The 57,671-nt window shown below is 72.3% G+C and carries 48 protein-coding genes, 3 rRNA genes and 1 pseudogene (2 of these 52 only partly in view); 41 read left to right on the top strand and 11 right to left on the bottom strand.

The window, feature by feature from the left end; translation table 11 throughout:
• Positions 1-181: the start of an acetaldehyde dehydrogenase (acetylating) gene (locus BJ999_RS23965; protein ID WP_179835362.1), read on the bottom strand. 770 nt of this gene lie to the left of the window's left edge; 181 of the gene's 951 nt are visible here — the first part of the coding sequence; it begins with the start codon at positions 179-181; the stop codon falls past the left edge of the window.
• Positions 178-975: a 2-keto-4-pentenoate hydratase gene (locus tag BJ999_RS23960; RefSeq protein WP_179835361.1), complete on the bottom strand. Its 798-nt coding sequence runs from the start codon at positions 973-975 to the stop codon at positions 178-180. Before BJ999_RS23960 ends, BJ999_RS23965 begins: the two co-directional genes overlap by 4 nt.
• Positions 976-1,070: 95 nt before the next feature.
• Between BJ999_RS23960 and BJ999_RS23955 the strand changes: the two genes are divergently transcribed.
• Entirely contained in the window at positions 1,071-1,817 is a 747-nt protein-coding gene (locus BJ999_RS23955) for an IclR family transcriptional regulator (RefSeq protein WP_179835360.1), read from the top strand.
• 13 nt (positions 1,818-1,830) lie between these two features.
• Here BJ999_RS23955 and BJ999_RS23950 read toward each other — a convergent pair whose 3' ends face one another.
• Positions 1,831-4,683 carry an FAD-binding and (Fe-S)-binding domain-containing protein gene (locus tag BJ999_RS23950; protein ID WP_179835359.1) on the bottom strand — a complete coding sequence of 951 codons (2,853 nt, stop codon included), beginning with the start codon at positions 4,681-4,683 and terminating at the stop codon, positions 1,831-1,833.
• A 194-nt stretch (positions 4,684-4,877) separates the two neighbouring features.
• Between BJ999_RS23950 and BJ999_RS23945 the strand changes: the two genes are divergently transcribed.
• From BJ999_RS23945 to BJ999_RS23850, 20 genes are all read left to right on the top strand, one after another.
• The gene (locus tag BJ999_RS23945) at positions 4,878-6,116 is read left to right on the top strand and encodes an MFS transporter (RefSeq protein ID WP_229810710.1); all 1,239 of its coding nucleotides are present in this window, start codon (positions 4,878-4,880) and stop codon (positions 6,114-6,116) included.
• A 15-nt stretch (positions 6,117-6,131) separates the two neighbouring features.
• Positions 6,132-9,824: a nitrate reductase subunit alpha gene (locus tag BJ999_RS23940; protein ID WP_179835358.1), complete on the top strand. Its 3,693-nt coding sequence runs from the start codon at positions 6,132-6,134 to the stop codon at positions 9,822-9,824.
• Entirely contained in the window at positions 9,824-11,566 is a 1,743-nt protein-coding gene (gene narH, locus BJ999_RS23935; protein WP_179835357.1) for a nitrate reductase subunit beta, read from the top strand. Before BJ999_RS23940 ends, narH begins: the two co-directional genes overlap by 1 nt.
• Positions 11,563-12,249: a nitrate reductase molybdenum cofactor assembly chaperone gene (gene narJ, locus BJ999_RS23930; protein WP_229810711.1), complete on the top strand. Its 687-nt coding sequence runs from the start codon at positions 11,563-11,565 to the stop codon at positions 12,247-12,249. Before narH ends, narJ begins: the two co-directional genes overlap by 4 nt.
• The gene (gene narI / locus BJ999_RS23925) at positions 12,246-13,019 is read left to right on the top strand and encodes a respiratory nitrate reductase subunit gamma (RefSeq protein ID WP_179835356.1); all 774 of its coding nucleotides are present in this window, start codon (positions 12,246-12,248) and stop codon (positions 13,017-13,019) included. Before narJ ends, narI begins: the two co-directional genes overlap by 4 nt.
• Positions 13,020-13,114: 95 nt before the next feature.
• Complete coding sequence (locus BJ999_RS23920) at positions 13,115-13,504, top strand: hypothetical protein (RefSeq protein ID WP_179835355.1); 390 nt, start codon at positions 13,115-13,117, stop codon at positions 13,502-13,504.
• A gap of 60 nt (positions 13,505-13,564) precedes the next feature.
• On the top strand, positions 13,565-14,437 hold the full coding sequence (locus BJ999_RS23915) for a Gfo/Idh/MocA family protein (RefSeq protein ID WP_179835354.1): 873 nt from the start codon (positions 13,565-13,567) through the stop codon (positions 14,435-14,437).
• Positions 14,438-14,458: 21 nt separating this feature from the next.
• Positions 14,459-14,851 carry a rhodanese-like domain-containing protein gene (locus BJ999_RS23910; RefSeq protein ID WP_179835353.1) on the top strand — a complete coding sequence of 131 codons (393 nt, stop codon included), beginning with the start codon at positions 14,459-14,461 and terminating at the stop codon, positions 14,849-14,851.
• 70 nt (positions 14,852-14,921) lie between these two features.
• Positions 14,922-15,713 carry a DeoR/GlpR family DNA-binding transcription regulator gene (locus BJ999_RS23905; RefSeq protein WP_179835352.1) on the top strand — a complete coding sequence of 264 codons (792 nt, stop codon included), beginning with the start codon at positions 14,922-14,924 and terminating at the stop codon, positions 15,711-15,713.
• A 270-nt stretch (positions 15,714-15,983) separates the two neighbouring features.
• Entirely contained in the window at positions 15,984-17,060 is a 1,077-nt protein-coding gene (locus BJ999_RS23900) for a substrate-binding domain-containing protein (protein WP_179835351.1), read from the top strand.
• 19 nt (positions 17,061-17,079) lie between these two features.
• On the top strand, positions 17,080-18,018 hold the full coding sequence (locus BJ999_RS23895; protein WP_179835350.1) for an ATP-binding cassette domain-containing protein: 939 nt from the start codon (positions 17,080-17,082) through the stop codon (positions 18,016-18,018).
• On the top strand, positions 18,011-19,255 hold the full coding sequence (locus tag BJ999_RS23890) for a sugar ABC transporter permease (protein ID WP_218935196.1): 1,245 nt from the start codon (positions 18,011-18,013) through the stop codon (positions 19,253-19,255). Before BJ999_RS23895 ends, BJ999_RS23890 begins: the two co-directional genes overlap by 8 nt.
• A gap of 46 nt (positions 19,256-19,301) precedes the next feature.
• Positions 19,302-20,813, top strand: a complete 1,512-nt coding sequence (locus BJ999_RS23885; RefSeq protein ID WP_179835349.1) for an FGGY-family carbohydrate kinase — start codon at positions 19,302-19,304, stop codon at positions 20,811-20,813.
• Positions 20,810-22,285 (top strand): FGGY-family carbohydrate kinase, encoded by a 1,476-nt coding sequence (locus tag BJ999_RS23880; protein ID WP_179835348.1) that lies wholly within the window; start codon positions 20,810-20,812, stop codon positions 22,283-22,285. The genes BJ999_RS23885 and BJ999_RS23880 overlap by 4 nt, the downstream gene beginning before the upstream one ends.
• Positions 22,282-22,890 carry a histidine phosphatase family protein gene (locus BJ999_RS23875; protein ID WP_179835347.1) on the top strand — a complete coding sequence of 203 codons (609 nt, stop codon included), beginning with the start codon at positions 22,282-22,284 and terminating at the stop codon, positions 22,888-22,890. Before BJ999_RS23880 ends, BJ999_RS23875 begins: the two co-directional genes overlap by 4 nt.
• A complete protein-coding gene (locus BJ999_RS23870) occupies positions 22,891-23,949 on the top strand; it encodes a 2-hydroxyacid dehydrogenase (protein ID WP_179835346.1) in 1,059 nt (352 codons plus the stop codon).
• Between the two features lie 35 nt (positions 23,950-23,984).
• Positions 23,985-24,791 carry a hypothetical protein gene (locus BJ999_RS23865; protein ID WP_179835345.1) on the top strand — a complete coding sequence of 269 codons (807 nt, stop codon included), beginning with the start codon at positions 23,985-23,987 and terminating at the stop codon, positions 24,789-24,791.
• Positions 24,792-25,022: 231 nt separating this feature from the next.
• Positions 25,023-25,730: a hypothetical protein gene (locus BJ999_RS23860; protein WP_179835344.1), complete on the top strand. Its 708-nt coding sequence runs from the start codon at positions 25,023-25,025 to the stop codon at positions 25,728-25,730.
• A 408-nt stretch (positions 25,731-26,138) separates the two neighbouring features.
• On the top strand, positions 26,139-26,630 hold the full coding sequence (locus BJ999_RS23855; RefSeq protein ID WP_179835343.1) for a metallophosphoesterase family protein: 492 nt from the start codon (positions 26,139-26,141) through the stop codon (positions 26,628-26,630).
• Between the two features lie 75 nt (positions 26,631-26,705).
• Positions 26,706-27,515 carry a crotonase/enoyl-CoA hydratase family protein gene (locus BJ999_RS23850; protein WP_179835342.1) on the top strand — a complete coding sequence of 270 codons (810 nt, stop codon included), beginning with the start codon at positions 26,706-26,708 and terminating at the stop codon, positions 27,513-27,515.
• Positions 27,516-27,829: 314 nt separating this feature from the next.
• Here BJ999_RS23850 and BJ999_RS23845 read toward each other — a convergent pair whose 3' ends face one another.
• Both BJ999_RS23845 and BJ999_RS23840 read right to left on the bottom strand, forming a co-directional pair.
• The gene (locus BJ999_RS23845) at positions 27,830-28,303 is read right to left on the bottom strand and encodes a DUF2752 domain-containing protein (RefSeq protein WP_229810712.1); all 474 of its coding nucleotides are present in this window, start codon (positions 28,301-28,303) and stop codon (positions 27,830-27,832) included.
• A 3-nt stretch (positions 28,304-28,306) separates the two neighbouring features.
• Complete coding sequence (locus tag BJ999_RS23840) at positions 28,307-28,597, bottom strand: CD225/dispanin family protein (RefSeq protein ID WP_179835341.1); 291 nt, start codon at positions 28,595-28,597, stop codon at positions 28,307-28,309.
• A 658-nt stretch (positions 28,598-29,255) separates the two neighbouring features.
• On the opposite strand from BJ999_RS23840, the gene BJ999_RS23835 reads away from it, so the two are divergent.
• The 3 genes from BJ999_RS23835 (at position 29,256) to rrf (ending at position 34,613) form a co-directional block, all read left to right on the top strand.
• Positions 29,256-30,774 (top strand): 16S ribosomal RNA (locus BJ999_RS23835).
• 450 nt (positions 30,775-31,224) lie between these two features.
• Positions 31,225-34,340 (top strand): 23S ribosomal RNA (locus BJ999_RS23830).
• A gap of 156 nt (positions 34,341-34,496) precedes the next feature.
• Positions 34,497-34,613 (top strand): 5S ribosomal RNA (rrf, locus tag BJ999_RS23825).
• Together the 16S, 23S and 5S rRNA genes form the textbook arrangement of a ribosomal RNA operon.
• 95 nt (positions 34,614-34,708) lie before the next feature.
• Here rrf and BJ999_RS43155 read toward each other — a convergent pair.
• Positions 34,709-35,314, bottom strand: a complete 606-nt coding sequence (locus BJ999_RS43155) for a hypothetical protein (RefSeq protein ID WP_268247813.1) — start codon at positions 35,312-35,314, stop codon at positions 34,709-34,711.
• Between the two features lie 27 nt (positions 35,315-35,341).
• Positions 35,342-35,794: a hypothetical protein gene (locus BJ999_RS23815; RefSeq protein ID WP_179831323.1), complete on the bottom strand. Its 453-nt coding sequence runs from the start codon at positions 35,792-35,794 to the stop codon at positions 35,342-35,344.
• Between the two features lie 45 nt (positions 35,795-35,839).
• On the opposite strand from BJ999_RS23815, the gene BJ999_RS23810 reads away from it, so the two are divergent.
• Positions 35,840-36,778: a hypothetical protein gene (locus tag BJ999_RS23810; RefSeq protein WP_229810327.1), complete on the top strand. Its 939-nt coding sequence runs from the start codon at positions 35,840-35,842 to the stop codon at positions 36,776-36,778.
• A 101-nt stretch (positions 36,779-36,879) separates the two neighbouring features.
• Positions 36,880-38,046 (top strand): alkaline phosphatase PhoX, encoded by a 1,167-nt coding sequence (locus BJ999_RS23805; protein ID WP_179835340.1) that lies wholly within the window; start codon positions 36,880-36,882, stop codon positions 38,044-38,046.
• Between the two features lie 7 nt (positions 38,047-38,053).
• Here BJ999_RS23805 and BJ999_RS23800 read toward each other — a convergent pair whose 3' ends face one another.
• Both BJ999_RS23800 and BJ999_RS23795 read right to left on the bottom strand, forming a co-directional pair.
• Positions 38,054-38,992: an MBL fold metallo-hydrolase gene (locus BJ999_RS23800; RefSeq protein ID WP_179835339.1), complete on the bottom strand. Its 939-nt coding sequence runs from the start codon at positions 38,990-38,992 to the stop codon at positions 38,054-38,056.
• 7 nt (positions 38,993-38,999) lie between these two features.
• A complete protein-coding gene (locus BJ999_RS23795; RefSeq protein ID WP_179835338.1) occupies positions 39,000-40,349 on the bottom strand; it encodes a DUF1015 family protein in 1,350 nt (449 codons plus the stop codon).
• 72 nt (positions 40,350-40,421) lie between these two features.
• Between BJ999_RS23795 and BJ999_RS23790 the strand changes: the two genes are divergently transcribed.
• Both BJ999_RS23790 and BJ999_RS23785 read left to right on the top strand, forming a co-directional pair.
• Positions 40,422-40,865 (top strand): tetratricopeptide repeat protein, encoded by a 444-nt coding sequence (locus tag BJ999_RS23790; protein WP_179835337.1) that lies wholly within the window; start codon positions 40,422-40,424, stop codon positions 40,863-40,865.
• 65 nt (positions 40,866-40,930) lie between these two features.
• Positions 40,931-41,932, top strand: a complete 1,002-nt coding sequence (locus BJ999_RS23785) for an HAD-IIA family hydrolase (protein ID WP_179838770.1) — start codon at positions 40,931-40,933, stop codon at positions 41,930-41,932.
• A gap of 43 nt (positions 41,933-41,975) precedes the next feature.
• Here BJ999_RS23785 and BJ999_RS23780 read toward each other — a convergent pair whose 3' ends face one another.
• On the bottom strand, positions 41,976-42,317 hold the full coding sequence (locus tag BJ999_RS23780) for an SCP2 sterol-binding domain-containing protein (RefSeq protein ID WP_179835336.1): 342 nt from the start codon (positions 42,315-42,317) through the stop codon (positions 41,976-41,978).
• A 114-nt stretch (positions 42,318-42,431) separates the two neighbouring features.
• On the opposite strand from BJ999_RS23780, the gene BJ999_RS23775 reads away from it, so the two are divergent.
• From BJ999_RS23775 to BJ999_RS23725, 11 genes and pseudogenes are all read left to right on the top strand, one after another.
• A complete protein-coding gene (locus tag BJ999_RS23775; protein ID WP_179835335.1) occupies positions 42,432-42,680 on the top strand; it encodes a hypothetical protein in 249 nt (82 codons plus the stop codon).
• Entirely contained in the window at positions 42,673-43,476 is an 804-nt protein-coding gene (locus BJ999_RS23770) for a TlyA family RNA methyltransferase (RefSeq protein WP_179835334.1), read from the top strand. The genes BJ999_RS23775 and BJ999_RS23770 overlap by 8 nt, the downstream gene beginning before the upstream one ends.
• Positions 43,477-43,585: 109 nt before the next feature.
• A pseudogene (locus BJ999_RS23765) lies at positions 43,586-44,482 on the top strand (NAD kinase); the annotation flags it as partial.
• Between the two features lie 202 nt (positions 44,483-44,684).
• Complete coding sequence (recN, locus tag BJ999_RS23760) at positions 44,685-46,391, top strand: DNA repair protein RecN (protein WP_179835332.1); 1,707 nt, start codon at positions 44,685-44,687, stop codon at positions 46,389-46,391.
• 140 nt (positions 46,392-46,531) lie between these two features.
• Complete coding sequence (gene steA / locus BJ999_RS23755) at positions 46,532-47,770, top strand: putative cytokinetic ring protein SteA (protein ID WP_179835331.1); 1,239 nt, start codon at positions 46,532-46,534, stop codon at positions 47,768-47,770.
• Positions 47,767-48,720, top strand: coding sequence for a copper transporter (locus BJ999_RS23750; RefSeq protein WP_179835330.1), 954 nt, complete (start codon positions 47,767-47,769; stop codon positions 48,718-48,720). Before steA ends, BJ999_RS23750 begins: the two co-directional genes overlap by 4 nt.
• Before the next feature lie 4 nt (positions 48,721-48,724).
• Positions 48,725-49,747, top strand: a complete 1,023-nt coding sequence (locus tag BJ999_RS23745; protein ID WP_179835329.1) for a hypothetical protein — start codon at positions 48,725-48,727, stop codon at positions 49,745-49,747.
• Between the two features lie 48 nt (positions 49,748-49,795).
• Positions 49,796-51,457: a murein biosynthesis integral membrane protein MurJ gene (gene murJ, locus BJ999_RS23740; protein ID WP_179835328.1), complete on the top strand. Its 1,662-nt coding sequence runs from the start codon at positions 49,796-49,798 to the stop codon at positions 51,455-51,457.
• Positions 51,450-52,643: a glycosyltransferase gene (locus tag BJ999_RS23735; protein WP_179835327.1), complete on the top strand. Its 1,194-nt coding sequence runs from the start codon at positions 51,450-51,452 to the stop codon at positions 52,641-52,643. Before murJ ends, BJ999_RS23735 begins: the two co-directional genes overlap by 8 nt.
• A 227-nt stretch (positions 52,644-52,870) precedes the next feature.
• Positions 52,871-53,875, top strand: coding sequence for a TerC family protein (locus BJ999_RS23730; RefSeq protein WP_179835326.1), 1,005 nt, complete (start codon positions 52,871-52,873; stop codon positions 53,873-53,875).
• Between the two features lie 76 nt (positions 53,876-53,951).
• Positions 53,952-56,147, top strand: coding sequence for an acyl-CoA dehydrogenase family protein (locus tag BJ999_RS23725; RefSeq protein ID WP_179835325.1), 2,196 nt, complete (start codon positions 53,952-53,954; stop codon positions 56,145-56,147).
• Positions 56,148-56,252: 105 nt separating this feature from the next.
• Here the strand turns inward: BJ999_RS23725 and BJ999_RS23720 are convergent, their stop codons facing one another.
• Positions 56,253-56,594 (bottom strand): hypothetical protein, encoded by a 342-nt coding sequence (locus BJ999_RS23720; protein ID WP_179835324.1) that lies wholly within the window; start codon positions 56,592-56,594, stop codon positions 56,253-56,255.
• Between the two features lie 128 nt (positions 56,595-56,722).
• Here BJ999_RS23720 and BJ999_RS23715 point away from each other — a divergent pair, with 128 nt between their 5' ends.
• Positions 56,723-57,157: a hypothetical protein gene (locus BJ999_RS23715; RefSeq protein WP_229810294.1), complete on the top strand. Its 435-nt coding sequence runs from the start codon at positions 56,723-56,725 to the stop codon at positions 57,155-57,157.
• Positions 57,154-57,671: the 5' portion of an AAA family ATPase gene (locus BJ999_RS23710; protein ID WP_179835323.1), read on the top strand. It continues 352 nt past the right edge of the window; only the first 518 of its 870 coding nucleotides appear in the window; its start codon is at positions 57,154-57,156; its stop codon lies beyond the right edge, outside the window. The genes BJ999_RS23715 and BJ999_RS23710 overlap by 4 nt, the downstream gene beginning before the upstream one ends.

The raw sequence follows: 57,671 nt of genomic DNA, 5'->3' as shown, positions 1-57,671 counted from the left end.
GGCCGTCGGACCCGGGCACCACCCCGACCATCGAGTGGACGTCGATCAGCTCGCTGCGCTGGAGCTTGACCAGCAGGTCGGTGCCGATGTTGCCCGGCCCGACGATCGCCGCCGTCAGCCTGCCCGTTCCCGTTCCCTGCGAGGGGGCGGCCCCCCGCGTCCCCCGGGTCGCTTCGTTCATGTCAGCTCCTCCCTTCCGAACCGAGCGGTCACCGAACCGATCCCGGCGAACGTCGCCGTCAGTGTCTGCCCGGGCGCGACCGGTACGGCCGCGGTGATCGAGCCGGGCAGGACCACGTGCCCGGCCTCCAGGCTCACGCCGCGCTCGCCGAGGACGTTGGCCAGCCAGACCAGCGCGTTGACCGGCGAGCCGAGGACCGCGCCGCCCGCGCCGGTGTCGATCAGGTCGCCGTCGCGGCGCAGCAGGCAGCCCATCAGCGACAGGTCCTGGTCGTCCAGCCGGACCGGGCGGGTGCCGAGCACGACGCCTCCGCTGGAGGCGTTGTCCGCGATCGTGTCCGGAAGGGTGATCTTCCAGTCCGCGATGCGGGAGTCGATCACCTCCAGCGCGGGCAGCACGTACTCGACGGCCGCGACGGCGTCCGCCGTCGTGGCGCCGGGACCGGCCAGCGGGCGGCCCAGCACGAACGCGACCTCCGGCTCGATCCGGGGCTGCAGGAACCGGCCGGTGTCGATCGGGGCGCTCTCCGGCAGGAACATCGTGTCCAGCAGCACGCCGAAGTCCGGCTGGTCCACGCCCATCTGGCGCTGCATCGCGGCCGAGGTCAGGCCGACCTTGTGGCCCTTGATCCGCGCGCCGGCGGCCGTCCAGGCCTTGACCTGGGCGAGCTGGACCGCGTAGGCGTCGGCCACCGACATGTCCGGATGGTCCTTCGTCAGGGGCGAGATGGGAGTGCCGGTGGCGTACGCGTCGAGCAGCGCGGCCGCGGCCTTCTCCACGGAACCCGGGTCCATGGGGCCGTCCTTTCGTTCGTATGGGCAGGCCGAGCCTCTCCCGCCCGGGCCCCCGCGGGCAACGCGGCCGTCCCGCGTGGTGGGACACTTCTTCCATGCCGTCCGTTCCGTCCGAGGAGAGCTTCCTGCGCCGCGTCGTCGCGGTGCTGTCGGCGTTCCGTCCGGAGGACGACGGCCTGGGCGCCGCCGAGCTGGCCCGCCGCAGCGGCCTGCCGAAGTCGACCGCGCACCGCATCGCCCTCGACCTGGTGGACGCCGGGCTCCTGGAGCGCCGGGGCCCGCGGGTGCGGCTCGGGCTGCGGCTGTTCGAGATCGGGCAGCGGGTCCCGCGCCAGCGGGTGCTGCGGGACGCCGCCGTCCCGTACATGTCGGACCTGCGGGAGGCGACCCGGCAGACCGTCCACCTCGCGGTGCTGGAGGGCGGTGAGGTGGTCTACGTGGAGATCCTCGGCTCCTCCGGCGGGCCGCGGCTGCCGTCGCAGGTGGGCGGGCGGCTGCCCGCGCACGTGACCGGGGTGGGCAAGGCGATCCTCGCGTTCTCCCCGCCGGAGGCGGTGCAGCGGGTGCTGGAGTCGGAGCTGGTCAAGGCCAGCGAGCGCAGCGTGACCGCGCCGGGGTTGCTCGCCCGGGAGCTGGAGACGATCAGGCGGGAGGGCGTCGCCTACGACCGGGAGGAGTCCGGCCGCGGGATCGTCTGCGCCGCGAGCCCCGTCCTCGGCCCGGACGGCCTGGTCCTCGGCGCGCTGTCGGTGTCGGGCTGGGCGACCCGGATGCGGCTCGCCGCCGTCGCACCGGCCGTGCACACCGCCGCGCTCACCCTGTCGCGCACGCTGGGCGGTTAGCCGCGCCGGGCGGTCAGCGCCCCGGCAGGCGCCGGGCCAGGAGCTGGGCGAGGTGCTCGCCGTCGCGGTGCGCCAGCTCGCGCAGCTGCGTGCGGCAGCTGAACCCGTCGGCCAGGATCACGGCGTCCTCCCCGGCCGCGCGGACGGCCGGGAGCAGCCGCTGCTCGGCGACGGCGACCGACACCTCGTGGTGGCCCTTCTCGACGCCGAAGTTGCCGGCCAGCCCGCAGCAGTCGCCGAGCCGCTCGACGCCCGCGCCCGCCTTCCGCAGCAGGTCGGCGTCCTTCGCCCAGCCCATGACGGCGTGGTGGTGGCAGTGCGGCTGCGCGATCCCGGTGACGCCGGACAGGTCGGGCGGCGTCCAGTCCGGTGTCTCGGCGAGCAGCTCGGCCAGGGTGCGGGTCGCGGCGGCGACCTCGCGGGCGGCGGCCGCGTCCACGCCCCTCAGCAGCTCCTCGGCGTCGGACCGCAGCACCCCGGTGCAGGACGGCTCCATGCCGACGACCCTGGCGCCGCGCCGGACGTGGGGGAGCAGCGCGCGGACGGTGCGGCGCGCCTGCGCCCGCGCCCCGTCCAGCTGCCCGGTGGAGATCCACGTGATCCCGCAGCACACGGGGCGCTCGGTCACCGTGACGCGGTAGCCGGCGTGCTCCAGCACCTGCACGGTCGCCCGGCCCACCTCCGGGGAGAACGCGTCGGTGAAGCTGTCCACGAACAGGACGACGTCGCCGTTGCGGCCCTCCGGGCTGCGGTGGGAGGCGAACCAGCGCCGGAACGTCACGGGCGCGAGCGCGGGGAGCGTGCGCCGCCGGTCGATGCCCGCGCCCCAGGCGAGCAGCGGCTTCAACGCGCGCGACCGCATCGCCGCGTTGACCGCCTTGACCGCCGCGGGCGCCCTGGCGGCGAGCCGGGTCCAGAGCGGGAGCCGGCCGAGCGCGTAGTGGGACCGCGGCCGGATCCGCCCCCGGTACCGCCGGTGCAGCGCCTCCGCCTTGTAGGAGGCCATGTCGACGCCGGTCGGGCAGTCGGACGCGCAGCCCTTGCAGGCCAGGCACAGGTCGAGGACGTCGTGCAGGGCCTCGGACCTCCAGCCGTCCGGGCCGAGCTTCCCGCTGACGACCTCCTGGAGGACCCGGGCCCGTCCGCGCGTGGAGTCCTTCTCCTCCCGGGTCGCCAGGTAGGACGGGCACATCACGCCGCCCGCCCCGGTGTTGTCGGCACGGCACTTGCCCACGCCGGTGCAGCGGTGCACGGCCCGGGACAGGTCGCCGCGGTCGTCCCGGTAGGCGAGACCGAGGCCCCGGTCCAGCGGGATCGTCTGCACGGCGCGCAGGTCGGCGTCCACGGCCGCCGGGCGCACGATGATGCCGGGATTGAGTACATCGTCCGGATCGAAGACGTCCTTGACGGCCGAGCACAGCGCCAGCGCCCCGGCCGAGTACATGTGCGGCAGCAGCTCGCTGCGGGCCCGCCCGTCGCCGTGCTCGCCCGACATGGTGCCGCCGTGCCGGGCCGCCAGTGCGGCCGCGTCGTTCAGGAAGTCCCGGAAGACGCGCGTCCCGCCGGTCCGTCCGAACGGGAAGTCGATGCGGACGTGGATGCACCCGTCGCCGAAATGGCCGTACGGGACGCCGAACAGGTCGTAGCCGGCCAGCAGCGTCTCGAACTCCCGCAGGTACGCGCCGAGCCGCTCGGGCGGGACGGCCGCGTCCTCCCACCCGGCGTGCGCCTGCTCGCCGGCGGGCGTGCGCGCGACGAGCCCGGAGCCGTCCTCGCGGATCCGCCACAGCGCGTCGGCCAGCGCCATGTCCTCCACGAGAGCCGAGTCGGCGCAGCCGGACGCGGCGATGATCTCGCGCGCCGTGGAACGCGGCGCCCCCGGCTCGGATCCGGCCAGTTCCACCAGCAGCCATCCGGACCCGGACGGCAGCGGCGGCACCGCGCCGGCGCCCCGCCGCTCCCGCACGACGTTCACGATCCGCGAGTCCAGCCCCTCGCACGCGACCGGGCCGTGCGGCAGGATCGCCGGGACGGCGTCGGCGGCCTCGGCCATCGACCCGTATCCGAGCACCACGAGCGCCCGGTGCGCGGGCTCCCGGACCATCCGCACCCGAGCCGCCAGCGTCAGTGCGAGCGTTCCCTCGCTTCCCACCAGCGCGCGGGCGACGTCGAAGCCCTTCTCCGGCAGGAGGTGCTCCAGCGAGTAACCGGAGACCTGCCGGCCGAACCGCCCGAACTCCGTCCGCACGAGGGCCAGGTTCTCACCGACCAGCCCCCGCAGCCGCTCCAGCAGGACGCTGCCGGGGCGCGCCCCCGGCACGTCGCCGAGCCGCAGCCGCTCCCCGGATCCGGTGACGACGTCGAGGCCGAGCACGTTGTCGCTCGTGCGCCCGTAGCCGAGCGCCCGCGACCCGCACGCGTTGTTGCCGATCATCCCGCCGAGCGTGGCGCGCGTCCGGGTGGACGGATCGGGCCCGAACCGCAGCCCGTGCTCCGCCGCCGCCCGGTGCAGGCGCGCCTGCACGATGCCGGGCTCCACCAGCGCCGTCCCCGCCTCCGGGTCGATCTCCAGCACCCGGTCGAGGTGCCGGCTCACGTCGACGACGACCCCGGGCCCGACCGCGTTCCCCGCGATGGACGTCCCGGCGCCCCGCATGGTGAGCGGCACCCCGGCGTCGCGGCACACCGCGAGGACGGCCGGCAGCTCGCCCGTCTCACGGGGCGTCACCACGACCCGCGGCGGCACCCGGTACAGGGAGGCGTCCGAGGAGTACAGGGACCGCGCGAGCGCCGAGTCGTCCACCCCGCTGACCCCGGCCGCCCGCAGCGCCTCCACCAGCTCGCCGTGCTCACGATGGTCGGTCACGGTGACAACGGTAGGTCATGGTGCGGGACGCCGGTCGCCCGGCGGCCCCGACCGCCGGGCCCGCCGTCGGGACCAAGGTCCCTACCGCGCGTCACCGAGCTCCACGAGGGTGGTGCGGCGGAAACCGATCATGGGTGTCCGCAGGACGCGCAGGGAAGGCCCACCGAAATCGGGCTGACGGAGGCAGGAGCACGGTGACTGGGACACGCCGGACGGCGGAAGCGGGCCCCGCGGAGACCGGGCGGGGCGGCGGCGGGCGGCCGATGGTCATGCTGGCGGTGGCCACGATCGGGTTCGCGGTGAACTTCTGGGCGTGGGCGCTGCTGAGCCCGCTCGGCCCGCGGTTCAAGGACTCGCTGGAGCTGTCGTCGTTCGAGCAGTCCCTGCTCGTGGCCGTGCCCGTGGTCGTGGGCTCGCTGGGACGCATCCCCGTCGGCGCGCTGACCGACCGGTTCGGCGGCCGGGCGATGTTCCCCGCGGTCTCGCTGTTCACCATCGTGCCCGTCCTCTACCTGGGCCTGGCCGGGCACTCCTCGCTGGCGTCGCTGCTCGCGGGCGGGTTCTTCCTCGGCATCGCCGGCACGACGTTCGCGGTCGGGGTCCCCTTCGTCAACGCCTGGTTCCCGCCCGAGCGGCGCGGGCTGGCGATCGGGATCTTCGGCGCCGGGATGGGCGGCACCGCGATCAGCGCTCTGACGACGGTCAAGGAGGTCGACAGGTACGGGATGGAGTTCCCGTTCGTGGTGATGGCCGTGCTGCTCGCCGTGTACGCGGCGGCCGCCTGGCTCGTCCTGCGGGAGGCCCCCGGGCGGACGGCGCCGGCCGAGCCGCTCGCGAAACGGCTGGTCGCCACGGCCCGGATGGGCGTGACCTGGCAGATGTCGGCGCTGTACGCGGTGGCCTTCGGCGGCTACGTCGCGTTCTCGGTGTACCTGCCGACGTATCTGAAGACGCAGTACGGGCTGTCCCAGGCGGACGCCGCGAACCGGATGGCGGGGTTCGTCCTGCTGGCCGTCGTGATGCGCCCGCTCGGCGGATGGCTGTCGGACCGGGTCGGCGCAGCCCGGGTGATGGTCGTGGCCCTGGCGGTGACGGTGGCGGGCGCGGCGGCGCAGGCGTCCGCGCCGCCGCTGACGCCGCTCGGGACGATCGCGTTCCTCGCCATGGCCGCCGCGCTCGGCGCCGGCAGCGGGGCGACGTTCGCGCTGGTCGCTCAGCTCACCCCGGTGAGCAAGGTCGGCGCGGTCACCGGCGTCGTCGGCGCCGCGGGCGGACTCGGCGGGTTCGTCCCGCCGCTGGTGATGGGCTTCGTCTACGGCGCCTACGGCTCGTACGCCGCCGGACTGGTTCTGCTCGCGCTCGTGGCCGCGGCCGCCGCGCTGTTCACCGCCACGGTCGTCCGGCGCGCCGCGCCGGGCCGCCAGGACGTATAGGGAAGGGAAGCGGAGTTGAGCTCGACCGATGGCCGGCCTGGCCTGGACGGCCCGCTGGAAGACGCACTGGTGGGCACGCGGAGGTACTTCACCCGCGCGCGGATCTCGCCCGATCTGCGGACCATCACCAAGAAGGGCGGGCGGCAGGCGGACGCGTTCTACCGTGACCGCTGGTCGCACGACAAGGTCGTGCGCTCCACCCACGGGGTGAACTGCACCGGATCGTGCTCCTGGAAGGTGTACGTCAAGGACGGCATCATCACCTGGGAGGCGCAGCAGACCGACTACCCCTCGGTGGGACCCGACCGTCCCGAGTACGAGCCGCGCGGCTGCCCCCGGGGCGCGTCGTTCTCCTGGTACACCTACTCGCCGACCCGCGTGCGGTACCCGTACGTGCGCGGTGTCCTGCTGGAGATGTACCGGGAGGCCAAGGCCCGCACCGGCGACCCGGTGACCGCGTGGCGCGCCATCGTCTCCGACCCGGAGAAGGCCCGCGCCTACAAGGGCGCGCGGGGCCGCGGTGGCCTCGTCCGCGCGACGTGGGACGAGGCCACCGAGATGATCGCCGCAGCGCACGTCCACACCATCGGGGAGTTCGGCCCCGACCGGATCGCCGGCTTCTCTCCGATCCCGGCGATGTCGATGGTGTCGCACGCGTCGGGCGCCCGGTTCGTGTCGTTGATCGGCGGCACGATGCTGTCGTTCTACGACTGGTACGCCGATCTGCCGGTGGCGTCCCCGCAGGTGTTCGGCGACCAGACCGACGTCCCGGAATCGGGCGACTGGTGGGACGCTGGCTACCTGATCATGTGGGGCTCGAACCTGCCGGTGACCCGCACCCCGGACGCGCACTGGATGACCGAGGCCCGCTACCGGGGCCAGAAGGTCGTGGCCGTCTCCCCGGACTACGCCGACAACGTCAAGTTCGCCGACGAGTGGCTGGCCGCCCAGCCCGGCACCGACGGCGCCCTGGCGATGGCCATGGGGCACGTCATCCTCAAGGAGTTCTTCGTCGACCGGCAGGCGACGTACTTCGCCGACTACGTCAAGCGCTACAGCGACCTGCCCTTCCTCGTGCGGCTGGAGGAGCGCGACGGCACCTGCGTCCCGGGCAAGTTCCTCACAGCGGCCGACCTGCCGGGCGCGGAGGCGGAGTCGGAGAACGCCGCGTTCAAGACCGTGATCCTGGACGCGAACACCGGGCATCCGCTGGTGCCGAACGGGTCGCTCGGATTCCGGTACGGCGACGCCGGCGTGGGCAGGTGGAACCTGGACCTGGGCGACGCCGACCCGCTGCTGTCGGTCGAGGGCGGCGAGACGGTCGAGATCGAGCTGGCCCGGTTCGACGGCGTCGACGGCGCCCCTGGAACGCTCCGCAGGGGCGTGCCGGTCCGGGAGGTCGGCGGCCATCTGGTCACGACCGTGTTCGACCTGCTGCTCGCCCAGTACGGGGTGAGACGGGCCGGGCTGCCCGGTTCGTGGCCTTCCGGCTACGACGACGCGTCGGAGCCGGGCACACCGGCCTGGCAGGAGACGGTCACCGGCGTCCCCGCGCGGGCGGCCGAGCGGATCGGGCGGGAGTTCGCGGCGAACGCCGAGGAGTCCCGCGGCCGGTCGATGATCATCATGGGCGCTGGCACCAACCACTGGTTCCACTCCGACACCATCTACCGGACGTTCCTCGCGCTGACCACGCTGACCGGCGGGCAGGGCGTGAACGGCGGCGGCTGGGCGCACTACGTCGGGCAGGAGAAGTGCCGCCCGGTGACCGGGTGGGCGCAGCTGGCGTTCGGGCTGGACTGGTCCCGCCCGCCCCGCCAGATGATCGGCACCGCCTTCTGGTACCTGCATTCCGACCAGTTCCGCTACGACCAGTTCGACGCGGGCACCCTGTCGGCGGCGACGGGCGGCGGGCAGCTCGCCGGACGGTCCACGGCCGACGTGATCGCGCAGGCGGCACGGCTGGGCTGGATGCCGTCCTACCCGACCTTCGACCGCAACCCGCTCACCCTCGCCGACGAGGCGGAGGCCGCCGGGAGGCCGGCCGGCGAGCACATCGTGGACGAGCTGAAGGCGGGCCGGCTGAAGTTCGCCTGCCAGGACCCCGACGCCCCGGAGAACTTCCCCCGTGTCCTGACCGTGTGGCGCTCCAACCTGCTGGGCTCGTCCGCCAAGGGCAACGAGTACTTCCTCAAGCACCTGCTCGGCGCCGACGACGCCGTACGGGCGGAGGAGACACCGCCGGACGAACGCCCGAGGGAGGTCGTCTGGCGGGACGAGGCCCCGGCCGGGAAGCTGGACCTGCTGCTGTCGCTGGACTTCCGGATGACCAGCACCACGGTCTACTCCGACATCGTGCTGCCGGCCGCGACCTGGTACGAGAAGCACGATCTCAACACCACCGACATGCACCCGTTCGTGCACTCGTTCAACCCCGCGATCGCGCCGCCGTGGCAGACCCGGAGCGACTGGCGGGCCTTCCAGGACATCGCCGTCCAGTTCAGCCGGCTCGCCGAACGGCATCTGGGCGTCCGCAAGGACGTCGTCGCCGTGCCGCTGCTGCACGACACCCCCGACGAGATGGCCACCCCCCACGGACGCGTCGCCGACTGGGCCGAGGGCGAATGCGAGCCCGTCCCCGGAGTGACGATGCCGAAGCTGGTGACGGTGGAGCGCGACTATCCGGCCGTCGCCGCGAAGATGACCGCGCTCGGCCCGCTCGCCGAGCGGCTCGGCGCGACCACCAAGGGCGTCACGTTCGACATGGAAGGCGCGGTCGAGTACCTGAGGCACAAGAACGGCGTGGTGCGGGGCGGCCCGGCGGACGGGCGTCCGTCGCTGCGGCGCGACGTGCACGCCTGCGAGATGATCCTGGCGATGTCCGGGACCACGAACGGGCAGCTCGCCACCCAGGGATTCCGGGCGGTGGAGCGGCGCACCGGGCAGCGCCTCGCCGATCTGGCCGCCGAGCACGAGGGCAGGCAGATCACGTTCGCCGACACCCAGGCGCGTCCCGTGCCCGTCATCACCTCCCCGGAATGGTCGGGGTCGGAGGCCGGCGGGCGCCGGTACTCGCCGTTCACGATCAATGTGGAGCGGCTCAAGCCGTGGCACACCCTGACCGGGCGGCAGCACTTCTACCTCGACCACGACTGGATGGCCGAGCTGGGCGAGCAGCTGCCGACGTTCCGCCCGCCGCTCAACATGTCCGCCCTGTTCGGCGAGCCCGAGCTCGGCGAGACCGGCGAGCTGGGGCTGACCGTCCGCTACCTCACCCCGCACAACAAGTGGTCGATCCACTCGGAGTACCAGGACAACCTGTTCATGCTGTCGCTGTCGCGCGGCGGCCCGGTGATCTGGATGAGCGGGGTGGACGCCGCGAAGATCGGCGTGCGCGACAACGACTGGATCGAGGCGGTGAACCGCAACGGCGTCGTCGTCGCCCGGGCGATCGTGTCGCACCGGATGCCGGAGGGCACGGTGTACATGTACCACGCGCAGGACAAGCTGATCGACGTCCCGCGGTCGGAGACCTCCGGCCGCCGCGGCGGCATCCACAACTCGCTGACCCGGCTGCTGATCAAGCCGAGCCATCTCATCGGCGGGTACGCGCAGCTGTCGTTCGCGTTCAACTACCTCGGCCCGACCGGCAACCAGCGCGACGAGGTCACCGTCATCCGCCGCCGCTCCCAGGAGGTGCAGTACTGATGCGGGTCATGGCGCAGATGTCGATGGTGATGAACCTCGACAAGTGCATCGGGTGCCACACCTGCTCGGTCACCTGCAAGCAGGCGTGGACCAACCGCAGCGGCGTCGAGTACGTGTGGTTCAACAACGTCGAGACCCGGCCCGGGCAGGGCTACCCTCGGCGGTACGAGGACCAGGAGCGCTGGCGCGGCGGCTGGACGCTGAACCGGCGCGGCCGGCTCGCCCTCAAGGGCGGCGGCCGGCTCCGCAAGCTCCTGACGATCTTCTCCAACCCCAAGCTGCCCGGGATCGACGACTACTACGAGCCCTGGACCTACGACTACGAGACCCTCACCGACGCGCCCCTGCAGGAGCACACGCCGGTCGCACGGCCGAAGTCGCTGCTGTCGGGCAGGGACATGAAGGTCTCCTGGTCGGCGAACTGGGACGACGACCTCGGCGGTTCGGTCGAGCACGGTGCCAAGGACGTCCTGCTCAAGGAGATCTCCGACAAGGTGAAGATGGAGTTCGACAAGACCTTCATGTTCTACCTGCCGCGGATCTGCGAGCACTGCCTCAACCCCAGCTGCGCGGCGTCCTGCCCGTCCGGCGCGATCTACAAGCGGACCGAGGACGGCATCGTGCTGGTCGACCAGGACCGCTGCCGCGGCTGGCGGATGTGCGTGTCGGGCTGCCCGTACAAGAAGGTGTACTTCAACCACCGCACCGGCAAGGCCGAGAAGTGCACGTTCTGCTTCCCGCGCGTCGAGGTCGGCATCCCCACCGTCTGCTCGGAGACCTGCGTGGGACGGCTCCGCTACATCGGGCTGATCCTTTACGACGCCGACAAGGTGCTGGAGGCCGCGTCCACCCCCGACGACACCGGGCTCTACGAGGCGCAGCGGCAGGTGTTCCTGGACCCGAGCGACCCGGAGGTCGTGGCGGCGGCCGAGCGCGACGGCATCCCGGCCGACTGGATCGAGGCCGCGCAGCGCTCCCCGATCCACGCACTGATCAACACCTACAAGGTGGCGCTGCCGCTGCACCCGGAGTACCGGACGATGCCGATGGTCTGGTACATCCCGCCGCTGTCGCCGGTCGTGGACGTCGTCCGCGACACCGGCCACGACGCCGAGGACGGGGGGAACCTGTTCGCCGCGATCGACGCGCTGCGCATCCCGGTCGAGTACCTCGCCGAACTGTTCACCGCCGGGGACACCGCCCCGGTGGACGCCGTGCTGCGGCGCCTGGCCGCGATGCGGTCCTACATGCGCGACATCAACCTCGGCCGCGAGCCCGACGACACGATCCCCCAGGGGGTCGGGATGTCGGGGGAGGCGATGTACGACATGTACCGGCTGCTGGCGCTGGCCAAGTACGACGAGCGGTACGTGATCCCGCCCGCGCACGCCGAGCAGGCCCACGGCCTGGAGGAACTGGCGACGGAGTGCGCGCTCGACTACGAGGGCGGACCGGGAATGGGCGGAGCCGGGCTGGGCGGCGGCTCGGGGCCGTTCGGCGAGGCGTCCGGCGGTGCCAGCCCCATCGCGGTGGAGAACTTCCACATGCTCAGGGAGCGGCAGACCTCCGACAGCCCGGTCGACCCGGCCGACAAGCACACGCGCGTCAACCTGCTCAACTGGGACGGCAAGGGCGCCCCCGCCGGACTGTTCCCCGCCCGCGACGACGACGAGGGCCCGGTCCGGGAGGGCGGCGACCCGTCCGCGGACTCGGACGACGCCGGAACGGAGCCCAGGCCGTGAAGATCAGACCCGCGAACAAGGCAGGTCTCACCGACACCGAGCTCGCCACCGCCTGGCAGGTCGCCTCGCTGCTGCTCGGCTACCCCGACGAGGAACTGCTCGGGCGGCGGCCGCTGCTGCGCCGGGCCGTGGCGAGCCTGCCCCCGCCGGCCGCGGAGCCGCTGAGCCGCGTCCTCGACCATCTGGACGCCACCCCGCCGCGCGAGCTGGCGGCCGACTACGTCGCCACGTTCGACCACCGCAAACGCTGCTGCCTCTACCTCACGTACTACGCCTACGGGGACACCCGCAAACGCGGCATGGCCCTGGTGCGGTTCAAGCAGGCGTACCAGGCGGCCGGGCTCGGCCTGGACGAAGGCGAGCTGCCCGACCACCTGGCCGTCGTGCTGGAGTTCGCCGCCACCGGCGACCTCGCACAGGGACGCCGGCTGCTCCTGGAGCACCGCGCCGGCCTGGAGATCCTGCGCCTGGCCCTCAGCGAGTCCGGGTCGCCGTGGAAGGCCGTCCTGGACGCCGTCACGGCCACGCTGCCGCCGCTGACCGGGCGGGCCGAGGACGCCGTGGCCCGGCTCGTCGCCGAAGGCCCGCCCGAAGAGGAGGTCGGCCTCGCCCCCTACGGCGCCGACGCGACCGCCATGGGGCCGGTCTTCCTGCCCGATCCCGTTCTTGGAGCCCGCTCATGACCAGTGACCTGCCCGTTCTCGCCGCCGAGAACGGCGGCGACCCCGGCGTCGCCGGCATCCTCCTCTGGGTCGCCCTGCCTTACGTCGCCCTGGTGGTGTTCGTCCTCGGGCACATCTGGCGCTACCGCTACGACAAGTTCGGCTGGACGACCCGCTCGTCCCAGCTCTACGAACGGCGGCTGCTGCGCATCGGGAGCCCGCTGTTCCACTTCGGCATCATCCTCGTGGCGCTCGGCCACGTCGGCGGGCTGCTGATCCCCGACGACTGGACGGAGGCCGCCGGCGTGACCGAGGGCATGTACCACGTCGTCGCCGTGGTGCTCGGCACCGTCGCGGGCTTCTGCACCCTGGCCGGACTGGCGATCCTGATCTACCGTCGCCGCACGGTCGGGCCGGTGTTCTCCGCCACCACCCGCAACGACAAGCTCATGTACGCCGTCCTGGCGTTGACCATCGTCCTCGGCCTGTCCGCGACCGTCGTCGCGAACATCGTCGGAGGCGGCTACGACTACCGGGAAACGGTCTCCCCCTGGTTCCGGTCGATCTTCTACCTGCGGCCCGACCCCGACCTGATGACCGGTGTGCCGATCCTGTTCCAGCTCCATGCGATCAGCGCGCTCGTGCTGTTCTCCATCTGGCCGTTCACCCGCCTGGTCCACATGCTCACCGCGCCCGTCGGCTACCTGACCCGCCCCTACATCGTCTACCGCAGCCGTGACGAGCAGCTCGGCATGCACCGTCCCCGCCGGGGATGGGAGCGGACCACCTGAGGCGCCCGGGTCTTCGCCGGACACCGCCGGGGCGGGCGGTAACGTCCGGGGCGACCCGTCCCACCACCTGCCCGGTCCGTCCTCGGAGGCCCCTCGTGCTCGCCGTCACCACCGCCGACGTGCGGATCTTCCTGCATGTGCTCGCCGCGACGATCTGGGTCGGCGGGCAGATCACCCTCGGCGCGCTCGTGCCCGCGCTGCGCGGCCACGAGGGCGTCACCAAAGCCGCCGCCCGCCGGTTCAACACGATCGCCTGGCCCGCGTTCGCCGTCCTCGTCCTCACCGGCGTCTGGAACATCGTCGCGGACGACCTGGAAGGCGCCGCCCAGCGCACCCTGGAGGTGAAGCTGGTGTTCGTCCTGCTGTCGGGCGTGGCCGCGTTCCTGCACACCCGCGCCACGTCCAAGGCCGGGCTCGCCGCCTGGGGCGCGCTCGGGGCCCTGGGCGCGCTCCTCGCGCTGTTCTTCGGCGTCCAGCTCGGCTGACGCCCGCCGCCCCCGCCGCGCACTGCGCCGGAAAGCTGGTAGATCGTCTACGTTTGTCCCATGAGCGATTCCGTGGCGGTGGGGCTGGTCGGGGCGGGACCCTGGGCGGGGATGGTGCACGCGCCGGCGCTGGCGGCGGGTCCGGCCACGCGGCTCGCGGGCGTGTGGGCCCGGCGGCCCGAGGCGTCCGCCGCACTGGCCGGCGAGCACGGCGCGCCCTCGTTCGAGCGGATCGAGGAGCTGTTCGACGCCTGCGAGGCCGTGGCGTTCTCCGTCCCGCCGGACGTGCAGGCCGACCTCGCCGCCCGGGCCGCCCGGGCGGGCAAGGCCGTCCTGCTGGAGAAGCCCCTCGCCATGGACCTGGACGGCGCCCGCCGCCTTGCGGGCGCCGTCGCCGAGGCGGGCGTCGTCTCGCAGATGGTCCTGACGCTGCGCTACTCGCGCGCCGCCCGCGACTTCCTCGACCGGGCGCGGGGGCTGGAGCCGTTCGGCGGCTACGGCTCGTTCGTCTCGTCCGTGCTGAGCGGGGGCCCCTTCGCCACGCCGTGGCGGCTGGAGAAGGGGGCGCTGCTCGACCTCGGCCCCCACATCGTCGACCTGCTGGACGCCGCGCTCGGCCGGGTCGCCGCCGTGCGCGCGCACGGCGACCCGCTCGGCTGGCTGGGGCTGATGCTGGAGCACGAGGGCGGCGCGATCAGCCAGGCGTCGGTGTCGATGGCGGGCATGGGGGAGCTCCCGCCCGCCCACGTCGAGGTGTACGGGCGGGGCGGCCACGCGCGGCTCGACTGGTCGCAGCTCGGCGACGACGCTTTCGCCACGATGGTGGCCGAGTTCGCCGCCGCCGTCCGGAGCGGCGCGGGCCCGGCGCTGGACGCCGCCCACGGCCTGCGGATCCAGGAGGTGCTCGCCTCGGCCGAGGCGCAGCTGGCCTGACCTGCCTGCCATGCTTGGTCCATGGCACGCACTATCGATGACATCCTCGCCGCGGCGCGCGACCGGCTCGCGCGCGTCCACCCCGACCAGGCTCACGACGAGATGAGAGAAGGGGCGGTGCTGGTCGACATCCGCCCGGCCGCCCAGCGCGCGCAGGAGGGCGAGATCCCGGACGCGCTGATCGTGGAGCGCAACGTCCTGGAGTGGCGCTTCGACCCGGCCTCGGGCGCCCGGCTGCCCCAGGCCACCGGCCACGACCTGCGCGTCATCGTGTTCTGCTCGGAGGGCTACACCTCCAGCCTCGCCGCCGCCTCCCTGCACGACCTCGGGCTGACCCGCGCGACTGACGTCGTGGGCGGGTTCAAGGCCTGGCGCGCGGCGGGCCTGCCGACGACCGGGGGCGGCGACCGGTGACCGGGTGAGTTGAGCTCTTAACATTACTGGTGTTAACTTCTGGCCTGGCGTCCGGACGAAGGAGCGGGGCATGAGCGACCGGCAGCGGCGGGGGCCCGCGCAGCGGCAGGACGCGATCGCCGAGGCGGTGCTCGCCGCGGGGTCGGGGACGGCCGCCGGGCTCGCCGAGCGGTTCGGGGTCAGCCTCATGACGATCCACCGCGACCTGGACGAGCTGGAGCGCCAGGGCATCGTCCGCAAGTACCGCGGCGGGGTCACCGCGCAGCGGTCCGGGGTCTTCGAGAGCAGCGTCGCCTACCGCGCCAAGACGATGCGCGACGAGAAGGAGGCCGTCGCCGCCAGGGCGGCGGAGCTGGTCGAGCCCGGCATGGCGATCATGCTCGACGACTCGACGACGGCCCTCGCCCTGGCCCGGCGGCTCCCCGGCCTCGGCCCGCTGACGATCGTCACCAACTTCCTGGACGGATTGAACCTGCTGGCCCCGGTGCAGGGCATCCGGCTGATCGCGCTCGGCGGCGACTACGACCCGCTGCACAACTCCTTCATGGGCGTCTCGTGCGTCGAGATGATCGAGTCCCTGCAGGTCGACCTGTGCTTCGTGTCGACCTCGGCGGTGTCGGCGGGCAACGCCGGCCACCAGGAGCAGCGGGTCGTGGTCGTCAAGCGGGCCATGCTGCGCAGCGCCGTCCGCAACGTCCTGCTGGTGGACCACACGAAGCTGGGCCGCACCGCGCTGCACCGGGTCGCGCCGCTGAGCGACTTCGAGCGCGTCGTCGTCGACGACGGGGCGGCGCCGGAGGCGCTGGCCGAACTGGCGAAGCACAAGGTCGACTACGACGTCGCCGTGCGCCCGCGCCGCTGACCTCCGTGTGAGCACGGGACGTTACAACTAACATCGCCTGACCCGTGGACGCCTAGGGCCCCCACGGGATCGATGCTGAGCTGTGACCAGGCTTTACTGACTCCCGGAACGATCATCTTCACGATCATCCGTGTTAGTTAACGCCCATGTATTGACACTTCTAACGTTCGGAATGTTACGTTCTCCCCGCGGTGGCCGCCGATCCCGGTCGAGCGGACGCCGCATCGGCTCCATCGCCCCCTTCACGGGCGCACCCCCGAGGAGAACTCTGTGAAGAAGCCCTCTCTCAGGACGGTCGCCGCGGCCGCCGCGGCGCTCGCCGCGCTCGCCCCCGCCGCGGCGTGCTCCTCCAAGAGCGCGGGGTCCGGCGGCGGCGACGCGAAGAGCGCCAAGATCGCGTTCCTCATGCCCGACATCGCCTCGACCCGCTACGAGCTCTACGACGCCCCGCTGTTCAAGGCCAAGATGAAGCAGCTGTGCGGCGGCTGCACGGTGCTCTACCAGAACGCCGGCGCCGACGCCTCCAAGCAGCAGCAGCAGGCCAGCTCGGTGCTCGCCCAGGGCGTCAAGGCGATCGTGATCGACCCGGTCGACTCGGCCGCGGCGGCGTCGATCGTCCGGATGGCGCAGTCCCGGGACGTGAAGGTGATCGCCTACGACCGCCCCATCCCGGCGGCCAAGGCCGACTACTACGTCTCGTTCGACAACGAGAAGATCGGCGCGATGATCGGCCAGTCGCTGGTCGACCACCTCAAGCAGGAGAAGGCCGAGGGCGGCATCCTGGAGGTCAACGGCTCGCCGACGGACGCGGCCGCGAACCTCATCAAGAAGGGCATCCACAGCTCGGTCGACCCGAGCGGCTTCAAACTGCTCGCCGAGTACGACACTCCCGGCTGGGAGCCCGCCAAGGCCCAGCAGTGGGTCAGCGGCCAGATCAGCAAGTTCCGCGGCCAGATCGCGGGCGTCGTCGCCGCGAACGACGGCACGGGCGGCGCCGCCGTCGCCGCGTTCAAGGCCGCCGGCACCGACGTCCCGCCGGTGACCGGCAACGACGCCGAGCTCGCCGCCGCGCAGCGGATCATCGCCGGCGACCAGTACAACACGATCTCCAAGCCGATCAAGATCGTCGCGGAGGCCGCCGCCAATGCGGCCCACGCGTTCGTCCAGGGCGAGACCCCGAAGGGCAACACGACGCTGTTCGGCACGCCGTCGGAGCTGTTCACCCCGACCGTCGTCACCCAGGACAACATCGGCAAGGTCCTGCTCGGCCCGGGCGGCGCCCTCAAGGCCGACAAGGTCTGCACCGCCGAGTACGCGGCCGCCTGCGCCAAGCTCGGCCTCAAGTAGCGATCTCCCGAGGTTCGTCATGTCACCAACGCCCACCCCGGCCGCCGGCGCGGCGGGCCCGCTGCTGTCGCTGCGCGGCGTCAGCAAGTCGTTCGGCGCGGTCGCCGCGCTCACCGGCGTCGACCTGGACGTCGCCGCGGGCGAGGTCGTCGCCCTCGTCGGCGACAACGGCGCCGGCAAGTCCACCCTGGTGAAGGTCCTGTCCGGCGTGCACGCCCCGGACGCGGGGACCATCACCTTCGAGTCGCGGGAGGTGAGCATCCCCACCCCGGCCGCGGCGCAGCAGCTCGGCATCGCGACCGTCTTCCAGGACCTCGCCCTCTGCGAGAACCTCAACGTGATCGAGAACCTGTTCCTCGGCCGCGAGATGCGGGCCCTGCGCCTGGACGACGTCGCGATGGAGGTCCGCTCCCGCGAACTGCTCACCCAGCTCTCGGCGAAGATCCCCTCGGTGGGGGTCCCGGTCGCGGCGCTGTCGGGCGGCCAGCGGCAGACGGTGGCGATCGCCCGGTCGCTGCTCGGCGACCCGAAGGTCATCATCCTGGACGAGCCGACCGCCGCGCTCGGCGTGGCGCAGACCGCCGAGGTGCTCAACCTGATCGAGCGGCTCAGAGAGCGCGGGCACGGCGTCCTCATGATCAGCCACAACATGGCGGACGTGCAGGCCGTCGCCGACACCGTCGCGGTGCTGCGCCTCGGCCGCAACAACGGGGTGTTCGACGCGCGGACGACCTCCGCCGAGGAACTGGTCGCCGCCATCACCGGCGCGACCGACAACGTGGTGAGCCGCCGCGCCGGCAAGCTCCGTCCCGAAGCGGCGGACGCCCCCGGCGAGGCCGGCGGGAAGACCGAGACCGCGCAGGCGCGGGACGCCGCCGGCGACGCGGACGAGCCGGCCGGCGATCGGCCCGAGCGGGTCGCACCGGGCGGCCTGAGGAAGGGAGCGGGCGATGAGTGACCTCATGGCACCCCCGGAGACCAAGACCGGCCTGCCGGGCGAGCCCGGGGACCGCGGCGTGCGCGCCGCGCTGGCGGCGGCCGCCGACCGGGTCCGCGGCGGCGACCTCGGCGTCGCGCCGGTGGTCGGCGGGCTGGTCGTGATCTGGACCGTGATGCAGATCCTCAACCCGGTCTTCCTGTCCAGCGCGAACCTGGTCAACCTGGCGCTGGAGTGCGTGCCGGTCGGCGTCATCGCGCTCGGCGTGATGTTCATGCTGCTGGTCGGGCAGATCGACCTGTCGGTGGGGTCGGTCAGCGGGCTCAGCGCCGCCGTCGTCGCGGTCCTGTTCGTCGACCACGGCTGGCCGTCCTGGCTGGCGATCGCCGCGGCGGTGGCCCTGGCCGTCGCGCTGGGCTGGTTCTACGCGAAGGTGTTCAACCGGCTCGGCGTGCCCAGCTTCGTGATCACCCTGGCGGGGCTGCTCGGCTGGCTCGGCCTGCAGCTGTGGGTCCTCGGGCCCAAGGGATCGATCAACCTGCCGTTCGACTCGCGGCTGGTGACGTTCGCCCAGCTCGACTTCCTCCCGCCGTGGTTCGCGTACGCGCTGGTCGTCGTCGGCGCGGCCGGGCTGTACCTGACGGGCCACAACCGGGCGGCCCAGCGCCGCAGGGCGGGCCTGCCCGCGACGACGGAGCGCACGCTCATCCTGCGCAGCGCCGCCCTGCTGGTCGGCCTCGGCGTGGCGGTCTGGTACCTGAACCGGGACCGCGGGGTCGGCTGGATGTTCGTCCTGTTCCTGGCGCTCGTGCTGGTGACGCACTACGTCCTGTCCCGGACGAAGTACGGCAAGTCCGTGTACGCCGTCGGCGGCAACGTCGAGGCGGCCCGGCGCGCCGGCATCAACGTCAAGACGGTCTACGCCTCGGCGTTCGTCATGTGCACCACGCTCGCCGCGATCGGCGGCATCCTCGCCGCGGCGCGCCTCGCCGCGGCCAACCAGAGCAGCGGCGGCGGCGACGTCAACCTGAACGCGATCGCGGCGGCCGTCATCGGCGGGACGAGCCTGTTCGGCGGGCGCGGCAACGCGTTCGCGGCGCTGCTCGGCATCCTGGTCATCCAGTCGATCTCCAGCGGGCTGACGCTGCTGAACCTCGACTCGTCCTACCGCTTCATGGTCACCGGCGCGGTGCTGCTGCTCGCCGTGGCGCTGGACTCGGTCGCCCGCCGCTCGCGCGCCTCGCACGGCCGCGCCTGACCGGCCCGGGTTGGATGGGACCACTACGCAACGGACGGGGGAACCGATGACGGTCGTCTGCGTCGACGCGGGCACCACGATGATCAAGGCGGTGGGGTACGCCGGGGACGGCGCCGAACTGGCCGTCGCCCGGCGTCCCACCGAGGTGGCCCGGCCCGCCCCGGGGCACGCCGAGCAGGACATGGGCGCGGTGTGGCGGGCCGTCGCCGACGCTGTCCGGGAGGTGCTCGCCCAGGTCGGCGGCGACGTCGACTTCCTGGCGCTCACCGCGCAGGGCGACGGCTGCTGGCTGGTGGACGGCGACGGCGCCCCCACCGGCCCGGCGATCCTGTGGAACGACGGCCGCGCCGCCCCGGCCGTCGAGCGCTGGGCCGCCTCCGGCGTGCTGGAGCGGGCGTTCCGCGTCAACGGGTCGTTGCACTTCGCGGGCCTGCCGAACGCGATCCTCACCTGGCTGCGCGAGCACGACCCCGACCGGCTCGCCCGGTCGGCGGCGTCCCTCACCTGCGGCGGCTGGATCTTCTCCCGCCTCACCGGGCGGATCGCGGTGGACGGCTCGGACGCGTCCGCGCCGTTCCTGGACATCGCCGCGCTCCGCTTCTCGGACGACCTGCTCCGCGCCTACGACATGGAGTGGGCGCGGCGGCTCCTGCCCGACCTGCGCGGCGACGACCGGCGCGCCGCCCCCCTGACCAGGGACGCGGCGGACGAGCTGGGGCTGCCGGAGGGCCTGCCGGTCGTCCTCGCCCCCTACGACATCGCGTCCACCGCGATCGGCGTCGGCGCGGTCGACACCGGCCAGGCCTGCACGATCCTCGGCACGACGCTGTGCACGGAGACGGTCGTGGACGCCCCGCGCCTGAGCGGCGATCCGTCCGGCCTCACGGTCGCGATGGGCCTGCCGGGCCGCTACCTGCGGGCCTTCCCGACGCTCGCGGGCGGCCAGGTCGTCGACTGGGCGTGCCGCGTGCTCGGCCTCGCCGCGCCCGCGGAGCTCGCCGAGCTGGCGGCGCGGGCGGCGCCGGGCGCCGACGGCCTGGTCTTCCTGCCGTACCTGTCGCCCGCGGGCGAACGCGCGCCGTTCCTGGACCCGCAGGCGCGCGGCGCGTTCCACGGCCTCACCGTCCACCACGAGCGCGAGCAGATCGCCCGCGCCGTCCTGGAGGGGCTGAGCCTGGTCGTGCGCGACTGCCTGATGGCGGCCGAGACCCGCCCCACCGAGCTGCGGGTCAGCGGCGGCGGCTCGGCCAGCCCCGTCTGGCTCGGCATGCTGGCCGACGTCACCGGGGTCCCCGTCGTCCGGTCGGCCGACAGCGAGGCCGGCGCGCGCGGCGCGTTCATCGTCGGCCTCCTGGCCACCGGGCGGGCCGCCGATGCCCGCGAGGCCGCCGACGCCCACGTCCGACCCGGCGACACCTACGCGCCCGACCCGGGCCGGGCCGCCCACTACGCCCAGACCTATGAGGACTTCTTGACGATCCGCACCGCCACGGCGCCCGCCTGGCCGACCCTCGCGGCGGCACGTGCCCGCACCGGCCGGGACGGCGGCGCCCGGTGACCGACCAGAACGAGGCGGTGTGGGTCGGCGTCGACCTGGGGACGCAGAGCGTGCGCGCGCTAGCCGTCACCGCGTCGGGAGACGTGGCCGGGGCCGGCAGCCGGGCGCTGACCGGGCGGCGGGACGGCCCCCGGCACGAGCAGGACCCCGAGGACTGGTGGACGGCGGTCGGCGCCGCCTGCCGGGAGGCGCTGCGCGACGTCCCGGCGCAGGCGGTGCAGGCCGTCGCCGTCGACGCCACGTCCGGGACGATCCTGCTCACCGACGACGGCGGGCGGCCGCTGACCCCGGCGCTCATGTACGACGACACCCGCGCGGCCGACCACGTCCAGCGGGTCAACGAGGCCGGCGGCGAGGTGTGGCGCAGCCTCGGCTACCAGCGCATGCAGCCCGCCTGGGCCCTGCCGAAACTGCTGTGGCTCCTGGAGAACCACCCGCGCGCGGGCGCCCGCCTCGCCCACCAGGCCGACTTCGTCAACCGGCGGCTGACCGGACACCCGGTGGCCGCGGACCTCAGCAACGCGCTCAAGACGGGGGCGGACCTCGTGGCCGAGGCCTGGCCCGCGGACGTCCTCGACGCGCTGGGCGTCCCCGCCGATCTGCTCCCGCCGCTGGAACGGTCCGGCACGCCGCTCGGGACGGTCTGCGCGGCGGCCGCCGAAGCGACCGGCCTCCCCGAGGGGACCACCGTCGTCGCGGGCGCCACCGACGGGTGCGCCGCGCAGCTCGGGACGGGACGCCTCACCGTCGGGTCGTGGAACTCCGTCCTCGGGACGACCCTCGTCCTCAAGGGCGTCAGCGACGACCTCGTCCAGGACCCGTTCGGCGTCGTCTACTCCCACAGGGCCCCGGACGGGCGGTGGCTGCCCGGCGGCGCGTCCAGCACCGGCGCCGGCGCGATCTCCCGCGACTTCCCCGGCCGCGACCTGGCCGACCTGGACCGGCGCGCCGCCCGGCGCGAACCGGCGGCGGCGCTGGCCTACCCGCTCGTCCCGGCGGGGGAGCGGTTCCCGTTCCTCGCGCCGGACGCCCGCGGGTTCCGGCTGGACGGGACGGGCGACGAGGCCGACGACTTCGCCGCCGTCCTGCAGGGCGTCGGCTACCTGGAGCGGCTCTGCTTCGACCACCTCGACCTGCTCGGCGCGCCCACCGGGGGCGACCTGACGCTGACGGGCGGGGCCGCGCGCAGCCGGTACTGGTGCCAGCTGCGCGCCGACATCCTCGGCCGCCCCGTCGTGCTGCCCCGGCAGGCCGAACCCGCGCTCGGCGCCGCCGTCCTCGCCGCCGCGCCGGGCCGCGACGTCGCCGAGACCGCCGGGCGGATGGTCGCCGTCAAGGCGGTCATCGACCCGCGTCCGGAGAAGACCGGCGTGTTCGACGCGCCCTACCTGCGCCTGGTCGGTGAGCTGGAACGGCGCGGGTGGCTGCCTGCCGAGACCGCCGCGCACGCACGCGAGAGGACATCCCGATGACGCGCCTCATCCTCGTCCGGCACGGGGAGACCGAGTGGCACGCCGAGAACCGCTACGCGGGGATCAGCGACGTCGCGCTGACCCCGCGCGGCCTGGAGCAGGCCCGCACGCTGGCCGCGTGGGCGGACGCGGCCCGGCCCGACGCGGTGTGGTGCTCGGACCTGTCGCGGTCCCGGCTGACCGCGGCGCCGTCCGCCGCGGCGATCGGCGCGCGGCTGCACGTCGACGAGCGGCTCCGGGAGCTGGACTTCGGGCACGGCGAGGGGCTCACCCGCGGGGAGATGGAACGCAAGTTCCCCGCGGAGCTGCGCGCGTTCCTGGCCGACCCCGTCGCCGCCCACCTGCCCGGCGGCGAGGACCCGGCCGCGGCCGCCCGGCGTTTCACCGCGTGCCTGGACGACATCGCCCGCCTGCACCAGGGCGCCCGCGTGCTGGTCGTCGCGCACTCCACGGCGATCCGGCTCGCGCTGTGCCGGCTCCTGGGGGTGCCGCTCAAGGACTACCGGCGGCGGTTCCCGTCGCTGGGCAACTGCGCACTGACCGAGATCCGGCTCCGGGACGGCGAGGCCGCCCTCCTGGAGTTCAACACCCCACTGGAGCGATGAATGACTACCCGCGTGCTCGCGGCCGGTGACCTCTTCGTCCGCAACGAGCTGCTCATCGGCGCTCTGCGCGCCGAGGCGCCCGGCGACCTGGCGTTCTCGGAGGTCACCCTGCCGTGGCCGGTGGAGCCGTTCGGGCGCGTCGCCGAGGTCGACGAGGCGTCCGGGACCGAGGAGCAGCTCATCGAGGCGCTGCGCGGCGCCGAGGTCTGCGTCACCCAGATGGCCCCGCTGACCCGGCGGATCCTGGAGGCCTCACCGGACCTGCGGCTCTTCGGGATCAGCCGCGGCGGGCCCGTCAACGCCAACCTGGAGGCGGCGACCGAGCACGGCGTGGCCGTCTGCTTCGCGCCCGGACGCAACGCCGGCGCCACCGCCGAGCACACCCTCGGGCTGATCCTCGCGGCGGTGCGGCGCATCCCGCAGACGCACGTCGACCTGATGGCGGGGCAGTGGCGCGGCGACTACTACCGCTACGACGACGTCGGCATCGAGATCCACGGCAGCACCGCCGGGCTCGTCGGCTGCGGCGCCGTCGGCCGCCGCGTCGCCAGGACGCTCGCCGCGCTCGGCGCCCGCGTGCTCGTCCACGACCCGTACCTGGACGACCTCGGCGACCTGTCCGGCATCGCCGAACTCGTCCCGCTGGACGAACTGCTGGCGCGCGCGCAGATCGTCTCCCTGCACGCCCGCGCGACGCCGCAGACCACGGGGATGATCGGCGCCGCGCAGATCGCCGCGATGCCACCCGGCTCCATCATCGTCAACTGCGCGCGCGGGTCGCTGCTGGACTACGAGGCCGTCTGCGACGCCGCCGAGTCCGGGCACCTGTTCGCCGCCGCCTTCGACGTCTTCCCCGAGGAGCCGATCCCGGCCGGGTCGCGGCTGCTGACCACCCCGAACATCATCGTCACGCCGCACCTGGCCGGGGCCAGCAAGCAGACCGCCGCCAACGCGGCCCGCATCCTCGCCGCCGACGTCGGCCGCCACGTGCGCGGCGAGCCCCTCCTGCACTGCGCGAACCCCGAGGCGCTGGAGGCTCCCCGGCCGGCCCGCCCCTGACCTTCCTCCCCACCACCCCCCCACAAGGAGGCACGATGCACGGACCCGGACTCGGCGAGGCCGCTCTCACCCGCCGCAGAGTCCTCGGCTTCGCGGGCGCCGCCACGCTCGCCGGAGCCGCCGCCCTGGCCGGCGCCCGCCCCGCCGCGGCCGACGGACGCACCTACACCTTCGATCTGCTGTTCAACGTCCCCCACACCGACAACATGCAGGGTCTCGCCTACCGCCGCGGCCGCTTCTACGTCGGCTTCGACGTGGGCGGCGGCCACGGCGTCATCCGCGAGTACGACCGCGACGGCACCACCCTCAAGGAGAGCGCGCCGCTTGCCGTCGGGCACGCCGCCGAGATCAGCGTCCGCGACCGCGACGGGCTCCTCTACGTCGCCACCGGCGGCGGGACGAACCCGACCAAGGTCAACGTCGTGGACTGGAGCGGCGAGCCGGAGGTCGTGCGCACCATCGACTTCGGCTCGCTCGGCAACTCCGGCCTGGTCGCGGTCGACAACCGGCGCGACGGCCTGCTCGTGCACGCCGGACCGGGTGACCAGGGCCCGTTCGTGTTCGCGTTCACCGACCTCGACGGCACCGTCCGCTCGACCTTCGACCTCGGCTACCAGGGCGTCCCGCAGGGCCTGGAGATGGCCGGCGACAAGGTCCTCTACTACACCAACGACACCATCACCGTGCTGGACCGGGCAGGGACGACCCTGGAGGCGATCGACATCCCGCTGACCGGGGAGAGCGAGGGGCTGGCGGTCGCGCCCGCCGGCCGCGGCACCCGCGTCTTCTTCGGCTACAACAAGCCGAACCGCGTGTACGCGATGAAGCCCGTGTTCCACTGACGGCCAGGCGCGCGGCCGGGTTCCGTCCCTACCTCCCGTCCCGGCCGCGCGCCATCCCGTTTCTGCGCACAAAGTGCTTAACTCTTCGGTCGATATCACGGTCAGCTTAGTGTCCGGCCGCCCCCGTTTAGCGGAATTCTCTAGACTGTGAATATCCGGCTGAACGGGGTCTTGCTTTTCACGGCCACTCGGGTAGAAAAAGTCAAATCCCTCTCCCCGAGGAGGAACCCCGTGAAGGCTCCCATCAGGCCGGCCGCGTCCCTGGCGGCCGCCTCCGCCGCGCTGGCCCTGACGGCGCCCGCCGCGTCCGCCGCCACCACCACGATCCGCCAGGAGACCGCCACCGGAGCGCCCTACTCCGGCAACTGGCAGGTCGCCACCGTCGGAGCGCTCACGTTCTCCGTCAACTACCTGGGCGTGAAGGTGACCGGCTCATGCGACGGCGCCGACCTGCAGGGCACCGTCCAGTCCACCGGCGCGGGCGAGCTGACCGCCGCGTCGATCGGCGCGTGCCGGACCTCCAACGGCCTCAGCTCCCCGGCCACCGACCTCGACCTCGGGCAGATGCCCGACAAGAGCGGGAGCGTCGCCTACGACCCGGTCTCCGGCGGCCGGGACGGCACCCTTTCCATCAGCGGCGGCCTTCGCTTCAAGATGGAGGGCAAGATCCTCGGCATCACCGTCACCTGCTACTACGGATTCCGGACGGGGGGCACCGACGGTCTGCGCTTCGACGTCTACAACCGCGACAACCCGAACCGCCCGCTGCCGAACCAGGACGACGCGCAGGGCAGGTCCGACAACATCACGCTCGTGCGGCAGTCGGGAAGCAGCGGCCTCTGCCCGTCCGACGGCACCGGCAGCGGCTCCGCCATCGCCCGCGGTGAGAGCACGCCGGGCTCCGGGGTCTTCGACCGCAAGCTCTACCTGACCCCGTAGCCCGCCCCGGGCGGGTGGAGAGGCGGCCGGGTCCGGGGCCGGTGCAAGGGAGTGATCATCCTCCTCGGGCCCGGCCGCCCTCACTGTGCCCTCGCGGTGCTGGGTCGCCGTGTCGGAAAGAACGACCGGGGGCGTACGGCCGAGTCCTTCTGGACGATCGCGAGGAATTCGAGCGTAACTCCGCAGTTCAGTCCGCAGTAATGACTGCGTGCTTACAGTTGTTTCCCACGCGTGTCCGAGACCTGCCGTGGCAAAATCACCCGCCTTTCCCCGCCACGACACGGGCCGCTCCCATCGCCGCGCCGTCCGGCGCCGGCCCGGCGCCCTCGACTTGGGAGTAGAGGCCGCACACCGCCGATGGCCGTCCCGCATCCGGCCCGGTCTGCTCCCTACGGGACAATGGAGGACATGAGAGCGGTGGCCATCTCCGACACCCACGCGCCCCGGCGCTGGAAGTCGTGCCCGCCGCGGGTGGCCGAGCACCTGCGGGACGCCGACGTGATCCTGCACGCCGGCGACGTGTGCGTCGCGTCCGTCCTCGACGAGCTGGCCGCATTCGCGCCCGTCCACGCCGTCCTCGGCAACAACGACGGGCCGGACGTGGCCGAGTGGGGCGCGCCCGAACGTCTCGAACTCGACCTGGACGGCCTCGCCGTCGCGATGGTCCACGACAGCGGCCAGGCCCGGGGCCGCACCGCACGGATGCGGCGCTGGTTCCCCGGCGCCGACCTCGTGGTGTTCGGGCACTCGCACATCCCGCTGGACGAGACCGGCGACGGCGTCCGCATCTTCAACCCCGGGTCGCCGACCGACCGGCGCCGCCAGCCGCACGGCACCCTCGGGCTCCTGGACATCGACGACGGCCGGCTCACCGGGGCGAGGCTCGTCCCCGTGACCTGACCGTCGCCCTCGACCGGCGGGGCGCCGCATGGAATCGTCCCCGGAGAGGACCGCGAGGATGAGAGGGACCCCGCCATGACCGACCGCGTCACCGTGCACGTCCACGAGGGGGTCGCCGACGTGCGGCTCAACCGTCCCGACAAGCTGAACGCCCTCGACCTCGCCATGTTCGAGGCGCTCGCCCAGGCCGGGGACGCCCTCGCCGCCGACGCCTCCGTCCGGGCCGTGGTGCTGTCGGGGGAGGGCCGCGCGTTCTGCGCCGGCCTGGACTTCGCCGGATTCGCCGCCATGGCCGGCGACGGCGCCGGGCGGCGCGCCGACGACATCACCGCGCGCGAGCCGGGGCGCATCACCAACCTCGGACAGCAGGCCGTGCACGTGTGGCGGGAGCTGCCGCAGCCCGTCATCGCCGCCGTCCACGGGCACGCCCTCGGCGGCGGCCTGCAGGTCGCGCTCGGCGCCGACATCCGGATCGTCGCCCCGGACGCGCGCCTGTCGGTCCTGGAGATCCGCTGGGGTCTGGTGCCCGACATGACCGGCACGGCCGCGCTGATCCGTCTCGTCGGAGAGGACGTCGCGAAGGAGCTCACCTTCACCGGCCGTAGGGTCTCCGGCGCGGACGCCGTACGCCTGGGCTTGGCCACCCGCACCGCCGACGACCCCCACTCCGCCGCGACGGAACTCGCCCGCGAGATAGCCGCGAACAGCCCCGAGGCCGTCCGCGGGGCCAAGCGCCTGCTCAACCGCGCCGCCGACACCGACCTGGCCGGCCAGTTCCTGGAGGAGTCCCGGACGCTCGGCGCCCTGCGCGGAAGCCCGAACCAGGTCGAGGCCGTCCGCGCCTACTTCGACAAGCGCCCGCCCGCCTTCACCGACCCGGCCTGACGCGCCCGTCGGCGTCCGAGAACCGGGCAACCGACCCGCGGCTCCCAGGCCCTGGAGCACCTGGGCCCCACGTCTCCGGACCACCTCAGGCGTCACAGCTTTCTGAGAGCGACAACAACCTGACGGTATGTATACGCCTATCTCGCCGACCGCACAGGCCCTCCTGCGGACAACGCAGGGAGGACCGCGCGCAGCTGACGCGGCAACCACTCAGGCAAGGTCCGCGGCGGCACGTCCCACCCGCCTGACAAGGGGAGTGGCCACCCTTAGCTCGCCCGGAGCGACGGGGTCGGCCCGGCCCTGGCCGGTCGTGGTCAGGCGGCGAGGGCCGATCCGACCGGCAGGTTTCTGATCAGCCAGAAGAGAAGGATGGTGCCGAACAGGATCCAGATCAGTGCGGGGTGCGCCACCTTCGTCCTCACCGGACGATCCAGGGCGCGGGCCCTGGCCCAACGGAGCCAGAAGAACACCAGAACCGGGAGCATCGCGACGGTCAGCACATTCAGACCGAACGCCTCTTGGAGATGACCGTGGGCGAGCGCGTGCACGGTGCGCATCGATCCGCAGCCTGGGCACTGGAAACCGGTGAGAGCGAGGAACGGGCAGGTCGGATAGTGCCCTGCCTCGTTGGGGTCTACCGCGGCGACGTACGAGACGGCCGCGACGCTGAGGATCAGCACCCCGCCCGGCCGCAGCAACCGGGCGGCGAGGCGCCGTCGAGCACCGCCTCGTACCTCGGGGACCAGCCCGCCCCGCGAGAGCGGGACGGGCTGGGGCTCGTCCGTCATCGGTCAGCTGCCGCTGTTCCCCATCAGGGCGATGACGAAGTAGATGGCACCGACGACCACGCCGAGGACCGCGGACACGATCGCCCAGGTCTTCGCGTTGTTGGACGACTTGAGCGCGCCGGCCTGGTCGCCGGCCGACCACTTGGAGTTGACCTGGGCGGCGTAGACGATGGACACGACGCCGGCGGGCAGGCAGCACAGGATCGTGGTCGCGATCGCCCATGCGAGATGGTTCGGGGGAGGAGAGCCGGCGCCGGAGGTCGGGGGCGGCGGCGGGGCGGGTGGGTAGGCCATGTCGGTACCTCTCCTACTTGGGCTGGGTGATCTACTTAGGTAGATGGTGACAGGCCACTCCAGGTTCCCCCAATACGCCGCAACCTGGCAGAGGAGCAACCCGCCGGGGCGCCGATTTGACGGCGGCGCTCCGGCCGCGTAGGTTAACCCCTCGTCCCCTCACGGATGCAGGACGCCCGCATGGCGGCCGGCCGAAGCATGGGGAAACCACCTACGAAACAGCCGACACGGCCTCGCCGTGCCCGGCGTGCCGTGGTGGGTCGGAAAGGCTCGGTTTTGACAATCGGGCCGGATCTGATGAAATAGCTCCACCGCCGGGAAGGAACCGCGCAAGCGGAACCGGAATGGCGTATCGGAAAAGCCCGGAATTGACAGTCCGAGCGGATCTGATAAAGTAATACGAGTCGCCCCGGGGCGGGAAACGCGAAAGCGGGTCCAGCGCGGTGGGTGTCCGTTTCTTGAGAACTCAACAGCGTGTTAAAAGCCAGTGCCTTTATCGGCTCGGTCTTCAACGGCCGGGTCGCCCCGTGCCATCTCTTCGGGGGTGGTGGGGATTTCTTTGAGGCAATGCTGTCCCTCCTTGTGGGGGATGGTGATGCTGGGATTGTTTCCTGAGGTTTGGCCGGTCGGGGTTCGCCCCCTGGTTGGTCGTGTGACCTTGATGGAGAGTTTGATCCTGGCTCAGGACGAACGCTGGCGGCGTGCTTAACACATGCAAGTCGAGCGGAAAGGCCCCTTCGGGGGTACTCGAGCGGCGAACGGGTGAGTAACACGTGAGCAACCTGCCCCTGACTTTGGGATAAGCCCGGGAAACTGGGTCTAATACCGGATGTAACCGCTGATCGCATGATCGGGTGGTGGAAAGTTTTTCGGTTGGGGATGGGCTCGCGGCCTATCAGCTTGTTGGTGGGGTGATGGCCTACCAAGGCGACGACGGGTAACCGGCCTGAGAGGGCGACCGGTCACACTGGGACTGAGACACGGCCCAGACTCCTACGGGAGGCAGCAGTGGGGAATATTGCGCAATGGGCGGAAGCCTGACGCAGCGACGCCGCGTGAGGGATGACGGCCTTCGGGTTGTAAACCTCTTTCAGCAGGGACGAAGCTAACGTGACGGTACCTGCAGAAGAAGCGCCGGCTAACTACGTGCCAGCAGCCGCGGTAATACGTAGGGCGCAAGCGTTGTCCGGAATTATTGGGCGTAAAGAGCTCGTAGGCGGTTTGTCGCGTCTGTCGTGAAAGCCCACGGCTTAACCGTGGGTCTGCGGTGGATACGGGCAGACTAGAGGCAGGTAGGGGAGAATGGAATTCCCGGTGTAGCGGTGAAATGCGCAGATATCGGGAGGAACACCGGTGGCGAAGGCGGTTCTCTGGGCCTGTACTGACGCTGAGGAGCGAAAGCGTGGGGAGCGAACAGGATTAGATACCCTGGTAGTCCACGCCGTAAACGTTGGGCGCTAGGTGTGGGGTCCTTCCACGGATTCCGCGCCGCAGCTAACGCATTAAGCGCCCCGCCTGGGGAGTACGGCCGCAAGGCTAAAACTCAAAGGAATTGACGGGGGCCCGCACAAGCGGCGGAGCATGTTGCTTAATTCGACGCAACGCGAAGAACCTTACCAAGGCTTGACATTGCCGGAAAACCATCAGAGATGGTGGGTCCTTTTTGGGCCGGTGACAGGTGGTGCATGGCTGTCGTCAGCTCGTGTCGTGAGATGTTGGGTTAAGTCCCGCAACGAGCGCAACCCTCGTTCCATGTTGCCAGCACTTCGGGTGGGGACTCATGGGAGACCGCCGGGGTCAACTCGGAGGAAGGTGGGGATGACGTCAAGTCATCATGCCCCTTATGTCTTGGGCTGCAAACATGCTACAATGGCCGGTACAGAGGGCTGCGATACCGTGAGGTGGAGCGAATCCCTTAAAGCCGGTCTCAGTTCGGATCGAAGTCTGCAACTCGACTTCGTGAAGTCGGAGTCGCTAGTAATCGCAGATCAGCAACGCTGCGGTGAATACGTTCCCGGGCCTTGTACACACCGCCCGTCACGTCACGAAAGTCGGCAACACCCGAAGCCCGTGGCCCAACCACTTTGTGGGGGGAGCGGTCGAAGGTGGGGCCGGCGATTGGGACGAAGTCGTAACAAGGTAGCCGTACCGGAAGGTGCGGCTGGATCACCTCCTTTCTAAGGAGCATCAACTGGCCGGGGTCGCCTCGTGAGAGGGACCGTGGTCGGTGGCCGCCAGTGACGGCGCATGTTCGTCAGGTGGCTGCTCATAGATGTGGAGCACTGGTTACTCAGCTCACTGCGTGTGTGAGCCGGCTAGTACCGACCTGCAGTTTCGGCTGCGGGGAGTGGGAACGTTGGTTTCAGGCAGGTGGTGGGTTGGACACGCTGTTGGGTCCTGAGGGAACGGGCGCGAGCTCGGGTGACCTCGGACTACGGGACCAGGACCGCATCATCTTCGGGTGGTGTGGTTTTGGTGGGCCCGGTTGTTTTTTGAGAACTGCACAGTGGACGCGAGCATCTCTGGTAGATGATGAGAGCCGCCTGGAGAGGGACCCTTCCTTTGGTGAGGGTTCTTTGAGGGTTGTTTTTGTTGTTTATCTGCGATTTGTTCTGATCGTTTTGTGTGTTCAAGTTTTTAAGGGCATACGGTGGATGCCTTGGCATCAGGAGCCGATGAAGGACGTGGGAGCCTGCGATATGCCTCGGGGAGTCGGCAACCAGACTTTGATCCGGGGATTTCCGAATGGGGAAACCTGGCACCCGTCATGGGGTGTCGCCGCCTGCTGAATGTATAGGCAGGTTGGTGGGAACGCGGGGAAGTGAAACATCTCAGTACCCGCAGGAAGAGAAAACAATAGTGATTCCGTGAGTAGTGGTGAGCGAAAGCGGAGGAGCCTAAACCGTGCGCGTGTGATAGCCGGCAGGCGTTGCGTGTGCGGGGTTGTGGGACCACCCTGGTCCAGCTGCCGCTGGGCCGAGGAGTTATAAACCGCTGGGATAGTCGAATGGCTTGGGATGGCCGACCGTAGACGGTGAGAGTCCGGTAGACGAAATTCGAGTGGCTTCTGGGTGTGTTCCCGAGTAGCACGGGGCCCGTGAAATCCCGTGTGAATCTGCCACGACCACGTGGTAAGGCTGAATACTTCCTGATGACCGATAGCGGACCAGTACCGTGAGGGAAAGGTGAAAAGTGCCCCGGTGAGGGGTCGTGAAATAGTACCTGAAACCGTGTGCCTACAAGCCGTCAGAGCCTCCTCAGTGAGGGACTTGTTCCTTGTTGTTGGTGATGGCGTGCCTTTTGAAGAATGAGCCTGCGAGTTATGGTGTGTGGCGAGGTTAACCGGTGTCGGGTAGCCGTAGCGAAAGCGAGTCTGAATAGGGCGTTTTTAGTCGCATGCTGTAGACCCGAAGCGGAGTGATCTAGCCATGGGCAGGGTGAAGCGCCGGTAAGACGGTGTGGAGGCCCGAACCCACCAGGGTTGAAAACCTGGGGGATGACCTGTGGTTAGGGGTGAAAGGCCAATCAAACTCCGTGATAGCTGGTTCTCCCCGAAATGCATTTAGGTGCAGCGTCGCGTGTTTCTTGCCGGAGGTAGAGCTACTGGATGGCTGATGGGCCCTACCAGGTTACTGACGTCAGCCAAACTCCGAATGCCGGTAAGTGAGAGCGCGGCAGTGAGACTGCGGGGGATAAGCTTCGTAGTCGAGAGGGAAACAGCCCAGATCATCGGCTAAGGCCCCTAAGCGTGTGCTAAGTGGGAAAGGATGTGGAGTTGCTGTGACAACCAGGAGGTTGGCTTAGAAGCAGCCACCCTTGAAAGAGTGCGTAATAGCTCACTGGTCAAGTGATTCCGCGCCGACAATGTAGCGGGGCTCAAGCACACCGCCGAAGCCGTGGCATTGACACGTATGTGTTGATGGGTAGGGGAGCGTCCTGTATCCGGTGAAGCCTCGGGGTGACCCAGGGGTGGAGGGTGCGGGAGTGAGAATGCAGGCATGAGTAGCGAATCACACGTGAGAAACGTGTGCGCCGGATGACCAAGGGTTCCTGGGGCAGGCTAATCCGCCCAGGGTAAGTCGGGACCTAAGGCGAGGCCGACAGGCGTAGTCGATGGACAACGGGTTGATATTCCCGTACCCGCTGGTATGCGCCAACGCTGAATCCTCTGATGCTAACCGCCTGAACCATCCTTTGGGCCTTCGGGTCTGTTGGGTGGGGAGCGTGGGGCCCGAGGGGGTAGTAGGTGAGTGATGGGGTGACGCAGGAGGGTAGCTCAGCCCGGGCGATGGTTGTCCCGGGGTAAGGCTGTAGGGAGAGAGATAGGTAAATCCGTCTCTCACGTATCCTGAGAGCTGATGCCGAGCCGTTTTAGGTGAAGTGAGTGATCCCATGCTGCCGAGAAAAGCCTCTAGCGAGTGTACCGGCGGCCCGTACCCCAAACCGACTCAGGTGGTCAGGTAGAGAATACCAAGGCGATCGGGTGAACTGTGGTTAAGGAACTCGGCAAATTGCCCCCGTAACTTTGGGAGAAGGGGGACCTCGCCTGGTGATGGCATTTGCTGTCTGAGCTGGGTGGGGTCGCAGAGGCCAGGGGGAAGCGACTGTTTACTAAAAACACAGGTCCGTGCGAAGTCGTAAGACGCTGTATACGGACTGACGCCTGCCCGGTGCCGGAACGTTAAGAGGACCGGTTAGGGGGACTTGTTCCTTCGAAGCTGAGAATCTAAGCGCCGGTAAACGGCGGTGGTAACTATAACCATCCTAAGGTAGCGAAATTCCTTGTCGGGTAAGTTCCGACCTGCACGAATGGCGTAACGACTTCCCCGCTGTCTCAACCACAGGCCCGGCGAAATTGCAGTACGAGTAAAGATGCTCGTTTCGCGCAGCAGGACGGAAAGACCCCGGGACCTTCACTATAGCTTGGCATTGGCGCTTGGAGCGTCTTGTGTAGGATAGGTGGGAGACTGTGAAGCCCAGACGCCAGTTTGGGTGGAGTCGTTGGTGAAATACCACTCTGGTCGTTTTGAGCGTCTAACCCGCACCCGTGTATCCGGGTGGGGGACAGTGCCTGGTGGGTAGTTTAACTGGGGCGGTTGCCTCCCAAAATGTAACGGAGGCGCCCAAAGGTTCCCTCAGCCTGGTTGGCAATCAGGTGGCGAGTGCAAGGGCACAAGGGAGCTTGACTGTGAGACGGACGTGTCGAGCAGGTGCGAAAGCAGGGCCTAGTGATCCGGCACCTACGTGTGGAAGTGGTGTCGCTCAACGGCTAAAAGGTACCCCGGGGATAACAGGCTGATCTTCCCCAAGAGTCCATATCGACGGGATGGTTTGGCACCTCGATGTCGGCTCGTCGCATCCTGGGGCTGGAGTAGGTCCCAAGGGTTGGGCTGTTCGCCCATTAAAGCGGCACGCGAGCTGGGTTTAGAACGTCGCGAGACAGTTCGGTCCCTATCCGCTGTGCGCGTAGGAGAATTGTGAGGGTCTGTCCCTAGTACGAGAGGACCGGGACGGACGAACCTCTGGTGTGCCAGTTGTCCCGCCAGGGGCACGGCTGGTTGGCTACGTTCGGTCGGGATAACCGCTGAAAGCATCTAAGCGGGAAGCCTTCCTCGAGATGAGTTCTCCCACCCTGTTAAAGGGGTGTAAGGCCCCCGGTAGACGACCGGGTTGATAGGCCGGAGATGGAAGCGCGGTAACGTGTGGAGTCGACCGGTACTAATAGGCCGAGTGGCTTGAACACACTGAACGTTCAGAGTGAATTGCTGCGAGAGATGTTCGCGTCCCTGTGTGGTTCCCAGAAAACAACCGGGAACCCGTTAGACTTAACTTAATTGAATGTCGAGCCGATGGCTCGGACGTGGATTTGCCCACCCAGGTTGGGTGGTGCGTTGAGACGTTCGGTGGTTTTGGCGAGGGGGAAACACCCGGTCCCATCCCGAACCCGGAAGTTAAGCCCTTCAGCGCCGATGGTACTGCATGGGAGACCGTGTGGGAGAGTAGGACACCGCCGGACTTGAATTGGTCGAGGGTCGCCCCCGGAATTTGCGGGGGCGGCCCTCGACGCATGTCATGGGCCTGTCGAAGTAGGCTGAAGACTCCACCGAACCATCAAGAACAGTGACGGACGTGATGAGCGCGGAAGAGGACGGCCGTAGCGACGACAGCCGCGAGCGGCGGGGCGGCAACGGACGGCGGGATACGCCGGCCCGTCGCGGGGGCGATGCCCGCGGCGGTCAGGGAGGGCCCGGGGCCCGCAAGAGCGGGGGCCCTCGCGGCGGAGGGTTCCGCGCCGGTGGCCCGCAGAGCGGGCGCGGCCGCCCCGGCGGCAGGCAGGAGCGCGACGCGCGTGGTCAGCGCGATGACCGTAAGCCCGGCCGTCCGTTCAAGCGCTCCGAGGATCGACGTGATGATCGGCGTCCCGAATCCCGTGAGGGCCGCTCGGAGGGAACCGGCGGCCAGCGCGGCGAGCGCAAGGACAGTCGGTTCTCTGGGCCGCGCGGTGGGCGCAAGGAGGGACGTTTCTCCGGTCAGGGCGGCGAGCGCAAGGACAGTCGGTTCTCTGGGCCGCGCGGTGAGCGTAAGGAAGGCCGTTTCTCCGGTCAGGGCGGCGAGCGTCGCGAAGGCCGTTTCTCCGGGCCGCGCGGTGAGCGCAAGGAAGGCCGGTTCTCCGGGCAGGGCGGCGAACGCAAGGAAGGCGGGCGTTTCTCCGGGCAAGGTGGTGAGCGTCGCGAAGGTCGTTTCTCAGGTCAGGGCGGCGAGCGTCGCGAAGGCCGTTTCTCCGGGCCGCGCGGTGAGCGTAAGGAAGGTCGGTTCTCTGGTCAGGGCGGTGAGCGCAGGGAGGGCCGTCCCTCTGACAACCGTGCGCCTCGCGCGGGCCAGGGTGGCGGCGGGCCGCGCCGGGAAGGGCGCCCAGGCGGATTCCAGGGGCGTGGCGGCCAGGGTGAGCGTCGCTCCCAGGGACGTCCGCAGGATCGTCCGTTCAAGGGCCGTCGCGATGAGCGCGACGAGCGTCGTCCGAGCGGGCGGCGGTTCGAAGGCAAGCGCGAAGGACGTCCAGGAGAGCGCGACAAGCCGTTCAAGGGCCGCGGTGGACCGAGGCGCCCTCAGGACGGCGAACGCTCCTATGGGCCGCCTCGCGATCGCAGAGACCGGCCGGCGCGGTACGAGGAGCGCGAGCGTCCGGCGCCGAAGCATGACGATCCGCTGCTGCCCGAGGACGTCACCGGCGACGAGCTCGACGTGGAGGCCCGCGAGGAGCTGCGCACGCTGCCCAAGGAACTGGCGACGAAGGTCGCCCGTCACCTGGTGATGGCGGGCCGCCTCGCCGAGGACGAGCCCGAGCAGGCCTACCGCCACGCGAAGGCGGCGCGGCGGCTCGCGTCCCGCGTCGGGATCGTGCGGGAGGCCGCCGGGATCGCGGCGTACCACGGGGGCGAGTGGGCGGAGGCGCTCGCCGAGCTGCGGGCCGCACGGCGGCTGGGCGCCGGCGACTACTCCTACCTGCCCGTCATGGCCGACTGCGAGCGCGGTCTCGGACGGCCCGAACGCGCCCTCGACCTGATCAAGTCGCCCGAGGCGGAGAAGCTCGACCCGACGGGGCGCGTGGAGCTGCGCATCGTGGAGTCGGGCGTGCGGCGCGACATGGGCCAGAACGACGCGGCCGTGGTGACCCTGCAGATTCCGGAGCTGCGCGACCGGCGGCTCCGGCCGTGGTCGGTGCGGCTGTTCTACGCCTACGCGGACGCGCTCGTCGAAGCGGGACGCGAGGGCGAGGCGTCCGACTGGTTCGCGCGGGCCGCCGCGGCCGACCGCGACGGGGACACCGACGCGGCCGAGCGGTACGCCGAGCTCGAAGGCCTCCAGATCCTCGACACGGAAGAGGACGAGGACTTCGCCGACGTCCGGGCGGGAGAGCCCGCCGGAACGCCGGCGGAGGACCTCGCTGGAACGCCGGCGGAGGAGATTCCCGAGGCGCCGGTGGAGGAGACCGCCGAGGAGCCGGTGGAGGAATCCGCCGGGGCGGAGGAGCCGGAGGCCGTCGAGGCTTCGGCGACCGATATCGCGTTCAGGCCCGCCGAGCCCGAGGTGCTGGACGCGCCGGACGAGGGCGCGCCCGGGGTGCCCGCGGTCTTCCTGGAGCCGAAGCAGGCCGACGAGGAGCGGCCGCAGGCGGACTGACCTCCGGTACTTGACTGGCGGGTAGCTTTCCCGGATATTCACGGGACCGCGCCGTTCGGGGGGCCGCCGGACGCGTCCGGCGGAGACTCTTTGGAGTTGCCATGCCCTTGGACCGACGCACGTTCCTGCGCGCCGCCGCCGTCGCCGGCGGGACGACCGCCTTCTCGGGCGCCCTGTGGCAGCGGGCCTTCGCATCGGGGCCCGCGCAGCCCGGGCCGGGCCCGTACGGGCCGCTGCTGTCCGCGGACGGTAACGGAGTGCAGTTGCCGCAGGGATTCAGCAGCCGGGTTGTGGCACGCTCGCTCCAGCGCGTCGAAGGGACGAGGTACACGTGGCATCCGGCCCCCGACGGGGGCGCGTGCTTCCGCGACGGGGACGGCTGGATCTATGTCAGCAACTCGGAGGTGCCCGCGGTCGGCGGGGTGTCGGCCATGCGGTTCGACGGGTCCGGGAAGGTCACCTCGGCGTACCGGATCCTGAACGGCACCTCGCTGAACTGCTCCGGAGGGGCGACGCCGTGGGGGACGTGGCTGTCGTGCGAGGAGCACGACCTCGGCCTCGTCCATGAGACGGACCCGCGCGGACAGAAGGGGGCGGTGTCCCGCCCGGCGCTGGGCCGGTTCAAGCACGAGGCGGCGGCCTCCGACCCCGAGCGCAAGGTCGTCTACCTCACCGAGGACCAGTCGGACGGCTGCTTCTACAGGTTCCGGCCGCAGTCCTGGGGCGACCTGTCGGCCGGGACGCTCGAAGTGCTGGTCGGCTCCGGGACGGGTCCCGTCCAGTGGGCGAAGGTGCCGAACCCTCAGGTGTGGCTCACGCCGACCCGGGACCAGGTGGACGGCGCCATGCGCTTCCACGGCGGTGAGGGCTGCTACTACACGCGCGGCGTCTGCTACTTCACCACCAAGGGCGACAACCGCGTGTGGGCGTACGACGCGGCCGCCGCCCGGCTGGACATCGCCTACGACGACGACCTCGTCACCAGCGGCGAGGCGCCCTTGCACGGGGTCGACGCGGTCACCGCCACGGCGTCCGGCGACCTCTACGTCGCCGAGGACGGCGACAACATGGAGATCAACCTCATCACCGCCGAGGGGGTCGTGACGCCGTTCCTGCGCGTGGTCGGCCACGACGAGTCGGAGGTCACCGGGACGGCGTTCAGCCCGGACGGGTCGCGCCTGTACTTCTCGTCCCAGCGCGGCAAGAGCGGGTTCGTGGCGGGGACGGACGGCTACACCTTCGAGGTGACCGGCCCGTTCCGCCGCTGACCCGCCGCTAGGCGTGCCGGTCGAGGGCGTGCATGATGCCGGCGACGTTGCTCTCGGCGCTGTTGAGGATCTCGTACTTGGCGGCCAGTTCCGGATCGATGTCGTCGCTCATGGACGCGTAGCGGTCCCTGGTGCGGTCCACGACCATCGCGACGGCGTGGTCGAGGTCCAGGCCCTGGTCGTGGGCGGCCCGCACGGCGTCCACCCAGACCCGCAGCTCCTCCGCCGAGCGCTCCAGCGTGTCCTCGACCTCCCGCACGGGCCCGTAGTGCGCGAACAGCAGGCGCTGCGGGCCCAGCGACCGGAACTTGCCGAGCGACTCCAGCGCCGTGTCGAGGTCGAAGTCCGGGGGCGGCGTGGCGGGCCGCACGTCCGCCGTCTCCGGGATGTAGATGCCGGCGGCGTCGCCCACGTAGAGGTCGCCGGTCTGCGAGTCGACCAGCCCGACGTGGTGCTTGGCGTGGCCGGGGGAGTAGTGCGACTCCAGCCGCCGCCCGCCGCCGAGGTCGATCACGCCGGTGTCCTCGACGGCGCGGATCCGCGCCGCGTCCGTGGGCTTCAGCTCGCCGAACAGGGTGTCGAGGGCGTCCCCGTAGATCATGCGGGCGCTGCGCATGAGGCGGGACGGGTCCGCCAGGTGCCGCGCGCCCTTCTCGTGGACGACGATCTCCGCCTGCGGGTACATGCCGGCGATGTCGCCGACGCCGCCCGCGTGGTCGAGGTGGATGTGCGTCACGACCACGCTCGCCAGGTCGTCCGGGCCGACGCCCATCTCGCGCAGCGCGGCCTGCACGACGGGCGCCGAGCCGGACGTGCCCGGCTCCACCAGGCATGGCCGGTCGGAGAGGATCAGGTATCCGGCGGTGATGCCGGTGTATCCGGCCATCCGCGTGTCGATCTCGTAGACGTCCCCGCCGAGCGGCGTGATCGTGGTCGTGGTGTCCATTCCCCGATCATGGCTCCTGCGCGGCGCCCGGGTCGAGAAGGCGCAGGACGAGGCCGGTGCGGGGCTTGGGGCCGAACGAGGTGGACTTGCGCGGCACGCGTTCGCCCCCGTTCGCGACCGCCAGCACGTCCTCGACCTTGAGCGGGTTCAGGATCACGGCCGTCCCGCCGCTGCGCCGGGCGCGGGCGAGGGCCGCGGACGGGTCGTCGTGCACCACCTCGATGGCGTTCTCGTTCTCCGGGACGCCCCACACCTCGCCGATCAGCAGATGGTCGAGGACGGCGGTGTCGAGCGCGCGCCAGCGGGGGGAGTGCTCTGGCGGCATCGCCTCGCGCAGGGCGTCTCGATCGGGGCCGGTGAGCAGGTGCAGGGAGTCGCCGCCGCCGAGAAGGAACGCGGGCCCCTCCGCGCGGGCGAGCGCGTTCAGGGCCTCGTCCTCGTCCAGGAAGCGGGTCACGCCGAAGACCTGGCCGGCCTTGTCCAACGCGATGTCCGGGCGGAGCCCGGGAAGCACGCGGTGGATGGCGCCCAGGTGCGGCGGGTAGCGCGTCGAGTCGACCAGCAGGGCCAGCCCGGCGTCCCAGGGGCCGGGGCCGTCGCCGGCCGCGTGGCGGCGCGCCTGGAGGGCGCGGTAGGTGGCGTAGCGGTGGTGGCCGTCCGCGATGAGGGCCTGCTTGCCGCGCAGGTCGGCGGCCACCCGCGCGTGCAGGCCCGGGTCGGTGACGCGCCACAGCCGGTGCGTCAGCCCGTCGTCGGCGTCGAACTCCATCAGCGGGGGCCCGGCCGCGGCGCCGTCGACGACGCCGGCCGCGTCCCCGCCGCCCTCGTACACCAGGAAGATCGGCTCCAGGTTGGCGTTCGCCGCCGCCATCAGCGCGAGCCGGTCGCGGACCGGGCCGGGGAAGACGTTCTCGTGCGGCAGCACCACGCCGTCGGACTCCGCGCGCAGGCCGAGGCCGCCGATCAGGCCGCGCTGCAGGACGGTCCCGCCGCGGGCCGCCTCGTAGACGTACAGGGCCGGTTCGGGGTCGACGGCCAGCGCGCCGCGGTCCAGCCAGCGGCGCAGCCGCCGGCCGGCGGCGTCGTAGGTCTCCCCGGCGGCGCGCGGGAGGTTGAGCCGGATGATGTTGTGGCCGCCCTCCGCGAACAGCCGCAGCGCCGCCGCCTCGTCGATCAGGTCGTACGGCGGCATGGTCACCGACGCCGGGTCGCCGGCCACCTCGGGGACGAAGCGGACGCCCCGGAACGGGGACAGCTCCAGGCCGCCGCCCGTGCGCGGGGCCGCCGTCCCGAAGACGCGTGCGCTGAACTCCTCCGGGGCGAGACCGGAGGAGAGGTCGTCGTCCACGCTGGGCATGCTATTCAGCGGAGAGCGCCCGGTGCCGCGGCGGGTACGGTCATAGTGATCGATGTCCGAGGGGAGGTCCACATGAGTACTCAAGGACCCGGACGGCCGCAGGATTCCCCAGGAGAGGACCCGGGCGAGCATGCGGACTGGCCGCGGGGCGGTGTCTACGAGTGGTACACGCGGGGCCTCGAACTGCTGCGGGCGGGCAGCTCCGCGGCGGCGCTGCAGCTGCTGACCAGGGCGGCCGAGGCCGAGCCGCAGTCGCACAGCATCCGCGAGGCGCTCGCCCGCGCCCAGTTCGGGGCGCGGCAGTTCGGCGCCGCGGCCGAGAGCTTCCGCGGGATCGTGGAGCAGGAGCCCGCCGAGGACTACGCGCGGTTCGGGCTCGGGCTGTCGCTCAGCCGGATGGGCGACTTCGAGGCCGCCGTCGAGCATCTCGCGCTCGCCGCGGCCATGCGCCCGGAGAACCAGGACTACGCGCGGGCGTTGCAGCACGCCAGGGCCACGCTCGCGGCCCGGCGCTGACCCACCCCTTACCCGTCGGTAACAACCCCCGTACGATCGCAGGCATGACAGGCATGAGGAGCGCGATGAAAGGCAGCGAACGTCCCCTGAGCGAGGCGTACGACGTCGCCCTGCTCGACCTGGACGGGGTCGTCTACGTCGGCCGCAGGCCCGTCCCCGCGGCGGCGGAGTCGCTCGCGAAGGCACGCGCGGCGGGGCAGCGGCTGGCGTTCGTGACCAACAACGCCTCGCGGACGCCGTCGGCGGTCGCGGCGCTGCTCACCGAGGTCGGCGTCCCCGCCGAGGCGTCGGACGTGGTGACCTCCGCGCAGGCCGCCGCCCGCCTGCTGGCCGAACGCCTGCCCGCCGGGTCGGAAGTGCTCGTGGTGGGCGGCATGGGGCTGCGCCACGCCCTCTACCAGCGGGGCCTGCGCCCGGTGTCGACGGCGTCGCGGCGTCCCCCCGCCGTCGTGCAGGGCTACCACCCCGACCTCGGGTACGGGCTGTTGTCCGAGGGCGCCCAGGCGGTCAGCGCGGGCGCCTTGTTCGTCGGCTCCAACGGCGACCTGACCATCCCCGGCGGCGAGGGGCCTCCCCACCCGGGCAACGGGGCCCTCCTCCGCGTGATCAGCGCCGCCACCGGCGTGGAGCCGATCATCACCGGCAAGCCCGAACGGCCGCTGCACCAGGAGTCGATCCTGCGCACCGGCGCCGAGCGCCCGCTGGTGGTCGGAGACCGCCTCGACACCGACATCGAGGGAGCCCACAACGGCGGCGCCGACAGTCTCCTCGTCTTCACCGGCGTCACCGGCCACCTCCAGGCGCTCACCGCCCCGCCCCACCGGCGCCCCACCTACCTCGCGCCGGACCTGTCCGGCCTGCTCGTCCCGCACCCGGAGACCGTCCGGGAGGACGGCGCCCACCGGTGCGGCGGCTGGACGGCGCGCCGCGACGGGGACGCGTTCGCGCTCAGCGGATCCGGCGACCCCCACGACGGCCTCCGCGCCCTCGCGTCCGCCGCCTGGGAGACCGAGAGGCCGCCGCCTCCGGAGGCCCTCACCGAGGCCCTGGAGACCCTGTCGCTCTGAAGCCGGGGCCGTGGCCGCCGGTGGCGGCCCGGCCGGACGCCGGTCAGAGGAGTTTGCGCAGCCGGAGGAGGTCGAAGATGCTCGCCTCGATCTTCAGGCGGCCGGCGGTCCACGCCTTGGCCGGGTTCAGCTCGTCGAAGGCCATCGCGACGAGGTCGTCGCTGTCCACGGTGAGGCGCACCTGCGCGGCCCCGGGGTCCTCGTCGCGCTCGAACGGGTCGAGGCCGCCCCCGTGGAGCCGGCTGCGGAAGGCCAGCCCGAGGTCCGCGACCCGGCAGCTGACCGTCCGCTCGACGACGTGCTCGGCGAGCCGGTCGGCGTCCACCTCCGCCAGGCGCGCCGCGACGCGCTCCAGCGCCGCACGGCACTCCTCCTCGTTCGCCATGGTCAGGCAGTTCCCCGTTCGTCCGGCATCGATGTCGTTCAGGGACGGTAGCGTTCATGGTGAGCCGGAGGCGACTCGTCGCGTGCGCTCCGGGAGCACTGGGAGGTAAACGTGATGTCCGACGAGGCCGCGGAGGAGCCGGAGTTCCCGGCGGCGCCGCCGCCCGATCCGACCGGCGACCCCCGCGTGGACGCCGCCGTCGCCCTCCTCGGCCAGCTCGGCGGGCGGCCCGTCGCCGCGCACGTGGAGGTCTTCGAGGACGTCCACCAGCGGCTCCAGGAGCTCCTCGCCTCCGCCGACCAGGACGAGCGGCCGGCGCAGCCCCGGCCCGCCTTCCCCGACGCCCTGCGCCCCCGTGAGTAGCCGGCGCCGCCTGGACGCCGAGCTGGTGCGCCGCGGGCTGGCCCGGTCGCGGGAGCAGGCCGGGCAGCTGATCGGCGACGGCCGGGTCCGCGTCGGCGGGCAGACCGCGGCTAAGGCGGCCACGCAGGTCGAGGCCGGGGCCGCGATCGTCGTGGCCGACGACGGCGGCGGCCCGGAGTACGTCTCGCGCGGCGGGCACAAGCTCGCCGGCGCGCTGGAGGCGTTCGCGGGCCTGGACGCCCGGGGCCGGGTCTGCCTGGACGCGGGCGCCTCGACCGGCGGGTTCACCGACGTCCTGCTGCGCGCGGGCGCGGCGCACGTGTACGCGGTCGACGTCGGGTACGGGCAGATCGCCTGGTCGCTGCGGACCGACGACCGCGTCACCGTCCTGGAGCGGGTCAACATCCGCGACCTGGAGCCGGGGATGCTCGACGGCGCGCGGCCGAGCCTCGTCGTCGGCGACCTGTCGTTCATCTCGCTCAGGCTCGTCCTCGGGCCGGTCCAGCGGTGCGCGGCCCCCGAGGCCGACTATGCGGTCATGGTGAAACCGCAGTTCGAGGTCGGCAAGGACCGGGTCGGCGCGGGCGGCGTCGTCCGCGACCCGGAACTGCGCGCCGACGCGGTGCGCGGGGTGGCCGGGCACGCGGCGGCGCTCGGCCTCGGCGTCCTCGGGGTGGCGGCGAGCCCGCTGCCGGGGCCGTCCGGCAACGTGGAGTACTTCCTGTGGCTGCGCGCGGGAGCCCCGCCGCTGGACGAGGAGGCCCTGGCGAAGGCCATCGCGGAGGGCCCGCAGTGAGCGGCGGTGCACCGCGCCCACAGAGGGCGTCGAAACCTGGGACGTCCCGCGCCGGGGCGTTCGTCCAGACGGCTGTACGCCGGAGCGCGTCGGGGAGTGGGGCGGGAGCATGAGCACAAGGTCGGTGCTGGTCGTGGCGCACACCGGGCGGCCCGAGGCGGTCCGCAGCGCGCAGCTGGTCATCGAGCGGCTCAGCGAGGCCGGGATCTGCGTGCGGGTCCTGGACGGCGAGGCCGACGACATCGGCTGCACGGGCGTGGAGGTCATGCCCAGCACCGCCGCGGCCGCCGACGGCGCCGAGGTCGTCATGGTCCTCGGCGGTGACGGGACGCTGCTGCGCGCCGCCGACCTCACCCGCAGCTCCGGCACCCCGCTGCTCGGCGTCAACCTCGGCCACGTCGGGTTCCTCGCCGAGGCCGAGCGCGAGGACCTCGCCGCCACCGTCGACCGGGTCATGACCCGCCGCTACGACGTCGAGGAGCGCATGACCGTCGACGTCACCGCCCGCCGCAACGGCACCGTGCTCGGCACCACGTGGGCGCTGAACGAGGCCAGCATCGAGAAGGCCGAACGGGAGCGGATGCTGGAGGTCGTCGCCGAGATCGACGGCCGGCCGCTGTCCAACTGGGGCTGCGACGGTGTGGTGTGCGCCACCCCGACCGGCTCCACCGCCTACGCGTTCTCCGCCGGCGGCCCGGTCGTGTGGCCTGAGGTGGAGGCGATGCTCGTCGTGCCGATCAGCGCGCACTCGCTGTTCGCGCGCCCGCTGGTGGTCTCGCCGCGCTCGTCGGTCGCGGTGGAGGTGCTGCCGGACACGCCCCGCGCGGTGCTGTGGTGCGACGGGCGCCGCACGCTCGACCTGCCGCCGGGCGCGCGGGTGGAGGTCCGCCGCGGCGCCGAGCCGGTGCGGCTCGCGCGGCTGCACCTCACCCCGTTCACCGACCGGCTGGTCACCAAGTTCGGGCTGCCCGTGACGGGCTGGCGCGGGCGGGTCCGCCAGCCGTCCCGGCCGTCCCCGCCGCTCGGGGACTCCCAGGTCGGGGACGCCCCGGCGGCCGGAGGCATCGCCGGATACCCGGGCCCCGGCTTCCCGCCGCAGGGTGCGCCCCCGGGGCCGGACGGGGAGGCGGCGGACGAGCAGAGGGGATAATCTCCACAGGCGCTGATCGGGGATCTGGTTGCGGAGGGTTGTGACGCTGGTGCGTCCGATGGTCGATGAGGTGCGGATCCAGGGCCTCGGGGTGATCGACGAGGCCGTGCTCGATCTGTCGCCGGGCTTCAACGTGGTGACGGGGGAGACCGGGGCGGGCAAGACCATGGTGGTCACCAGCCTCGGGCTGATGTTCGGCGGCCGCGCCGACCCGCAGCGGGTCAGGCCCGGCGCGGGGCGCGCCACGGTGGAGGGCCGGATCGTCGTCGATCCGGGCGGCCGCGTGGTCGAACGGGTCGAGGACGCCGGCGGCGAGCTGGACGACGGTGCCCTGATCGTCACGCGCTCGGTGTCGGCGGAGGGCCGCTCCCGCGCGTTCCTCGGCGGCCGGTCCGTCCCCGTCAGCGTGCTGATCACCCTGGCGGACGACCTGGTCGCCGTGCACGGGCAGTCCGACCAGCAGCGCCTGCTGCAGTCGTCGCGGCAGCGCGGCGCGCTCGACCGGTACGCGGGCGGTGCGCTGACCAAGCCGATGCGCGCCTACACCAAGGCCTACCAGCGGCACCGCCAGGTCAGCGCGCTGCTGGAGGAGCTGACCACGCGTGCGCGCGAGCGGACCCAGGAGGCCGAGCTGCTCCGCTTGGGTCTGGAGGAGATCGAGAAGGTCGACCCCAAGGACGGCGAGGACACCGACCTCGCCGCCGAGGAGGAGCGCCTCGGGCACGCCGACGCGCTGCGCGGCGCCGCCGACACCGCCCACGAGGCCCTGCTCGGCGACCCCGTCGCCGCGTTCGAGGCCGCGAACGTGACGGGCCTGCTCGGCCAGGCCCGCAACGCGCTGGACGTCGTCCGCGACCACGACCCGGAGCTCGCGGCGCTCGCCGACCGGCTCGCCGAGGCCGGCTACCTGGTCTCCGACGTCGGCACCGACCTGGCGTCCTACGCCGAGTCCGTGGACGCCGACCCGGCGCGGCTCGCGGCCGTCCAGGAGCGGCGTGCCGAGCTGACCGCCCTGACCCGCAAGTACGGCGGGACGGAGGGGACGGTCACCGAGGTCCTGGAGTGGGCGCGCAGGTCCGCGTCCCGCCTCGCGGAGCTGGAGGGCGACGACGACCGCATCGACGAGCTGCGCTCCGAGCACGCCGAGCTCACCGAACGGCTCGCCGCCGAGGCCGCGGAGCTGACCGCGGTCCGCACCCGGGCCGCCGAGAGGTTCTCCGAGGCCGTCACCGAGGAGCTGACCGCGCTGGCGATGCCGCACGCCCGCGTCGTCGTCACCGTCGCCCCGAGCGGCGACTACGGCCCGCACGGCGTCGACGAGGTCGAGGTCCGGCTCGCCCCGCACCCGGGGTCGCCGCCGCTGCCGCTGCACAAGGGCGCCTCGGGCGGCGAGCTGTCCCGCGTGATGCTGGCGATCGAGGTCGTGTTCGCGGGCGCCGACCCCGTCCCGACGTTCGTGTTCGACGAGGTCGACGCGGGCGTCGGCGGCAAGGCCGCGGTGGAGATCGGGCGGCGGCTGGCGCGGCTGGCCCGCAACGCCCAGGTGATCGTCGTCACGCACCTCCCGCAGGTCGCCGCGTTCGCCGACCAGCACCTGCTGGTGGAGAAGTCCGACGACGGAACCGTCACCAGCAGCGGCGTCACCGCCCTGGACCGGGAGGGACGCGTCCGGGAGCTGTCGCGGATGCTGGCCGGCCTGGAGGACTCCGAGCTCGGCCGCGCGCACGCCGAGGAACTGCTCGCCATGGCCGCCGAGGAACGGTAGCGGCGGCCGAAGACCCCACGTCAGCGCCGCCGCGGGCCACCGTCCGCTCCGGCAAAGACTACAGAGAGTGCCCGAACGGACACGCCTGGAAGATCGGCCTTTCCGGCGTCCGCTCCCGTGCTCTGGCAGGATGGCAGTTGATGAACGAGTCGTCACCCACCGCAGAGCGACGCCTCCGGCTGGCCCAGAGGCTGCCCCGGCGCGTGCTCACGCTGGGCCGCGGCCGCGACGACGGGCGGCCCGGGGTCAGCGCGACGGTCCGGCTCGACCGCCGCACCAAGGACCTGACCAAGCGGCTGCAGCCCGGCGAGGTCGCGGTGATCGACCACGTCGACCTCGACCGCGTCAGCGCCGAGGCGCTGGTGTCGCGCGAGGTGGGCGCCGTCGTCAACGTCGCGCCCAGCATCTCCGGCCGGTACCCGAACCTCGGGCCGCAGATCCTGATCGAGGCCGGCATCCCGCTGGTCGACGACGTCGGACCGGAGATCTTCAGCAAGCTGCAGGAGGGCGACCAGGTCCGCGTCGAGGGGCCGGCCGTGCACCGGGGCGAGGAGGTCGTCGCCAAGGGCACCGAGCAGACCGCCGAGTCCATCGAGGAGGCGCTGACCGAGGCCAAGGCCGGGCTCGCCTCCCAGCTGGAGGCGTTCGTCGCCAACACGATGGAGTACGTCAAGCGCGAGCGCGACCTGCTCATCGACGGCGTCGGCGTCCCCGAGGTGGCCACGAGGATCTCCGGGCGGCACGCCCTGATCGTCGTGCGCGGCTACCACTACCGCGAGGACATCGCGACCCTGCGCCCCTACATCCGCGAGTACCGCCCCGTGCTGATCGGGGTGGACGGGGGCGCCGACGCGCTGCTGGAGGCCGGCTACCGCCCGGACATGATCGTCGGGGACATGGACTCGGTCTCCGACGACGCGCTCACCTGCGGCGCCGAACTCGTCGTGCACGCCTACCGGGACGGCCGCGCGCCGGGCCTGAAGCGCGTGCACGAGCTCGGCAAGGACGCCGTGGTCTTCCCCGCCGCCGCCACCAGCGAGGACATCGCGATGCTCCTCGCCGACGACAAGGGCGCCACCCTGATCGTCGCGGTCGGCACGCACGCCAACATGGAGGAGTTCTTCGACAAGGGGCGCGCCGGCATGGCCAGCACGTTCCTCACCCGGCTCCGCGTCGGCAGCAAGCTCGTCGACGCCAAGGGCGTCAGCAGGCTCTACCGCAGCCGGATCTCCACCTGGTCGCTGCTGTTCCTCGTCCTCGGCGCGTTCATCGCCATCGTCACCGCCGTCGCCATGTCCCCGGCAGGGGACGTCATCAGTCCCCTGCTCGCCGACCGCTGGCACGCCTTCCTCTTCTGGCTGACCGGACTCTTCACGTGATCGATTTCCGCTACCACCTCGTCTCCATCGTCGCGATCTTCCTCGCGCTGGCGCTCGGCATCGTGCTGGGCTCCACCACGCTGTCCAACTCGGTGAGCGACACCCTGCGCCAGCAGGCCAACTCGGCGGCCAAGACGGCCCAGCAGGCGCGGCTCGCGCAGCGCGACCTGCGGCACCAGCTGGACGGCGAGGAGCAGTTCACCAAGGTGCTCTCGCCGCAGATCGTCGCCGACCGGCTCAAGGGCCAGTCCGTGGTGCTGATCGAGACGCCCGGCGCCGGCAACGACAGCATCGAGCAGATCAGCCGGCTGGCCAAGGACTCCGGCGCCGCCGTCACCGGGCGCGTCACGATCCAGAAGAAGCTCCTGGACGACGACCAGCAGACCACCGTCGACGAGCTCGCCACGCAGCTCAAGGCCGGCGACGTGAAGTTCCCGGAGAACGCGGGCGCCTACGGCAAGGCGGGCGCCGTCCTCGCGAACGCGCTCGTCACCAAGGACCCCGCCAAGTCCGGCCGCGAGGACGCCGCCGGAGGCGCCGTCCTCAACGGCTTCAAGCAGGCCGGATACGTCACCACCAGCGGCAAGCCCGGCCAGCACGCCACCCTCGCCGTCATGGTCGCGCCCGCCGCCGCGTACGCCTACGCCGGCGGCGGCGACGACAACAAGGCACTGATCTCGCTGGCCTCCGCACTCGACGGCGCCGGGCGCGGTACCGTCGTCGGTGGCCCGCCGACCTCCGCGCAGGAGGGCGGGCTCATCGCGGCGCTGCGCGACTCCGACGCCGCCGACGCGGTCTCCACCGTCGACGTGGTGGACACCGCGGCCGGCCAGGTCGTCACGATCCTGGCGCTGCAGAACGAGATCGGCGGCAAGTCCGGGCAGTACGGCACGGGCGCCGGTGCGAGCGGCTACCTGCCCTCGCCCGCGCCCACGGCGGAGAACGGGTGACCTGATGAGACGTGGCATCGCCAGGAGCACGCGGCTGGCGGCCGGCGTCGGCCTCGGCGCGGTGGCGGCGCGCGCCGCCTACACCGCGCTGACGCGGCGCCCGCCCGGCCTGAACGGGCTGCCCGGCGAGCAGGTCTGGGGCCGCACCAACCACCGCGGTGAGCCGGTCACGCTGCTGGAGGGCCCCGCGTTCGTCGCGGGCGCCGCCGCGGCCGGGCTGCTGGCCCCCGGCGCCACCGGCCGGATCCGCGCCGCCGCGCTGCTGGCCGGCGCAGGTTCCGGCGCCCTCGGCGGCTACGACGACCTCGCCGGCTCGGCGTCCTCCCGCGGCTTCAAAGGCCATCTGACCGCGCTCGCGCGCGGCGAGGTGACCAGCGGCGCGGTGAAGATCCTCGGCATCGGCGCGACCGGGCTCGCCGCCGCCGCCGTCGCCGGTTCGCCCGCCCCGACCCGGACGGGCCGCGCGTTCGACACCCTCGTGAACGGCGCCGTCGTCGCCGGGTCCGCGAACCTGATGAACCTGTTCGACCTGCGCCCCGGGCGGGCCGTGAAGGTCGGCCTCATCGCCGGGACGCCGCTGGCGCTGACCCGCTCGGGCTCCGCCGTGGTCGCCGCTCCGCTCGGCGCCGCCGCCGCGCTGCTCCCCGAGGACCTCGGTGAGCGCGCGATGCTCGGCGACACCGGCGCCAACGCGCTCGGCGCGCTGCTCGGCCTCGCCGCGACCCGCCTCGGCCGGGGGCCGCGGCTCGCCGTCCTCGCCGGGGTCGCCGGGCTGAACGCCGCCAGCGAGTTCGTCAGCTTCACCAAGGTCATCGCGGGCAATCCGGTGCTGAACCGCGTCGACATGCTCGGCCGCCGCCCGGTCGCCGTCCCCGCCCCGGCCGCCCCCGAAGCCGCGAGGCAGGAGGCCGGGGAGCGGGAGGCCGGGGAGCGGGAGACCGCGAAACCCGACACCGAGGACGCGTACCGCCCGGCCGTCCCGCCGCAGGCCGACCGGGCGGGCGACGGCGTCGGCGACCCCGCCTAGCCCGCCGGAAGCCCCCCGCAGATCTCGACGAGCGTGCCTTCGCCTACCGTGCCCCCATCCGAAGCGCCACCGCCGCCCCGGCGGCGGTCGGCCGCGAGCCGGCTGACCGGCGGTCTGGCCGGGGCCGCCGTCGTCATCGCGGTCATCACCGTGCTGGCGCGGCTCGCCGGGTTCGGGCGCACCTACGCCTTCTCCCAGACCGTCACCACGTCGTGCCTCAGCCAGGCGTACTTCAGCGCCACGCAGCTCCCCAGCAGCGTCTACGAGATCGTCGCGGGCGGCGCCCTCGCCAGCATGGTCGTGCCGGTGCTGGCCGGGCCCGCCGAGCGCGGCGACCGCGACGAGGTCCGCCGGACCGGGTCGGCGCTGCTCACCTGGATCGTCGTGCTGATGGTGCCGCTGTCGGCGCTGATGGCGCTCCTCGCCCACCCCCTCATGGAACTGGCGGTGGCCGAGGACCCGCAGGGATGCTCGCGCGGCGAGGTCGTGCGGGTCGGCGGGGACATGCTGGCGATCCAGTCCGTCCAGATGGTGATGTACGGGATCGCGGTCGTGCTGTACGGGCTGCTGCAGTCGCACCGCCGGTTCGTCGCGCCCGCCCTCGCGCCGCTGGTGTCGAGCCTCGTGGTGATCGGCGCCTACGTCGTCTACGCGCCGCTCGGCAAGGGCTTCGAGAACGACCTGGCCGGGCTGCCGCTCGGAGCCGAGCTGACGCTGGCGATCGGGACGGCGCTCGGCGGCGTCGCGATGGCCGCCACGGCCGCGGTCGCCGCGTGGCGGCTGCGCCTGCGGCTGCGGCCCACCCTGCGCTTCCCCGACGGGGTGGCGCGGCGCGTGCGGCGGCTCGCGGCGGCCGGGATCGCGACGGTCGCGGCGCAGCAGCTGGCGACGCTGCTGGTCGTCCGCCTCAGCTCGCAGGGCACCCGTGGCGCGCTCGCCAACTACCAGTACGCGTGGGCGATCTACCTCCTGCCGTGGGCGATCCTCGCGGTGCCGATCGCGACCAGCGCGTTCCCGCTGCTGTCGGCGCGGATGAGCGCGGCGGACCATGACCGGTTCGACCAGGTCACCGCGTCCACGACCCGCGCGGTGATCCTGGTGTCGTGCGCGGGGGCCGCCGCGCTGGCCGCCGTCGCCGTGCCCGTCGCGGCGGTGTTCAACCCCGGCCACCCCGACCAGCAGGAGGTGCTGTCGCGCGCGGTGCTCGCGTTCGCGCCCGGCCTCCTCGGCTACGGGCTCGTCGCGCACCTCGGCCGCGTCCTGTACGCGTGCCACCGGGGGCGGATGGGCGCGGCCGCCGTGGTCGCGGGCTGGATCGTCGTCATGGTCGCGGAGGTCGCGCTGGTGCTGTCGGTCGACCGGCAGTGGGTCGTGGCGGCGCTCGGCGTCGGCAACGCCGTCGGGATGACCGTCGCCGGCGCCCTGCTGCTCGTGACGCTGGTGCGCGCGAGGGGCGCCGCGGCCGTGCGCGGCGTGCCGCGGGCCCTGGCCGCCGGGCTGCTCGGCGCCGCGGCCGGAGGCGCCGCCGGATACGCGACGGCCGCGCTGCTCGGCCTCGGCGGGACGGGCCCGGCCGGGGAGCTGCGCAACGTCGGGACCGGAGCGCTCGCGGCGCTGGCCGCCGGCGCCGTCTTCCTGATCATCGCATTCGTGATCGACGGCCGGGACCTGCGGGCCGTCCTCAGCCGGAAGGTCACCCGCAATGTCTGACAGGCAGGATCTGGACGGGCTGCGCGTCGCGCTCGTCCTCGGCACGAGCGCGGGCGGCGTCGGCCGCCACGTCCGGTCCGTCGCCGAGGGCCTGGTCGAGCGCGGCGCCCGCGTCGTGGTGTGCGGGCCCGCCGCCACCGACGAGCTGTTCGGGTTCGGCGCCGGCGGCGCCCGGTTCGCCGAGGTCGACCTCGCCGACCGGCCCCGCCCGGCGAGCGACGCCAGGGCCGTCGGCCGGCTGCGGCGGCTCCTGCGCGACGCCGACGTCGTCCACGCCCACGGCCTGCGCGCCGGGGCCCTCACGGTGGCGGCGTGTGCGCGCGTCGTGCCGGGCCCGCTGCGGTTCGCGCGGGGCGGCCCGCCCCTGGTCGTCACGCTGCACAACGCCGTCATCACCGGGGGCCGGACGGCGGCGGTCTACGGGGTGCTGGAACGCGTCGTGGCGCGTGGCGCCACCCGCGTCCTCGGCGTCTCGCCCGATCTGGAGGAGCGGATGCGGGCCCTCGGCGCCCGGTCGGTCGGGCACGCGATCGTCCCGGCGCCCGCGCCGCAGGCGCCGCCCGGCCCCGCCGCCCGCGCCGACCTGCGGGCCGAGATCGGCGTGGGGGAGCGGCCGCTGGTCGTCACCGTCGCCCGCCTCGCCGAGCAGAAGGGCCTGCCGACGCTGCTGGACGCCGCGGCGGCGTGGGCGGGACGCACCCCCCCGCCGCTCGTCGCGATCGCGGGCGACGGGCCGCTGGAGGACGGGCTGCGCGCCCGGATCGAGGCGGAGGACCTGCCCGTCCGGCTGCTCGGCCGCCGCTCCGACGTCGCCGGGCTGCTGGCCGCCTGCGACGTGGCGGTCGTGCCGAGCGTGTGGGAGGGGCAGCCTCTGGTCGTCCAGGAGATCCTGCGGGCGGGCCGGCCGCTGATCGCGACCCGCGTCGGCGGGATCCCCGGCATGGTGGGCGCCGAGGAGCGGGAGGAGGGGGCCTCGCTGCTGCAGGGGCCCGAGTCCGACGCCGCGCTGCTGGTGCCGCCGAACGACGCCGATGCGCTCGGACGCGCGGTGAGCCGCGTCCTGGACGACCCGGCGCTCGCGGCGCGGCTGGGCGCGGCCGCCGCCCGGCGGTCCGCGCTGCTGCCCGGCGAGGACGACGCCGTCGAGCAGCTGGCGGAGCTGTACCTGGAGCTGACCGGACCTTAGACGCCGCCTCCGGCGCTCCGGTTCGACGGCCGGGCCGGAAAAATCGCGGGGGAGGGGAACCGTCCCGGCGCGGCCCGCGTTGAAGCGGGTAACGGAGGGGAGTATCCCCGCGCGCGGTTCTCGTCAATACGGTCGGCCCATGCCGGCCCGGGTTCCGCGGCCCGTACCCGATCACAGGGCGGGAGAGACCTCCGGCGCTCGTCTCATGTCCGCCGGAGGTGTTCACGTTGTCGGTCTCCCCTCTCGTCTGGGGCCTCACCATCGCGGCGATCCTTGCGATCATCGCCGCCGACCTGTTCCTGATCCACCGCAACGACACGCGGGAGTTCACCACCCGCCGCGCCGCGTTCTGGTCGGTGGTCTACATCGGCCTGGCCGCCTTGTTCGGGCTCGGCGTCTGGGCGTTCTCCGGCGGGGAGTACGCCGCGCAGTACTTCGGCGGCTTCGTCATGGAGAAGAGCCTCAGCGTCGACAACCTCTTCGTGTTCATGGTGATCCTCGCCCGGTTCGCCGTGCCGAAGCACGCCCAGCACACGGTGCTGATGGCGGGCATCGTGATCGCTCTGGTGCTGCGCGGCGCGTTCATCGCGGTCGGCGCCGCCGCCATCGCGACCTTCACCTGGGTGTTCTTCCTCTTCGGCGCGTTCCTCATCTGGACGGCGATCGGCCTGGTCCGCGGCGGCGACGAGGACGAGTTCAAGGAGAACGCGCTGCTGCGCTGGGCCAAGCGCGTCATCCCGACGTCGGATGAGTACGACGGCAGCCGGTTCCTCACCCGGCGGAACGGGCGCCGGCTGGTCACCCCGATGGCCATCGTCATGATCGCGATCGGCTCCACCGACGTGCTGTTCGCGCTGGACTCCATCCCCGCCATCTTCGGTCTGACGACCGAGGCGTACCTGGTCTTCACCGCCAACGCGTTCGCGCTGATGGGCCTCGTCCAGCTGTACTTCCTGCTCGGCGGCCTCGCCGACCGCCTCGTCTACCTCGGGCACGGGCTGGCGTTCATCCTCGGGTTCATCGGCGTCAAGCTGATCCTGCACGCGCTGCACGAGTACGGCGCCGGGTGGGCGCCGGACATCCCGATCTGGCTGTCCCTCGCCGTGATCGCCGGGACGCTGGCCGCCACCGCGGTCGCCAGCCTCGCCGCGGGCCGCAGGCCGTCCCGCGAGCCGCTCCCGAAGGCCGAGCCCGCCGCCGAGGCGGAGACCCGGGCGACACGCGAGGGCTGAGAGCGGGGCCGCGTCCCCACAGCATCCGAATGCTGTTCTAGAATCTCGGTCAAAAGGGTCGAGAGAGGGTTGACGCATGGCCATCGGGCTGACCGAGGAGCATGAGGCGCTCGCCGAATCGGTGCGCGGCTTCGCCGAGCGCAACATCACGGCGACGGCCGTCCGGGCCGCGCTGGACGCGGAAGAGGAGACCAGGCCCGGGTTCTGGCCGGCCCTCGCCGGACAGGGCCTGCTGGGCCTGCACCTGGACGAGGAGCACGGGGGGCAGGGCTTCGGCCTGCTGGAACTGTCGGTCGCGCTGGAGGAGCTGGGCCGCGCAGCCGCGCCCGGACCGTTCCTGCCGACCGTGCTCGCCAGCACGGTCATCGACGCCTCCAGCAACGCCAAGCTGCGCGCCGAGCTGCTCCCGGGCCTCGCCGACGGGTCGCGGACGGCGGCCGTCGCGCTGGACGGCGAGCTGACCGGCCGCCGCGAGGGCGACTCGCTGGTGGTGTCGGGGACGTCGGCCACCGTGCTCGGCGCCGCGCTCGCCGACGTGCTCGTCCTGCCGGTCGCCGTCGACGACGGCGAGCAGTGGGTGGCGGTGGACGCGTCCGACCTCGCCGTCACCCCGGTGGCGAGCCTGGACCGGGTCCGCCGCGTCGCCTCCGTCGAGGTCTCCGGCGCCGCCGTCGCCGCCGACCGCGTCCTGGACGGCCTCACCACCGGCCGGGTACGGGACCTGGCCGCCGCGCTCTTCGGCGCCGAGGCCGCGGGCCTGGCCGGCTGGCTGGTGACGACCGCCGCCGAGTACGCGAAGGTCCGCGAGCAGTTCGGCCGCCCGATCGGGCAGTTCCAGGGCGTCAAGCACAAGGCCGCCCGCAGCCTGATCGCCCTGGAGCAGGCCCGCGCCGCCGCGTGGGACGCCGCCCGTTCCCTGGACGAGGGCACCGAGGAAGCCGGCTTCGCCGCCGCCGTGGCGGCCGTCATCGCGCTGGACGCCGGCGTGCAGACCGCCCGCGACGCCATCCAGATCCTCGGCGGCATCGGCTTCACCTGGGAGCACGACGCCCACGTCTACCTGCGCCGCGCCCTCACGCTGCGGTCGCTGCTCGGCCCGTCCAAGGGCTGGGCGGCCAAGGTCGCCGCGCTCGCGCTGGACGGCGGGCGCCGCGAGGTCGTGCTGGAGCTGGACGAGGACGCCCAGCCGCTGCGCGAGCGGATCCGCGGCGAGATCGCCGAGCTGGCCGCGATCGAGGACAAGGACGCGCTGGCCGAGCGCCTCGGCGACGAGGGCTGGACCGTCCCGCACTTCCCCAGGCCCTGGGGCCGCGAGGCCGGGCCGGTCGAACAGATCCTCATCCAGCAGGAGCTGAGGGCCGCCAAGGTCAAGACGCCCAACCTCGGGATCGGCGCCTGGCTGGTGCCCTCGCTCGTCCGCTACGGGACCGACGAGCAGAAGGAGCGGTTCCTGCGGCCGACGCTGCGCGGGAAGATCGTGTGGTGCCAGCTGTTCTCCGAGCCGGGCGCCGGCTCGGACCTGGCGTCCCTGTCGATGAAGGCCGAGCGGGTCGAGGGCGGCTGGAAGCTCACCGGCCAGAAGATCTGGACGTCGCTCGCCCAGCACGCCCAGTGGGGCTTCTGCATCGCCCGCACCGACCCCTCCGCCGCCAAGCACGACGGCATCACCTACTTCCTCGTGGACATGGCGTCCGAGGGCGTGGACGTCCGCCCGCTGCGGGAGCTGACCGGCGACGCCCTGTTCAACGAGGTCTTCCTGGACGGCGTCTTCGTCCCCGACGACCGCGTGGTGGGCGAGGTGAACCGGGGCTGGCAGGTCGCGCGCAACACCCTGTCCAACGAGCGGGTGTCGCTGTCGACCGGCGGCGGCCTCGGCATGGGCGTCCCCGAGCTGCTGCGGTTCTTCGCGAACCGGGACCTGGACGCGGTCGCGGCCGCCGAGGTCGGCAGGCTCGTCGCCCAGGGCCAGTCGATCGACCTGCTCGGCCTGCGCACCACGCTCAAGCAGCTGAACGGCGTGGAGCCGGGCGCGGAGGCCAGCGTCCGCAAGCTGCTCGGAGTCCAGTTCAACCAGGACGTCGCCGACCACTGCTGGGCGGCGCAGGGCGCGGCCGCGGCCACCGAGGTCCCGATGGCCGAGAGCGGCATCGTGGGCCGCGCCATGCTGTTCAGCCGCGCGATGACCATCTACGGCGGCACCACCGAGGTGCAGCTCAACATCATCGGCGAACGCATCCTCGGCCTCCCCAGGGACCCCGAACCAGGAAAGTAGCCGGGCCAGGCCCGGTCCTCCGCCCTCATCACGGGCAGGCGCGTGGAGCGAGCGCAACGCGCCTGCCCGTCGTGACGGGGGTTCCAGGGGGCGCTACCCCTGGGTTCATCTGGGCCGGAAGATGTAGGTGAAGTTGATGAGGACGATGCCGGCCAGGGCGATGAGAAGGCCGGGGAGGCCGGCGTTGACGACGCCGATCGCGCTCAGCGGGATCGCGGCGAGCAGCGACAGTATCGCCATGGCCAGGCTGTGATCGCGGTCGCCGCTCCGGGGCTCGGGGGCGGGGGCGCGGCGGCGGGCGCGCGGCGCCGCCGTGCGGGCGTCGAGGGTCTCCTCGATGCGGTCGACGACCGTCTCGATGAAGGCGTCGTCGTAGTCGGGCCCCAGCTCGCGCCGGGCCGCCATGGCCGCCGTGAGGTCCTCGCGAGGCAGTCGTGGGGTCGTCATGACACCGTTATAGACGGGCGGTCCGGGCGCCCGCGTCACCCCCGGGTGCCATGTGGCGGCTACCCCTCAGGTGTGAGCGGACGCGCCGGTAGGATTCCGCTCCCGTCCCAGGAAATACGGAGGTCTCCGTGACAGTGCGGGCCCGTTCGACCATCCTCGCCGCCTGCGCCGTCGCGGCCGGGCTGGCCCTCGCGGGCTGCGGCGGCGGTGAGAAGCAGGCCGCGGACGCGGCGCCGTCCGCACCGCCCACCACGCTGGCGCCGCTCCCGGCGGTGAAGCCTTCCGAGGTCAAGCCGCTGGTGGGACGCTGGGTCGGCGCCGCCAAGGACTACTTCCAGTTCACGGCCGACGGCAACGGCGTGTGGGTGCGGGGCAGGCAGAGGCTGTGGAGCGGCTCGGCCATCCCCGAGGGCGGCGGCAGGTACCGCTTCTCGTGGAACGGCGGCGACCCCAAGTCCGCGTCCTACTGGGGCGTCGCCCTCAGCGAGGACAAGGCGTCGCTCGTGTTCGCCGGGACCAACCAGACCTACAAGAAGGTCGCCGCGCGGAAGGGCAAGGGATGACCGACGCGATGTTCGCCTCACCCGCCGACGCCGGGCGCAGGCTCGCCGACGTCCGCTACCTCGCCGACGACGCGATCGCCACGACGGTGTTCCTGGCCCAGGCGCTCGGCAAGCCGCTGCTGGTGGAGGGCCCGGCGGGAGTCGGCAAGACGGAGCTGGCGAAGGCCGTGGCGGCGGCGACCGGCGCGGAGCTGATCCGGCTGCAGTGCTACGAGGGCCTGGACGAGGCCCGCGCGCTCTACGAGTTCAACTACAAGAAGCAGCTCCTCGCGATCCAGGCCGCGCCCGCCGACCGCGCCTGGCAGGAGACCCACGACGACATCTTCTCCGAGGAGTTCCTGCTGGAGCGGCCGCTGCTGGCGGCGATCCGCCGCAGCGACCCGACCGTCCTGCTCATCGACGAGGCGGACAAGGCCGACGTCGAGGTCGAGGGCATGCTGCTGGAGATCCTGTCGGACTTCCAGGTCACGATCCCCGAGCTCGGGACCGTCTCGGCGGTCCGCCGGCCCTTCGT

The organism is Actinomadura citrea (assembly GCF_013409045.1).
Lineage (GTDB): Bacteria > Actinomycetota > Actinomycetes > Streptosporangiales > Streptosporangiaceae > Spirillospora > Spirillospora citrea.
This window is presented reverse-complemented; position numbering and strand designations above follow the sequence as displayed.

Excerpts from the sequence above, each read along its gene's own strand:
- BJ999_RS23960 (WP_179835361.1), bottom strand. The coding sequence starts at position 975 with ATGGACCCGGGTTCCGTGGAGAAGGCCGCGGCCGCGCTGCTCGACGCG.
- BJ999_RS23955 (WP_179835360.1), top strand. The coding sequence starts at position 1,071 with ATGCCGTCCGTTCCGTCCGAGGAGAGCTTCCTGCGCCGCGTCGTCGCG.
- narH (WP_179835357.1), top strand. The coding sequence starts at position 9,824 with ATGCGGGTCATGGCGCAGATGTCGATGGTGATGAACCTCGACAAGTGC.
- narI (WP_179835356.1), top strand. The coding sequence starts at position 12,246 with ATGACCAGTGACCTGCCCGTTCTCGCCGCCGAGAACGGCGGCGACCCC.
- BJ999_RS23915 (WP_179835354.1), top strand. The coding sequence starts at position 13,565 with ATGAGCGATTCCGTGGCGGTGGGGCTGGTCGGGGCGGGACCCTGGGCG.
- BJ999_RS23910 (WP_179835353.1), top strand. The coding sequence starts at position 14,459 with ATGGCACGCACTATCGATGACATCCTCGCCGCGGCGCGCGACCGGCTC.
- BJ999_RS23905 (WP_179835352.1), top strand. The coding sequence starts at position 14,922 with ATGAGCGACCGGCAGCGGCGGGGGCCCGCGCAGCGGCAGGACGCGATC.
- BJ999_RS23895 (WP_179835350.1), top strand. The coding sequence starts at position 17,080 with ATGTCACCAACGCCCACCCCGGCCGCCGGCGCGGCGGGCCCGCTGCTG.
- BJ999_RS23890 (WP_218935196.1), top strand. The coding sequence starts at position 18,011 with ATGAGTGACCTCATGGCACCCCCGGAGACCAAGACCGGCCTGCCGGGC.
- BJ999_RS23885 (WP_179835349.1), top strand. The coding sequence starts at position 19,302 with ATGACGGTCGTCTGCGTCGACGCGGGCACCACGATGATCAAGGCGGTG.
- BJ999_RS23875 (WP_179835347.1), top strand. The coding sequence starts at position 22,282 with ATGACGCGCCTCATCCTCGTCCGGCACGGGGAGACCGAGTGGCACGCC.
- BJ999_RS23870 (WP_179835346.1), top strand. The coding sequence starts at position 22,891 with ATGACTACCCGCGTGCTCGCGGCCGGTGACCTCTTCGTCCGCAACGAG.
- BJ999_RS23865 (WP_179835345.1), top strand. The coding sequence starts at position 23,985 with ATGCACGGACCCGGACTCGGCGAGGCCGCTCTCACCCGCCGCAGAGTC.
- BJ999_RS23855 (WP_179835343.1), top strand. The coding sequence starts at position 26,139 with ATGAGAGCGGTGGCCATCTCCGACACCCACGCGCCCCGGCGCTGGAAG.
- BJ999_RS23850 (WP_179835342.1), top strand. The coding sequence starts at position 26,706 with ATGACCGACCGCGTCACCGTGCACGTCCACGAGGGGGTCGCCGACGTG.
- BJ999_RS23845 (WP_229810712.1), bottom strand. The coding sequence starts at position 28,303 with ATGACGGACGAGCCCCAGCCCGTCCCGCTCTCGCGGGGCGGGCTGGTC.
- BJ999_RS23840 (WP_179835341.1), bottom strand. The coding sequence starts at position 28,597 with ATGGCCTACCCACCCGCCCCGCCGCCGCCCCCGACCTCCGGCGCCGGC.
- BJ999_RS23815 (WP_179831323.1), bottom strand. The coding sequence starts at position 35,794 with ATGCTTCGGCGCCGGACGCTCGCGCTCCTCGTACCGCGCCGGCCGGTC.
- BJ999_RS23805 (WP_179835340.1), top strand. The coding sequence starts at position 36,880 with ATGCCCTTGGACCGACGCACGTTCCTGCGCGCCGCCGCCGTCGCCGGC.
- BJ999_RS23800 (WP_179835339.1), bottom strand. The coding sequence starts at position 38,992 with ATGGACACCACGACCACGATCACGCCGCTCGGCGGGGACGTCTACGAG.
- BJ999_RS23795 (WP_179835338.1), bottom strand. The coding sequence starts at position 40,349 with ATGCCCAGCGTGGACGACGACCTCTCCTCCGGTCTCGCCCCGGAGGAG.
- BJ999_RS23790 (WP_179835337.1), top strand. The coding sequence starts at position 40,422 with ATGAGTACTCAAGGACCCGGACGGCCGCAGGATTCCCCAGGAGAGGAC.
- BJ999_RS23785 (WP_179838770.1), top strand. The coding sequence starts at position 40,931 with ATGAAAGGCAGCGAACGTCCCCTGAGCGAGGCGTACGACGTCGCCCTG.
- BJ999_RS23780 (WP_179835336.1), bottom strand. The coding sequence starts at position 42,317 with ATGGCGAACGAGGAGGAGTGCCGTGCGGCGCTGGAGCGCGTCGCGGCG.
- BJ999_RS23775 (WP_179835335.1), top strand. The coding sequence starts at position 42,432 with ATGTCCGACGAGGCCGCGGAGGAGCCGGAGTTCCCGGCGGCGCCGCCG.
- recN (WP_179835332.1), top strand. The coding sequence starts at position 44,685 with ATGGTCGATGAGGTGCGGATCCAGGGCCTCGGGGTGATCGACGAGGCC.
- steA (WP_179835331.1), top strand. The coding sequence starts at position 46,532 with ATGAACGAGTCGTCACCCACCGCAGAGCGACGCCTCCGGCTGGCCCAG.
- BJ999_RS23745 (WP_179835329.1), top strand. The coding sequence starts at position 48,725 with ATGAGACGTGGCATCGCCAGGAGCACGCGGCTGGCGGCCGGCGTCGGC.
- BJ999_RS23735 (WP_179835327.1), top strand. The coding sequence starts at position 51,450 with ATGTCTGACAGGCAGGATCTGGACGGGCTGCGCGTCGCGCTCGTCCTC.
- BJ999_RS23725 (WP_179835325.1), top strand. The coding sequence starts at position 53,952 with ATGGCCATCGGGCTGACCGAGGAGCATGAGGCGCTCGCCGAATCGGTG.
- BJ999_RS23720 (WP_179835324.1), bottom strand. The coding sequence starts at position 56,594 with ATGACGACCCCACGACTGCCTCGCGAGGACCTCACGGCGGCCATGGCG.